This window comes from Burkholderia sp. BC1 (assembly GCF_052683555.1).
This window is the reverse complement of sequence record NZ_JBQYLP010000203.1, coordinates 1-48814: the sequence shown is the minus strand read 5'-3', so window position 1 is coordinate 48814 and position 48814 is coordinate 1. Positions and strand designations below refer to the sequence as shown.

At 67.5% G+C, this 48814-nt stretch carries 42 protein-coding genes; 20 read left to right on the top strand and 22 right to left on the bottom strand.

The genetic code is table 11. From position 1 onward, the window contains the following. From ACSHSS_RS31490 to ACSHSS_RS31480, 3 genes are all read right to left on the bottom strand, one after another. A partial coding sequence (locus tag ACSHSS_RS31490; RefSeq protein WP_445546092.1) for an ABC transporter permease occupies positions 1 to 1050 on the bottom strand: 1050 nt, incomplete at its 3' end. Positions 1051 to 1141: 91 nt separating this feature from the next. After that, on the bottom strand, positions 1142 to 2188 hold the full coding sequence (locus ACSHSS_RS31485) for an ABC transporter substrate-binding protein (RefSeq protein ID WP_006399525.1): 1047 nt from the start codon (positions 2186 to 2188) through the stop codon (positions 1142 to 1144). Positions 2189 to 2281: 93 nt separating this feature from the next. Further along, positions 2282 to 3424 (bottom strand): ABC transporter ATP-binding protein, encoded by a 1143-nt coding sequence (locus tag ACSHSS_RS31480; protein WP_155824779.1) that lies wholly within the window; start codon positions 3422 to 3424, stop codon positions 2282 to 2284. Positions 3425 to 3533: 109 nt separating this feature from the next. On the opposite strand from ACSHSS_RS31480, the gene pdxR reads away from it, so the two are divergent. Continuing rightward, the gene (gene pdxR, locus ACSHSS_RS31475) at positions 3534 to 5072 is read left to right on the top strand and encodes a MocR-like pyridoxine biosynthesis transcription factor PdxR (protein ID WP_217044081.1); all 1539 of its coding nucleotides are present in this window, start codon (positions 3534 to 3536) and stop codon (positions 5070 to 5072) included. 24 nt (positions 5073 to 5096) lie between these two features. Here pdxR and ACSHSS_RS31470 read toward each other — a convergent pair whose 3' ends face one another. From ACSHSS_RS31470 to ACSHSS_RS31450, 5 genes are all read right to left on the bottom strand, one after another. Further along, entirely contained in the window at positions 5097 to 6155 is a 1059-nt protein-coding gene (locus ACSHSS_RS31470; RefSeq protein ID WP_445546091.1) for a lipase secretion chaperone, read from the bottom strand. Between the two features lie 3 nt (positions 6156 to 6158). After that, entirely contained in the window at positions 6159 to 7253 is a 1095-nt protein-coding gene (locus ACSHSS_RS31465; protein WP_043280335.1) for an esterase/lipase family protein, read from the bottom strand. A 219-nt stretch (positions 7254 to 7472) separates the two neighbouring features. After that, entirely contained in the window at positions 7473 to 9614 is a 2142-nt protein-coding gene (locus tag ACSHSS_RS31460) for a TonB-dependent copper receptor (RefSeq protein WP_445546090.1), read from the bottom strand. Between the two features lie 81 nt (positions 9615 to 9695). Next, a complete protein-coding gene (locus ACSHSS_RS31455) occupies positions 9696 to 10064 on the bottom strand; it encodes a DUF2946 domain-containing protein (RefSeq protein ID WP_105782464.1) in 369 nt (122 codons plus the stop codon). 187 nt (positions 10065 to 10251) lie between these two features. Further along, on the bottom strand, positions 10252 to 10788 hold the full coding sequence (locus ACSHSS_RS31450; RefSeq protein WP_445546089.1) for a cytochrome b: 537 nt from the start codon (positions 10786 to 10788) through the stop codon (positions 10252 to 10254). A gap of 212 nt (positions 10789 to 11000) precedes the next feature. On the opposite strand from ACSHSS_RS31450, the gene ACSHSS_RS31445 reads away from it, so the two are divergent. Then, positions 11001 to 11639 (top strand): Pr6Pr family membrane protein, encoded by a 639-nt coding sequence (locus ACSHSS_RS31445; protein ID WP_445546088.1) that lies wholly within the window; start codon positions 11001 to 11003, stop codon positions 11637 to 11639. 49 nt (positions 11640 to 11688) lie between these two features. On the opposite strand, the gene ACSHSS_RS31440 is transcribed toward ACSHSS_RS31445, so the two are convergent. Next, positions 11689 to 12429, bottom strand: a complete 741-nt coding sequence (locus tag ACSHSS_RS31440) for a peptidoglycan DD-metalloendopeptidase family protein (RefSeq protein WP_035954286.1) — start codon at positions 12427 to 12429, stop codon at positions 11689 to 11691. Between the two features lie 380 nt (positions 12430 to 12809). On the opposite strand from ACSHSS_RS31440, the gene ACSHSS_RS31435 reads away from it, so the two are divergent. Further along, positions 12810 to 13130: a hypothetical protein gene (locus ACSHSS_RS31435; RefSeq protein ID WP_006404062.1), complete on the top strand. Its 321-nt coding sequence runs from the start codon at positions 12810 to 12812 to the stop codon at positions 13128 to 13130. Between the two features lie 97 nt (positions 13131 to 13227). On the opposite strand, the gene ACSHSS_RS31430 is transcribed toward ACSHSS_RS31435, so the two are convergent. From ACSHSS_RS31430 to ACSHSS_RS31415, 4 genes are all read right to left on the bottom strand, one after another. Then, positions 13228 to 13572: a DUF4148 domain-containing protein gene (locus ACSHSS_RS31430; protein ID WP_006399511.1), complete on the bottom strand. Its 345-nt coding sequence runs from the start codon at positions 13570 to 13572 to the stop codon at positions 13228 to 13230. Between the two features lie 199 nt (positions 13573 to 13771). After that, positions 13772 to 15184: an NADP-dependent phosphogluconate dehydrogenase gene (gndA, locus tag ACSHSS_RS31425; protein ID WP_006399510.1), complete on the bottom strand. Its 1413-nt coding sequence runs from the start codon at positions 15182 to 15184 to the stop codon at positions 13772 to 13774. 95 nt (positions 15185 to 15279) lie between these two features. Further along, complete coding sequence (locus ACSHSS_RS31420) at positions 15280 to 15921, bottom strand: DUF938 domain-containing protein (RefSeq protein WP_445546087.1); 642 nt, start codon at positions 15919 to 15921, stop codon at positions 15280 to 15282. Further along, positions 15918 to 16820 (bottom strand): NAD-dependent protein deacetylase, encoded by a 903-nt coding sequence (locus ACSHSS_RS31415; RefSeq protein WP_445546086.1) that lies wholly within the window; start codon positions 16818 to 16820, stop codon positions 15918 to 15920. The genes ACSHSS_RS31420 and ACSHSS_RS31415 overlap by 4 nt, the downstream gene beginning before the upstream one ends. Before the next feature lie 1184 nt (positions 16821 to 18004). Between ACSHSS_RS31415 and ACSHSS_RS31410 the strand changes: the two genes are divergently transcribed. Together ACSHSS_RS31410 and ACSHSS_RS31405 are read left to right on the top strand one after the other, a co-directional pair. Further along, positions 18005 to 18964: a TIGR03571 family LLM class oxidoreductase gene (locus ACSHSS_RS31410; RefSeq protein WP_445546085.1), complete on the top strand. Its 960-nt coding sequence runs from the start codon at positions 18005 to 18007 to the stop codon at positions 18962 to 18964. Between the two features lie 257 nt (positions 18965 to 19221). Beyond that, complete coding sequence (locus ACSHSS_RS31405) at positions 19222 to 21723, top strand: mechanosensitive ion channel domain-containing protein (RefSeq protein WP_445546084.1); 2502 nt, start codon at positions 19222 to 19224, stop codon at positions 21721 to 21723. Positions 21724 to 21766: 43 nt separating this feature from the next. Here the strand turns inward: ACSHSS_RS31405 and ACSHSS_RS31400 are convergent, their stop codons facing one another. Next, positions 21767 to 22618 carry a CerR family C-terminal domain-containing protein gene (locus ACSHSS_RS31400; RefSeq protein WP_445546083.1) on the bottom strand — a complete coding sequence of 284 codons (852 nt, stop codon included), beginning with the start codon at positions 22616 to 22618 and terminating at the stop codon, positions 21767 to 21769. Positions 22619 to 22709: 91 nt separating this feature from the next. Between ACSHSS_RS31400 and ACSHSS_RS31395 the strand changes: the two genes are divergently transcribed. The 4 genes from ACSHSS_RS31395 to ACSHSS_RS31380 all read left to right on the top strand — a co-directional run bounded on the left by ACSHSS_RS31395 (position 22710) and on the right by ACSHSS_RS31380 (position 27543). Continuing rightward, the gene (locus tag ACSHSS_RS31395; protein ID WP_048803881.1) at positions 22710 to 23828 is read left to right on the top strand and encodes an HlyD family secretion protein; all 1119 of its coding nucleotides are present in this window, start codon (positions 22710 to 22712) and stop codon (positions 23826 to 23828) included. After that, positions 23821 to 25410 (top strand): MDR family MFS transporter, encoded by a 1590-nt coding sequence (locus tag ACSHSS_RS31390; RefSeq protein WP_445546082.1) that lies wholly within the window; start codon positions 23821 to 23823, stop codon positions 25408 to 25410. The genes ACSHSS_RS31395 and ACSHSS_RS31390 overlap by 8 nt, the downstream gene beginning before the upstream one ends. 7 nt (positions 25411 to 25417) lie before the next feature. Continuing rightward, positions 25418 to 26902, top strand: coding sequence for an efflux transporter outer membrane subunit (locus ACSHSS_RS31385; RefSeq protein ID WP_445546081.1), 1485 nt, complete (start codon positions 25418 to 25420; stop codon positions 26900 to 26902). Between the two features lie 341 nt (positions 26903 to 27243). Continuing rightward, complete coding sequence (locus ACSHSS_RS31380; RefSeq protein ID WP_006414533.1) at positions 27244 to 27543, top strand: hypothetical protein; 300 nt, start codon at positions 27244 to 27246, stop codon at positions 27541 to 27543. 13 nt (positions 27544 to 27556) lie between these two features. On the opposite strand, the gene ACSHSS_RS31375 is transcribed toward ACSHSS_RS31380, so the two are convergent. The 5 genes from ACSHSS_RS31375 to ACSHSS_RS31355 all read right to left on the bottom strand — a co-directional run bounded on the left by ACSHSS_RS31375 (position 27557) and on the right by ACSHSS_RS31355 (position 29762). After that, positions 27557 to 27769 (bottom strand): hypothetical protein, encoded by a 213-nt coding sequence (locus tag ACSHSS_RS31375; RefSeq protein WP_043281124.1) that lies wholly within the window; start codon positions 27767 to 27769, stop codon positions 27557 to 27559. Positions 27770 to 27957: 188 nt separating this feature from the next. Continuing rightward, complete coding sequence (locus tag ACSHSS_RS31370) at positions 27958 to 28143, bottom strand: hypothetical protein (RefSeq protein ID WP_230623182.1); 186 nt, start codon at positions 28141 to 28143, stop codon at positions 27958 to 27960. Between the two features lie 199 nt (positions 28144 to 28342). Then, positions 28343 to 28582 carry a hypothetical protein gene (locus tag ACSHSS_RS31365; RefSeq protein WP_006399493.1) on the bottom strand — a complete coding sequence of 80 codons (240 nt, stop codon included), beginning with the start codon at positions 28580 to 28582 and terminating at the stop codon, positions 28343 to 28345. Between the two features lie 162 nt (positions 28583 to 28744). Further along, positions 28745 to 29476 carry a TetR family transcriptional regulator gene (locus tag ACSHSS_RS31360; protein WP_006414612.1) on the bottom strand — a complete coding sequence of 244 codons (732 nt, stop codon included), beginning with the start codon at positions 29474 to 29476 and terminating at the stop codon, positions 28745 to 28747. Position 29477: 1 nt separating this feature from the next. Next, positions 29478 to 29762: a hypothetical protein gene (locus ACSHSS_RS31355; RefSeq protein ID WP_445546080.1), complete on the bottom strand. Its 285-nt coding sequence runs from the start codon at positions 29760 to 29762 to the stop codon at positions 29478 to 29480. Positions 29763 to 29773: 11 nt separating this feature from the next. On the opposite strand from ACSHSS_RS31355, the gene ACSHSS_RS31350 reads away from it, so the two are divergent. From ACSHSS_RS31350 to ACSHSS_RS31315, 8 genes are all read left to right on the top strand, one after another. Then, on the top strand, positions 29774 to 30433 hold the full coding sequence (locus ACSHSS_RS31350; RefSeq protein ID WP_105772731.1) for an O-methyltransferase: 660 nt from the start codon (positions 29774 to 29776) through the stop codon (positions 30431 to 30433). 87 nt (positions 30434 to 30520) lie between these two features. Continuing rightward, a complete protein-coding gene (locus ACSHSS_RS31345; RefSeq protein WP_445546079.1) occupies positions 30521 to 31690 on the top strand; it encodes a zinc-dependent alcohol dehydrogenase in 1170 nt (389 codons plus the stop codon). 258 nt (positions 31691 to 31948) lie between these two features. Further along, positions 31949 to 33379 (top strand): cryptochrome/photolyase family protein, encoded by a 1431-nt coding sequence (locus tag ACSHSS_RS31340; protein WP_445546078.1) that lies wholly within the window; start codon positions 31949 to 31951, stop codon positions 33377 to 33379. Between the two features lie 239 nt (positions 33380 to 33618). Continuing rightward, positions 33619 to 33867, top strand: coding sequence for a hypothetical protein (locus ACSHSS_RS31335; protein WP_006414597.1), 249 nt, complete (start codon positions 33619 to 33621; stop codon positions 33865 to 33867). 604 nt (positions 33868 to 34471) lie between these two features. Then, positions 34472 to 34993, top strand: a complete 522-nt coding sequence (locus ACSHSS_RS31330) for a Csu type fimbrial protein (protein ID WP_006414550.1) — start codon at positions 34472 to 34474, stop codon at positions 34991 to 34993. 15 nt (positions 34994 to 35008) lie between these two features. After that, positions 35009 to 35731, top strand: a complete 723-nt coding sequence (locus ACSHSS_RS31325) for a fimbrial biogenesis chaperone (protein ID WP_445546077.1) — start codon at positions 35009 to 35011, stop codon at positions 35729 to 35731. Between the two features lie 106 nt (positions 35732 to 35837). Continuing rightward, positions 35838 to 38123, top strand: coding sequence for a fimbria/pilus outer membrane usher protein (locus ACSHSS_RS31320; protein WP_445546076.1), 2286 nt, complete (start codon positions 35838 to 35840; stop codon positions 38121 to 38123). Continuing rightward, entirely contained in the window at positions 38120 to 39082 is a 963-nt protein-coding gene (locus ACSHSS_RS31315; protein WP_445546075.1) for a Csu type fimbrial protein, read from the top strand. The genes ACSHSS_RS31320 and ACSHSS_RS31315 overlap by 4 nt, the downstream gene beginning before the upstream one ends. A 40-nt stretch (positions 39083 to 39122) precedes the next feature. On the opposite strand, the gene ACSHSS_RS31310 is transcribed toward ACSHSS_RS31315, so the two are convergent. After that, entirely contained in the window at positions 39123 to 39374 is a 252-nt protein-coding gene (locus ACSHSS_RS31310; protein ID WP_043281134.1) for a hypothetical protein, read from the bottom strand. 295 nt (positions 39375 to 39669) lie between these two features. Here ACSHSS_RS31310 and ACSHSS_RS31305 point away from each other — a divergent pair, with 295 nt between their 5' ends. After that, positions 39670 to 41148, top strand: a complete 1479-nt coding sequence (locus ACSHSS_RS31305; protein ID WP_445546074.1) for a sensor domain-containing diguanylate cyclase — start codon at positions 39670 to 39672, stop codon at positions 41146 to 41148. A gap of 181 nt (positions 41149 to 41329) precedes the next feature. Here ACSHSS_RS31305 and ACSHSS_RS31300 read toward each other — a convergent pair whose 3' ends face one another. Next, positions 41330 to 42910, bottom strand: a complete 1581-nt coding sequence (locus ACSHSS_RS31300) for a hybrid sensor histidine kinase/response regulator (protein WP_445546073.1) — start codon at positions 42908 to 42910, stop codon at positions 41330 to 41332. A 573-nt stretch (positions 42911 to 43483) separates the two neighbouring features. Between ACSHSS_RS31300 and ACSHSS_RS31295 the strand changes: the two genes are divergently transcribed. Next, complete coding sequence (locus ACSHSS_RS31295; RefSeq protein WP_445544534.1) at positions 43484 to 44122, top strand: IS1595 family transposase; 639 nt, start codon at positions 43484 to 43486, stop codon at positions 44120 to 44122. 191 nt (positions 44123 to 44313) lie between these two features. Continuing rightward, positions 44314 to 47970: a CheR family methyltransferase gene (locus tag ACSHSS_RS31290; protein WP_445546072.1), complete on the top strand. Its 3657-nt coding sequence runs from the start codon at positions 44314 to 44316 to the stop codon at positions 47968 to 47970. 37 nt (positions 47971 to 48007) lie between these two features. Here the strand turns inward: ACSHSS_RS31290 and ACSHSS_RS31285 are convergent. Further along, on the bottom strand, positions 48008 to 48814 hold an 807-nt coding region (locus ACSHSS_RS31285), incomplete at its 5' end, for an amidohydrolase family protein (protein ID WP_445546071.1).

Below are 48814 nucleotides of genomic sequence, written 5' to 3'. Positions count from 1 at the left end.
CGCGCCCGCGCCGACGCCCGGATACGTCTGCGGCACGTACACGCGCCAGAACGCCGCGAACGGATGGCTGCCGAGCGAGACGGCCGCGCGCTGGTAGGTCGGCGGAATCGACTTCATCACGCTGTAGAGCGGCAGGATCATGAACGGCAGCAGGATGTGCGTCATCGAGATATAGACGCCCACGCGGTTGAACAGCAGCGCGAGCGGATGCGCGAGCAGGCCGCTGCCGATCAGCGCCTTGTTGATCAGCCCTTCGTTCTGCAGCAGCACGATCCACGCGGCCACGCGCACGAGCACCGAGGTCCAGAACGGAATCAGCACGAGGATCATCGCGAGGTTCGCGCGCCGCTCCGATAGCGTCGAGATCCAGTAGGCGAGCGGATAGCCGAGCAGCAGCGCGAACAGCGTCACGGCAATGCCGATCACGAACGTGCGGCCGAAGATCGCCAGATAGATCGACTGATCCGGATCGGCGTGCACGATGCTACCGAAGCCGTCTTGCTTGTGGTCGAGCGCGGCGAGCAGATAGAACGGCGAATAGGCGCTGCCGTTTTTGGCGATCGCCTGCCAGTAGGCGACCTCGTCCCAGCGCGCATCGAGTTCGATCAGTTTGCTGCGCGTGCCGGCCGGCGTCAGCGCCGTGCCATCGTCGTTTTTCAGCGGCATCGCGCGCGCAGTCTTGGCGACGAGCGAGCGATAGCCGGGAATCTCGGTGTTCAGCCGCCGTGCGAGCGCGCCCATCGCGTCGCTGTCGGCGACTTTCGTCATGTCGGCGGCGAGCGCCGCGTAGGCGGCGTCGGCCGGCGGCGTCTTGCGGTCCCACTTCGACAGCGCGGCGACCGTGTTCGGCAACGCGGCGGCGATCTCCGGGTTCTGCACCGCGCGCGTGAGCAGCGTGCCGATCGGCACGACGAACACCAGCAGCAGGAAGATCGCGAGCGGCGCGATCAGCAGCAGCGCCATCGTGCGCTTGCGGGCCTCGGCCGCCTTCAGCTCGCGCTTGAGCGCGGCCGTCGACGTCGGGGAAGAAGCGATCGTCATCGTATTCAACGGTTCTCTCCGGCCGGAGCGCGATCCGGCGGAATGCCGCGCGACGCGAACGAAGCGCCGCGCGGCCGGTTGCATCGGGACAGCGGTGCGATTACTTCGTCGCCCAGGCGGCGAAGCGCTGCTCGAGTTCGTCGCTGTGATCGGTCCAGAACCCGATGTCTTCGAGCACCGCGTTCTTGCCGTTGGCCGGCGAATTCGGCAGGTTCGCAAGCGTCTTCGCATCGAGCGACTTGATCGCCGCGATGTTCGCCGGCCCGTACGCGATGTGCTGCGCGTATGCCTGCTGCGGCTTCGGCGTCAGCGTGTAGGCGATGTACTGCTCGGCAAGCGCCTTGTTCGGCGAGCCCTTCGGAATCGCCCAGTAGTCGAGATCGTAGATGCTGCCGTTCCACACGACCTTCAGGTTCTTGCCTTCCTTCTGCGCGGCATCGATGCGGCCGTTGTACGCGGTCGACATCACGACGTCGCCGGCGACGAGGAACTGCGGCGGCTGCGCGCCCGCTTCCCACCACTGGATATACGGCTTCAGCTCGTCGAGCTTCTTGAATGCGCGGTCCTGGCCTGCCTTCGTGCCGAGCACCTTGTACACGTCCTTCGGCGCGACGCCGTCGGCCATCAGCGCGAACTCGAGGTTGTAGCGCGCGCCCTTGCGCATCCCGCGCTTGCCGGGGAATTTCTTCACGTTCCAGAAATCGGCCCAGCCGGTCGGCGCGGTCTTCAGCTTGTCGGCGTTGTACGACAGCGCCGTCGACCAGACGAAGAAACCGACGCCGCACACTTGCGGCGCTTCGGGAATCAGGTCCGACTTCTTCGCGATCTTCGACCAGTCGAGCTTCTCGTAGAGCCCTTCGTCGCAGCCGCGATTCAGGTCGCCCGACTCGACTTCGACCACGTCCCAGTTGACGTGCTTCGCTTCGACCATCGCTTTCACCTTGGCCTGCTCGCCGTTGTACTCGACGGCGGTGACCTTGTTGCCGGTCGCCTTCTCGAACGGCTGGTTGAACGCGACCTTCTGCGCGTCGCCGTTCGCGCCGCCGAAGTTGACGACCGTCAGCTCCGCCGCCGTTGCCGATGCGCCGATGGCAGCCAGCGCCAATGCGAGCGCGGTGCCGCGCACCGCAAAACCTGTTCCGTTCATGATCGTTGCTCTCCTCTTGTGGTGGTCGTGGTGAATGCGTGACGTTGTCATGGGCGACGTGCGGCGCGCTGCCGGCTCGCTCGGCGCGGATGCCTACGCGAAGACGCGCAGATGCTCGGGCGCGAACGCGAGCGAGACCGGCGCGCCCGGCGAGAACGCGTCGAGCGCGCCCGTGCCGAGCGGCATCTTCACGAAGCATTCGTCCTGCCCCGGCAGCGCGCAGCGCACGCGCACGTGATCGCCGAAATAGATGAGGCTGCGCGCCTCGCCCGTCAGCCGGTTCGCCGCCGCGCCGTTCGCGTGGCCGCTCGCATCGCCATTGACGCGATCCGGCGCCTGGCCGTTCGCACCGTGCGCCGCGAGGCTCATCCGCTCGGGCCGGATGCATGCGATCGCCGCCGCACCCTCGGCGACATCGCCGATGCGGCGGCCGACGAGGCGCGTGCCGTCGCCGAGCCGCAGCTCGCAGAACTCGCCGTCGACGCGCGCGATCGTGCCGCGCAGCCGGTTGCTGTCGCCGATGAAGTTCGCGACGAATTCGTTGCATGGTGATTCGTAGAGCCTGTCCACCGTGTCGAGCTGCTGCACGATGCCCTTGTCGAATACCGCCACGCGGTCCGACATCGTCAGCGCCTCGCCCTGGTCGTGCGTGACGTAGACGAAGGTCACGCCGAGCTTCTCGTGCAGCGCCTTCAGCTCGTACTGCATGTGTTCGCGCAGCTGCTTGTCGAGCGCGCCGAGCGGTTCGTCCATCAGCACGAGCTTCGGCTCGAACACGAGCGCACGCGCGAGCGCAATGCGCTGCTGCTGGCCGCCCGACAGCTGCGCCGGATAACGCTTCGCGAAGCGCTCCATCTGCACCATCTTCAGCGCGTGGGCGACGCGCTCCGCGCGCTCGGCCGCCGGCAGCTTGCGCACCGTCAGCGGATAGGCGACGTTCTGCTCGACCGTCAGATGCGGAAACAGCGCGTAGTTCTGGAACACCATGCCGATGTTGCGCTTGTGCGGCGGCACGTGATTGAGCAGCTCGCCGTCGAGGCGGATTTCGCCGCCGGTCGGGAATTCGAAGCCCGCCAGCATCATCAGGCACGTGGTCTTGCCCGAGCCGGACGGCCCGAGCAGCGTCAGGAATTCGCCGCGGCGAATGTCGAGATCCAGCGATTTGACGACGAGCGTCTCGCCGTCGTAGGTCTTTCGCACGCCGCGAAAACTGACGATCACATCATCGGACTTCATCGTGGCTGTCCCCTTTGCTGCGCAACGATCTTTATCGAGATGCGAGCCACTATACGGCGCGCACGGTTCTACAATAGGGAACCATTTCAATATTCCCAGTAGGACCACTTTGGATACCGTGATCGTCGCCGACTGGCTGTCCGCCCGTCTCGACCGGACTTCGTCCGAGCCGATGTACCGGCAGCTGCTGCAGCTGATGCAGCAGGCCATCCTGACCGGCGAATTGGGGCCGGGGACGAAGCTGCCGAGTTCGCGCACGCTGGCCGCCGACCTGTCGATCGCCCGCAATACGGTGCTGCACGTGTACGACCAGCTGACGGCCGAAGGCTACGTCCTGACGACGACCGGCAGCGGCACCTATGTCGCCGACACGCGGCCCGACGCCGCCGCGATGCGCGCGCACGGCGCGGGCGCGGCGCGTTCGGACGACGGCGGCGCGGCAACGGCCTCGACCGCGGCGGCCGACGCACAAGGCGGGCTGTCGATGCGCGGCCGGCAGTTGATCGAGCATGCGGGCGTGTCGCGCCGTCAGTGGGGTGCATTCATGCCGGGCGTGCCGGACGTCTCCGAATTTCCGAGCCGCACGTGGAGCCGCCTGCAGGCGCGGCTCTGGAAGGAAGCGAACCCCGAACTGCTCACGTATGCGCCGGGCGGCGGCTATCGGCCGCTGCGTCGCGCGCTCGCCGACTATCTGCGCGTCGCGCGCTCGGTCAAATGCTCGCCGGACCAGGTCATCATCACGACCGGCATTCATCAGTCGATTGATCTCGCGGTGCGGCTACTGTCCGACATCGGCGATCGCGCGTGGGTCGAGGAGCCGTGCTACTGGGGCGTGCGCAGCGTGCTGCAGGCGGCCGGCCTCACGCTGGCGCCCGTGCCCGTCGATCAGGAAGGGCTCGCGCCGAGCGCGAGCGACATGCAGCACCCGCCGCGGCTCGTGCTCGTCACGCCGTCGCATCAGTATCCGCTCGGGATGGTGATGAGTCTCGCGCGGCGGCGCATGCTGCTCGAATACGCGCGGCAGCATCGCTGCTGGATCATCGAGGACGACTACGACAGCGAATTCCGTTACGGCAGCCGCCCGCTCGCGTCGCTGCAGGGGCTCGACGACGGCGGCCGCGTCATCTACGTCGGCAGCCTCGGCAAGATGCTGTTTCCCGGTCTGCGGATGGGCTACATGGTCGTGCCCGAGCATCTCGTCGACACGTTCCGCACCGGCCTCTCGGAGCTGTACCGCGAAGGACAGCTGATGCAGCAGGCGGTGCTCGCCGAGTTCATCATGGACGGCCATCTGACCTCGCACGTGAGACGGATGCGCACGCTATACGGCGAGCGCCGTCAACTGCTGATCGATGCGATCCGCGCGCGCTTCGGCGACACGTTGCCGGTGATGGGCGACGAAGCCGGCCTGCATCTGGTGCTCGGGCTGCCCGACGCATGCGACGACCGCGCGGTCACGCAGAGCGCATTCGAAGCGGGCGTGATCGTACGGCCGCTGACCAGCTATTACAGCTGCGCCGATACCGCGCAACGCGGGCTGCTGCTCGGTTATGCGTGCGTCGCGCATGAAGGGATCGAGCCGGCGTTCGACACGCTCGCGGCGATCATCGAACAGCATCTGCCGCGGCACGCGACGCGCGCCGCGTGAGCCGACGGCCGCGCGTGCGGGCCGTTATCGCGCGGTTCCCGTCGTAGCTGTAGCCGTCGCGGCCGCACCGCGATCGAGCGACGCCGCGCGCACCGCTTCGCCCGGCTTCGTAAACATGCGCTGCCGCAGCGCGGCGATCTGCGCGTCGCGATCCTGCGGCGAGAGACCGGCGGCTTCGATCTGCGCGCGCTGCGCCGCGTAATCGGCATAGCGGCTTTGCCATGCTGCGTCGTCCTGCTGCAGCTGCGCGACACGTGCGGCGACGTCCGCACCAAGCGTCTGCGCCAGCGCCGCGCGTGTCGCGTCGGGCGCCGCCCCGCTCTTCTGCCACTGCGCGATCCGGTCGATCGCGGCCTGCTGCGCGTTCGCGCGCTGCTGCGCCGCACGCTCGTCGGCCGGCATCTGCTGATCGAGCGCCGCGAGCCGCTCGGCCTTCTGCGCATCGGTCAGCGTGCGGTCCTGCATGATGCGCAGCCGCGCGAGGTCGTAGCGCTGCCGCCACTGCTCCGCACCGAAAAACGGTTCGCTCCAGTCGCCGAGCGTGCGGTACGCAATCGACGCGCGCCGGTCGAGCGCGAGCTGCAGCGCGCCGAGATCGGACTTGTCGGTGACGGCGCCCGCGTCGGGCAGCTTTGCAAGCGCGTCGCGATAGGCGCGATAGCGATGCCAGACGTCGAGCGCTTCCGCCTGCGCGACCGTGCCGTCGAGCTGCGCGGCGATCTCGCGGGCGACGAGCGCATCGAGCGCGGCGGCGTCGAGCTCGCTCTGCGCGGTCAGGCAATAGTCGAAGAAATCGCGCACCGCGCGCGACTTCGCGAGATGGCCGCCCGGATCGAGCGGCAAGCGCGGCGCGCTCGATCCGGCCAGCGGCGCGGGCACGCTCGCGCCAGCCGGCGGCGCCGCCGGCGACGGCAACGCAATCGCGCCGCGTTCGCCCGCCTGCGATCCGGCGTGCGCGACTTCGATGTCGCGCGGCGGCGATGCGCCGCGCCACAGCACGACGGCGGTCACGGCCGCACAACCGGCGACTGCATACACGGCGACGCGCCGCATCGGCGACGCGCGCCCGTCACGTGCGGCCATCCGTCAGACGCCCGCGAGCTTCAACCGGTTCGCGTGCGTGCGGATCATCGCGACCGGATCTTCCGCATACGCACCGCGCACGCCGAGCAACTGATTGATCTCGTCGAGATGATTCCATTTGAAGTTCGTGCCGAGCACCTGTCCGTACAGCGCGCTGCACTTCGACACGAGCCCGTCGTTTTGCCCCGAGCCGCGATTGATCATCACGGTGCCCGTGCCGAGCAGCGCGAGCGTCGACGCATCGAGTGCATTGGCCGGATCGATGACCGGAATCGTGCTCGTGTCGCTCGCGCCCGTGACGCCGAACGCCGAATTCGTCGGCTGAATCGCGGTGCCGGCCCACGAGTACAGCAGATGCGTATTGCCGCCGACGGTCTCCGTCGACGCACCGGTCGTGCAGCTGCCCGGTGCACCGAGACCCGCGCTCGGAAAGTTCCGGTTGTAGGTCGCGGCCTGCGCGGTCGTCAGCGTCGTCAGTGCGGCGAGCGCGTCCTGGTTCGTGTTGTGGCTGCTGCTCGTCAGGATGCCGAACACATTGACGAATGCGGCGATCACCGACGACGACAGCCCGGTCGGATCGTACGCGAGCACGCTCTGCACGAAGTCCGCGAACTCCGAGCCGCGATGCGGAGTGCCGATCGTCGTCACCGACGCGACGAGATCCGGCGCGACGGCCGCCACGTAGCGCGACGTGAGACCGCCCTGGCTATGGCCGATCAGGTTGACCTTCGTCGCGCCGGTCGCGGCGAGCACCTGCTTCACGTATGCGAGCAGCTGTTCGCCGCGTCCGTTCGGACCGTCGTCGCTCTGGAATCCAGACAGGTTCGCGACATACACCGTCGCGCCGTGCCGCTGCAGGTCTTCCTGGATGCCGTACCAGTACTCGAGCACGCCCGCGTACTTGTCCGTGCCCGTGAGCCCGTGCACGAGGACGATCGGATAGCGTGTCGCCGCGTAATCGTCGGCCGGCGCGATCGCGGCGAGCGCCGTGCGCGTCGTCGCGAGCGTCATCAACGCGGTCGTTCCCGCGAACGGCGCGGCGCTCATCGCGCACGCCACTGCTGCTGCCACCACCCTGGAACGCATCGATCTGGCCATGCATGTTCTCCTGATTATCGTGCTGCCGGTTCGAACGGAATCGAAGCGATGCAGCGCGCGCCCGAACGCGCCGCGCATCGAATGCCGGAGTGAATCACGACTCGGGAACGTTTGCGTGCCGACTAGATACGGTTCTCTAATCGCTTGACGCGCACGACGCGCGTCGGCGGGGGCACGCCGCAGCCCGCGCATGCTGCGTTCGCACACGCGGGCCGCGCACTACAGCTTCGCGCTGACGCGCACCCAGGCGGTGCGGCCCGGCTCGTTGACCGGCGCGTTCGCCGGATAGCCGAAGCCCGCATTGCCGGCGAGGTTCAGATGCTCGGCATAGGCCTTGTTCAGCAAGTTGTCGACGCCGACCGAGATCTGCACGGTCTTGCTCACGTTGTACTGCGCATGCAGCGACAGCACGCCGAAGCCCGCGCTCGGGCCGAAGTCCTTGCCGACCACGTTGCCCTCGTTCACCGCATAGCGATGCTGCGGCGCAACGACCCGCCACAAACCGCCGGCCGACCACGCGCCGCGCGTGTACTCCAGCCCGACGCGCGCCTCGAGCGGCGGCATCTGCGGCAACGGATCGCCGCTCGTCGCATTGCGCCCCCACGCGTACGCAACCGAGGTCTCGATACGCAGCGGTGCGACCGGCCGCCAGCCGACGCCGGCTTCGCCGCCCATGATCTGCGCGTTCACGTTGCTCGCCCGCGTCGTCGGACCCATCATGCCGCTCGCGTAGTCGAACAGGATGAAGTCCTGCACATAGCCTGCATAGGCGGAGACCCACGCGTCGAGCCGATCGCTCTTGTACTGCGCGCCGATGTCGAGCTGCGTCGTCTTCTCGGGTTGCACGGCCGAGAACGCGTTGACCGAACCGGCCGGGCCGCGTTTCGCGGAAAACAGCTCCCAGTAGTCCGGATAGCGCTCGGCATGGCCGATGCCCGCATACCAGGTCACGGGCAGCGACGCCAGGTCGCGCTCGTAGCGCAGGAAGCCGCTGGGCAGCACGCGCGCGCGATCGTCGTCGAACGTCGGATTCGGCCGGCTCGTCATCATGCCGCCCGTCGTCGCGCGCTTGTCACGCGCGCTCGCATAGTCGACACGCGCGCCGCCGATCACGCGCGCCGCCTCGCTCGCATACCACGTCAGTTCGCCGAACGCGCCGGCGTTCCACATCGTCGCCTGCGCGTCCCACGGCTGGTCGCCATAGTTCTGCCGCCCCATCGCGGCGCGCGAATCGAGCCGGTTCGATTGCGCGTCGACGCCCGTCACGAGCTTGAACGCGTCCCCGAATCGCCACGTCGCGGCCGCACGCGCGCCGAGCGTCCGACGCCGCACCTCGGACGCCATCCGCATCGGCATGCTGCTCGCCGGATCGGGCTGCCGCAGCGTGTAGTTGTCCATCACGTGATCGGCTTCGTTGTAGTAGACGCGCGCTTCGATCCGGTCGAGCACGTCGCCGAGATGCCGTTTGTCGAACGACAGGCCGAACGTGTCGCGGCGGAAGTGCGCGCCGTCCATCCCGCGCCCCGCATAGCGCGCGTAGCCGTCGCCGGTGCCGGCCGTCAGCTCGACGCGCGTGTGCGCGTCGGGCGTCCAGCCGAGCGCGGCATCGGCGTTCCATTTGTCCCATTGCGACGGCACCGTGCGGCCGTTGCCGTCGCGGTAGTCCTGCGCATGCGCGTGATTCGCGATGACGCGGCCGTAGAAATCGGGCGTGCCGGCCGTCACGTCGACGTTCTGGTCGTTGCGGCCGAACGATCCGCCGACGAGGCTGCCGTCGAAGCGCATGCCGGGCCGCTCGAAACGCGGCGTCGTGCGCTCGAACAGCACGGTGCCGGCCGATGCGCCGGGGCCGTACAGCACCGTCTGCGGCCCCTTCACGACCGTCACCTTGTCGTAGCTTTCCGGTGCGATATAGGAAGTCGGCGCGTCCATCCGGTTCGGACACGCGCCGAGCGTCGGCATCCCGTTCGCGAGCACGTTGAGCCGCGAGCCGAACATGCCGCGCAGTACCGGGTCGCCGTTCGTTCCGCCGCTGCGGATCGACGTGAAGCCGGGGATCGTCTTCAGGTAGTCGGCGCCGTCGCTCGCGGGCAGCGGCTGGCGCGGCGCCTTCGGATCGGTGACGACGACGAGCGGCGTCGACAACGGCGAAGCCACGACTTCGACGGGCGGCAACAGCATGCCCGGCGTGTCGGGCGGCACATCGGCGCGATGTGCGGGGGCGTCGGCGTCGGCCGCGGCGGCCGTCGCGCTCAGCACGCCGGCGGCCAGCGCGGGAACGGCAAGTTTCAGCATGCGCGGCGCGGGCCGCGCGCAGGCACTGCGCGACGCCGGCGGCGTGCGCAACGAAAAAATGGTCATGATCGAAAGCCCGAGTAGCGCCCTCCACGCGGCCGCAGCGGGCCGCACGGATTCGGCGGAAAGAAAAACGGAAGGTGCGCGTCAGGCGCGCTCGGGCGGTGCGCGCGGATACGCGTGCGGATAGCGGTCCGGATGCGTGGCATCGGCCTGCGGCGCGGCGACGAAAACGGACGAAGCGGGAACGGCAGCGAACGAGGCGGCCGACGCGCCGCCGATCGCGGGACTATGCGCGAAGAATCCGCAGTAGCCGCATGCGTCGAGCGACGCGCCATGCGCATGCGCGCCGCCTGCGTCGGACGACCGATGCGCACCGTGCTCGACGCTGCAGATCGTGACGTCGACCGCGCTCGCCTGCGCGACGCGCCACTGCGACACCAGCGGCGCGGCGATCGCGAACCAGATCGCGAATACGCCGAGCCAGGCGGTCAGGTGACGGTGTCGGTGCAGCATGCGCGGCGAGCGAGTAAGCGGAATGTAAAGACACGGGATGTTACCGAATGTCGGCGTCGATGGCCAGCCGCGCCGGGCCGCGCCGGGCCGCTCCGGGCCGCTCGGGGCCGTTAACGCAGCGGGGGCGCATCGTTGTCAACGCAACGATGCGCCCCCGTCGGAAGCTTGCACGTACGGCGCGACCGGATCAGGGCGCCATGCGCCGCAGCACGTCGTCGCGCTTGATGAAATGGTGATAGAGCGCGGCCAGCGCATGCAGGCCGATCACGAAGTAGAACGCATTGCCGATCAGCTCGTGCGCTTCCTTGATCGTCGGTCTCAGCGCCTTGTCGGGCCCGGACAGCGTGAACGACACGCCGAGCCAGTCGAGCGACACGGGCTTGCCGCCCAGGTTCACCATCATGATCCCGAGCAGCGGCTGCGCGATGATGAATACGTAGAGCGCGATATGCGCGAGCGTCGCGAGCCACTTCAGCAGCGCCGGCTGCGGAACGGGCGCCGGCGTGCGGCCGATCGCGCGCCACAGCACGCGCAGCACCGACAGCGCGAGCACCAGCGTGCCCGCCGTGAAATGCACGTTCATCCAGAACGCGCGGCTGTCGCTGCCTTTCGGTCCGCGGATTTCGATCGCGAGATACGCGAGCGCGACGAGCACGAAGATGACCCAGTGGAAGAAGATCGCGGGCTTGTTGTAGCGCACCTGTTGCGCGAGGATGTTTCTCATGCTCGTCTCGGTGTGATGGCGGGGATCGATGAAGGCGGCGGCCGGTACGGTGCCGCCGCGCTGGCATGATTGTAGCCGCACGCGTGTGCGGTTTCGCACGATCGTGTCAAATATCGCGCAGGTTCCGCGCGGCCCGCCTATGGAAAATCCGCATCGCGTGCGCGGTGCGCTGTGGCAGGATGGAGCTTTGATGTCGACGTCGTGCGCGCATCATGAGCAAAGCGTTCTTCGTTGCGGCCTACCGGCTGTTCGCCGCATTGCTTGCGGTGTCCACCACCGCGCACAGCATCGCCGACTACTGGAGCCTGCCGAGCTTTCATCTCGGCAACTACCTCAGCTATTTCACGCAATTGAGCAGCCTGTACGCGGCCGCGATGCTGGCCGTCGGGCTCGGGCACATCACGCGGCCCGGCTCGCCGCGCTACGAATCGATGCGCGGCGCCGCCGTGCTCTACGTACTGATCACCGCGATCGTCTACGAGCTGCTGCTCGCGCGTCTGGACGCGCTGCGCCACGTGACGCCCGCGTTCAACAACTGGGTGCTGCACCGGATCGTGCCGTTCGTGATGCTGTGCGACTGGCTGTACGTCGAGCCGCGCTCGCCGATCCCGCGCCGCAGCGCGTTCGTCTGGCTCGGCTTTCCGATCGTCTATCTCGGCTATACGCTCGTGCGCGGCGCGGTCGAAGACTGGTATCCCTATCCGTTCGTCGATCCGCGGCCGCACGGTTATCTGCCGGTCGCGATCCAGTGCTCGCTGATCGCGCTCGGCGCGGCTGCGCTCGCGCTCGGCATCCGCTGGGCCGGCAATCACGCGCGCCAGTCCGGCGCGGCGACGCTGAAGAGCGGATGATGCGCAACCGCACGTGTGCGCCGCGCGGCGCACACGACGCGGCGGCCGCTCAGCCGCCGTTGCGCGGCAGGAAGCCCATCGGATCGACGACCTTGCCGTTCTGCCGGACTTCGAACTCGAAGGTCGCGCGGCCGCTCGCGTCGGTGCCCATTTCGGCGACCGGCTGCCCGACGCGCACGGCGTCGCCTTCGTTGACGAGCAGCTTGTCGTTGTGCCCGTAGGCCGTGATGAGCCCGTTGTCGTGCTTCAGGATCACGAGCGGCCCGTAGGCCTTCACGCCCGAACCGGCGTAGACGACGCGGCCGTTCGCGGCCGCGCGCACCGTATGGTCGGGCCCCGATGCGGCGATCACGATGCCGCGCGTCTTGCCGCTCGAAAACGGCGTCGTCACGACGCCGGTCGCGGGCCACGCGAGCGTGCCGGGCTGCGCGGCGGCCGCGGACGGCGGCGGCGAAATCGACGTGGCGGCCGGCGGCGGCGCGACGCGCAGCACCTGACCGGGCGTCACCGCGTCGGTCGCGGCCATGTGATTCCAGCTCGCGACGTCCTGCACGCGCTGCCCGTACGCGCCGGCGATGCTCGCGAGCGTATCGCCCGGGTTCACGCGGTAGTAGCCGGCCAGCACGCCGGGCGTCGCGACCGACGCCGGTGTCGAGGCCCGCGGTGCCGGTTGCCAGGTGTCGGTCCACGGCGTCATCGTGCAGCCGCCGAGCGCGACGGCCGCCGCGAGGAAGGCGGCGTGCGGCAGCCAGCGCACCGCGGAATCGTGGATGGGAATCGTTTTTCTCAAGGTACCTCCCGGATTTGCGTCGTCGCGCCGCCCGCCGCCCTCCGGCGCGCGACGCACGATGTCCGGCCGACGGGCCGAACCAACCAGTATCCGACCGCGCTCTCAGCGATCGGTTTCCACTCCGGGACGTTGCGCCGAACCGGCCAGCCGAGCCTGTTTCGCGTCGTCCCGAGCGGCAAAGATACCATTTGTCGAGGTCGGCCCCGCGACAGCAGGCCGTTGCGCGGCGATTGCGCGCGGTCGCCGGCGCGTGCCGGCACGCGGCTGCGGCCGGCCTCCCGGCGCGTACGGCGGCCGCTGCGCGAGCGCCGCGCGCGCCGGTCAGCCGTCCGCACGGCCTATACTGCGATAGGCCGTCGTACGACAACGAGGAGATCAGGATGAATAACGCGACCTTTCTGTCCGTGCAGCTCAACGCCGACGATTTCGCCGGTGCGACCGGCATCGTCGAACGACTGAACCGCCATCTGCTGTCGGCCACCGACGTGGCCGAGGCGGCCGACGCCCTTGTCCAGCTCGCGAGCGTCGCGCGCCTGACGGCCGGGCCGCGCCACAGCGTCGAGCTGCCGGCCGTGGCGATCGAGCGGCTGCGCGATGCGCTCGACACGCTGAGCGGATATGACGAATCGTGGCTGCGCGTGCTGGAGCCGGCCGCCGCGCCGTTCATCGACCCCGCCCGCGGACGCCGGCCGCTGCACTGACGCGGCGCGCGCCCCAATGAAAACAGCCCCGGCTCCATGATGGAACCGGGGCTGTTGTTAACCGGGGACGGATCAGGCCGTCGACCGGCCCTTGTGCTTAGCGACCCTTGTAAACCGGTGCGCCGTCGGCGATGCGCTTGACTTGCCAGCCGGTCTTCGCCGCTGCCGGTGCGCCCGACTCTTGCTGGGCGGCCGGCTGTGCGCCGTAACCGGTCGTGTCGGCCGCAGCGACCGACTGTTGCGGGTTCAGACGCGCTTCCGCAGCCTGGATGCCTTCCGGATACGTGGTGCGGTCGCTGCCCAGCTTGTAGCCGGCCTGCTGGATCTGGACCAGCTCGGCCTTGACCTGAGCGCGCGTGACCGGCGCGTTTTGTTGGGCGAACGACACGGCGGGAACAGCGAGGACGGCAGCTGCGGCGAACGTTGCAATCAGCGATTTCATGATGACCTCCGGGATTTTTTTGCTCCGCCGCACACACCATGTCTGCAGCGATGGAACAGAGTTTAGTCCCGCGATCACCTAGGGAAAACCATGAAAGAACGAAAACACTGTTTCCCGGGAGCCAACAATCCCGGCATCTGAGATCGAAAAACCCTATTCAAGGAATAGAATTTTGCAATAATGCCGCCCTCGCCGCGCGTTACGACCAGTTCGCGTGGAAGCTGCCCGGCTTGTCGGTACGCTCGAACGTGTGCGCGCCGAAGAAGTCTCGCTGCGCCTGCACGAGGTTCGCGGGCAGCCGTTCGGAACGGTAGCTGTCGAAGTACGCGACCGCCGACGCAAACGCCGGCACCGGCACGCCGGCCTTCACCGCGGCGACGACCACGTCGCGCAGCGATGCCTGGTACTGCTCGGCGATGCCGCGGAAGTACGGGTCGAGCAGCAGGTTCGCGAGCGCCGGATCCTTCGCGTACGCGTCGGTGATCTTCTGCAGGAAGCGCGCGCGGATGATGCAGCCCGCACGGAAGATCTTCGCGATCGTCCCGAGATCGAGATTCCAGCCGTATTCCTCGGACGCGGTGCGCAGTTGCGCGAAGCCCTGCGCATACGAGATCACCTTGCTCAGATACAGCGCGCGGCGCACCGCTTCGATGAACGCGGCGCGATCGCCGTCGAACGGCGCGGCGGCCGGGCCCGACAGGATCTTGCTCGCCGCGACGCGCTCCGTCTTCAGCGACGACAGCACGCGCGCGAACACCGACTCGGTGATGAGCGGCAGCGGCACGCCGAGGTCGAGCGCGTTCTGGCTCGTCCACTTGCCGGTGCCCTTCTGCGCGGCGCGATCGAGGATCACGTCGACGAGATGCTTGCCCGTCTCGTCGTCCTTCTTGCCGAAGATCTTCGACGTGATCTCGATCAGATAGCTGTCGAGCTCGCCCTGGTTCCACTCGGTGTACACGGCGCCGAGTTCCTCGTTCGTGAGGCCCGCGACGTGCTTGAGCACCGCGTAGCTCTCGGCGATCAGCTGCATGTCGCCGTATTCGATGCCGTTGTGGACCATCTTCACGTAGTGGCCCGCACCGTCCGGGCCCATGTACGCGACGCAGGGCTCGCCGTCCGACGGCGCCTTCGCGGCGATCTGCTTGAGGATCGGCTCGACGAGGTCGTACGCGTCGCGCTGGCCGCCCGGCATGATCGACGGGCCGCGCAGCGCGCCTTCTTCACCGCCCGACACGCCGGTGCCGATGAAGTGCAGACCCGATTGCGCGAGTTCCTGATTGCGGCGGATCGTGTCGGTAAAGTGCGTGTTGCCGCCATCGATCAGCACGTCGCCCTTCTCGAGCAGCGGCTTCAGCGATGCGATCGTCGCATCGGTCGCTTCGCCGGCCTTGACCATCATCAGGATCCGGCGCGGCGTTTCGAGCGACGCGACGAATTCTTCGAGCGTGTAGGTCGGCACCAGATTGCGGCCGGGGAATTCGGCGATCAGTTCGTCGGTTTTCTCGCGGCTGCGGTTGTACACCGATACCGCGTAACCGCGGCTCTCGATATTGAGTGCGAGATTGCGGCCCATCACCGCGAGCCCGATCACACCGATTGCTTGTTTGCCCATTAGTCAATTCTCCGGAAAAAACGGGGCGCGACCCAAGCCGGATCGCGCACAGGCGAGAGCATAGTGGAAACCCGGCAGCGGTGCGCGCTTGCCCATCATTGGTCGGCACGCGGCACGCGCCGGAACACGACGCTCAGATTGTTGGCCGGCATCTCGACGACCTCGGTGCAGTCGAGCCCGAGATCGGCGCCGAGCGCGACGACCGTTTCGAGATCGCGGACGCCCCACGACGGGTCGCGGCTGCGCAACTGGAGGTCGAACGCGTCGTTCGACGGCGCCGTGTGGCGACCGCCGCGCCGGTACGGACCATACAGATACAGTACGCCGTCCGGCCGCAGCACGCGCGCGGCGCCGGCAAACAGCGCCTGCGCGCTCGCCCACGGCGAGATGTGAATCATGTTGATGCAGACGATCGCGTCGATCGGTGCGGCCGGCCACGCCGGGTCGCGCACGTCGAAGGCGAGCGGCGCGTCGACGTTCGCGACGCCCGTGTGCGCGATCCACGCAGCGATCGACTCGCGCGCGAGCGGGTCCGGATCGCTCGGCTGCCAGCGCAGCGCCGACAAGGCTTGCGCGAAATGGATGACGTGCTGACCGGTGCCGCTCGCGACTTCGAGCACGCGGCCGTGCGCCGGCAGCACGCGGCGCAGCACGTCGAGGATCGGGCCGCGATTGCGCTCGGCCGCCGGCGCGGACCGTCGGGCGGACGGATTCGTCGCGGGGTTCGGCGCGCTCACGATGCGTGCTCCGCGTCGTCGTGCCCGAACCCGAGCCCGAGCCGCGCGGTCAACGCCTCGAGCGCCGGCGCGCAGCGCGCTTCGACTTTCAGCGCGAGCATCGGATCGGCGCGCGTGCGGCCGAGGTTCAGCGCGGCGATCGGCTTGTGCTGCGCCTGCGCCCACAGGCAGAAGCGATAGCCGGAATACACCATCAGCGACGAGCCGACGACGAGCAGCGCATCGGCCGCATCGAGCGCCTGCGAAGCAAGCGCGACGCGCTCGCGCGGCACGTTTTCGCCGAAGAACACGACGGCCGGCTTCAACAGCCCGCCGCACGTCGGGCACGCGGGGACGCGAAACGTGTCGAGCGCCGACCATTCGAGGTGTGCGTCGCCGTCCGCGGCCGCGTCGGCCTGCACGCCGAGCAGCGCCGGATTGTCCGCCTCGAGCTGCGCCTGGATCGCCGCGCGCGCGTGATGCGCGCCGCAGTCGATGCACGTGACGCCGCGAATGCCGCCGTGCAGCTCGATCACGTCGACGCTGCCCGCGCGCTGATGCAGGCCGTCGACGTTCTGCGTGACGAGGCGCTCGATCCGCCCCGCGCGGCCGAGCCGGGCGAGCGCCGTGTGCGAGCGGTTCGGCTGCGCGCGGCCGACGACCGGCCAGCCGATCATGCTGCGCGCCCAGTAGCGGCGCCGCGCGGCGTCCGAGCCGAGGAATTCGTGCAGCTGGATCGGCGGCGAGCGCGTCCACTGGCCGTTGCGGTCGCGATAGCCGGGAATGCCGGAATCGGTACTGATGCCCGCGCCGGTCAGCACGAACAAGCGCGGATGACGTTCGACGAACGCGTGCAGCGCATCGAGCGCGGCCGGCTCGGCGGCGGCGACGGAGGGATCGGGGAAGTCGGTATCGTTCATGACGGGGCGGCGGAGCGCGCGTCGGCAGGCCGTGGACCGGCGCGATCGGCCGGCGCGCCAGCACATGATACCGAACGCCGCGCGATCGGGCAGGCCGTCGCCGCCGCAAAAAAAGACGCCCATTCGCCGGAGGCGGATGGGCGCTTCAACAATTGATCCATCGGGGTAGTGGATCAATTGGCCTTGCGACGGGATCGCGTGCGCGACGCGCGCGCCGGTGAGCGAGCGCCGGCGCGCACGCCGGCCTGCCGATCTGCGCGACGCGGACGGTGCGTCGACGAGTCCGGGAGACGGCAGGTGCGGCGATGACAGGCGCACGCGCGCGCGGCGCGCGCAGCACACGCGGGAATGACGGTTGCGGCGGCACGCGCGGCCATGGCGGTTCCTGCGGGTCGTCCCCGACGGCCGACCGGCACCCGTCGGCCTCGTGCGTCATACGTGCACGTTCAGAACGAACCCGTCGGTCCGGATGGAACGAAAGGGCCGCGCGCTACGTCGCCGCGATCGGCGGCGAGACGAAGGCGCGGGCAGGTCGGCGATTCATGTTTGCGACACGGTACGTGGCGATGCGATCTGTTTTCATTCTGTTGTCCCCGTCTCAGATGCGTCCGACCTCCTGAAGCGGCCGCCGTCGACAGTGCGGCGGCGATCGCGCTTGCGGCTCGTATCGACACGCAAGGAGCGCACCATGCTCGGCCGAGCAAGGCCGTGCGGCGTACGCAGCGGCATGCCGCGGCTACCGTGCGGCCAAGCGGCTCGCGAACGTTTCGAAACTGAAACGTGCGAGGGGCCGGTTCGATGCGCAACGGGCACTTCGCAGGAGCCGCGGCGTCGCGCGACGGCACTGCACGCGCGGGAAAGCGAGGTTGCATCGATGCACTGCGATCGATTTCCTTACGATTGGCCGACACGGCGCATGGCAGCGCACGCGCTTCTCGCATCGCGCCGCGCGGCCCCGCACATTTCGATCGGCCGCCGCAACGGACGGCGCATCGACATGCCGCGAACGGATGCCCGTCCACACAACGCAAGGCGCTACGCTCTGCGGCATCTGCGCATCGACGCGCGACACGTTAGCATTCGGCGACGGCGCAGCGCATGCCGACACGCGACCCGCGCGACGCTGCGCCACCAGTGCCACACGTACACGCGCGGCGCCCGCCCGCCGCCAACGAGGAAACGCCATGACTACGACCGCCCGCCCCCGCCCCGATATCGCGTCACGCGTCTTCGCCGCGGAACGGCTGTCGATCGGCCTGACGCTGCCGCTGCTGCGCAGCGGCGATATCGTCGCCGACTTCAACGAGCAGGTCGAACTGGCCGCGCTCGCCGACACGCTCGGCTTTCGCGCGCTATGGGTGCGCGACGTGCCGCTGAACAGCGCCGACTATCCGGATCCGGTCGGCCATCTCGATCCGTGGGTCTTGCTCGGCGCCCTCGCGTCCCGCACGCGCGACATCGCGCTCGCGAGCGGCGCGATCGTGCTGCCGCTGCGCCATCCGCTGCATATTGCGAAAGGCGCGTTGTCGGTGGCCACGCTGTCGCGCGGCCGCTTCATCCTCGGGCTCGGCTCCGGCGACCGGCCGCCCGAATATGCGGCGTTCTGCGTCGATGCCGACGCACGGCGCGAACGCTATCGCCGACACTGGGAAATCGTCGCGGCTGCGCTCGGAACGCCGTCGCGCGTGCTGCCCGACATCGCCGCGCCCGATGCACCCGAGTTCGTGCTGCTGCCCGATCGCGCCCATCCGGTATCGCTGCTCGCGGTCGGCTCGGGCGGACAAAGCGTCGACTGGATCGCGCGGCATTCGATCGGCTGGATGACGTATCACCGCGACCCCGACACGCAGCGCGCACGCCATTCGATGTGGCGCGCGGCCGTCGATCGGCTGCCGACGCCCGCCTTCCGTGCGTTCGGCGTGTCGATGCGGCTCGCGCTCGACGCGAATCCCGACGCGCAACCCGCCGCGCTGCCGCTCGGCTATTCGACGGGCCGACATGCGCTGACGGGCATTCTCGAAGCCATGCGCGCGGCCGGCGTTCATCACGTGACGCTGAACCTCGGCGCGGAACGCGCGGTGCGCGACGTGATGGAGGAACTCGCCGCGCACGTGCTGCCGGTCTTTCACGACGCGCAGTGGTGACCGTGCGGCGCGGCGCTCGACGACGGATCGCCGATGTGCCGTTGCCGTAGCGAATGCAGCGCGCGGTGCGCATCGTTCGCGGCTTGATCGAGCGCAACACCGCCCACGTCGCACGCTGATACGAAATCGCACGCCACAGGACCGCCACTTGCTCCCGTCGCACGCCGGAACTATTCGGTTCCGAACGCGATCATGTTAACTTCCGTCCATCGTCCAGCTCGGCGGGCTGCGTGCCGATGCGCGCCCGCATGCCACTCATGCGACATTTGCTCCTCGGCTGGCTGCTCGCCGCCTTCGTCACGGCCGTACAGGCCGCCACGCCCGCCCCCGCCGCCGCCTCGGCGGCATCTTCCGCCGAACCGGCGCTGACTCCACAGCAGGCGCGCCAGGCGCTCGCGGTGCTCGAGAGTCCGCGCGAACGCGAACAGGTCGAAACGACACTGCGCGCGATCGCCGCGGTCGGCGTACTCAGTGCACCGGCCGTACCGGCCAGCGCAGCGGCGCCGGCGAGCGGCGCGTCGTCGGCGGCCGCACCGGCCGCGCTGACGTCGAACGGCCTTGCGTCGATGCTCGTGCGGCAGGGTTCGCGCTGGGCCGTCGACATCGGCAACGCGCTGCGCGACTCGCTGCGCTCGCTGCTCGAGGTCGGATCGGTCGGCCGCTGGTGGCAGGACACGCTCGGGCGCACCGACGCGCGCACCGATCTCGCACGCTCGCTGGGACTGATCGTCGCGGTGCTCGTCCCGGCGCTCGTCGGCGAATGGCTCGTGCGGCGGCTGCTGCGCCGTGCGCTTGCCGGGCTGGCCGCACGCCGCGCCGGTGCGCCGCGCGATACAGCGTCGGACGACGATGCGCGCGCCGACGACGCAGCGCCGCCGCACGACACGCCGCCCCCCGATGCATCGGACGCGACTCAGTCGTCGTCGCGCGGGCGCGGGCACGCGCGCCGTCACACGACGCTGCTGCACCGGATGCCGCGCGCGATCGTGAGTCTCTTGCTGCGCTCGGTGCCGCTGCTCGTGTTCGTCGGCATCGCCGGGCTGATGATGTCGTTCGTCACCGACGACGGCACGCCGGTCGAGGCCGCACTCGGCGCGCTGATCGACATCTACGTGATCGGCCGGCTCGTGACGATCGTGAGCCGCCTGTTCTTCCAGCCCGACGCGCATCAGCTGCGGCTGCTGCACATCAGCGATGCGTGGGCCGCTTTCGCGCAGCGCTCGATTGCGCGGATCGTGATCGTCGTCGGCGCCTGCACGGCCGCGGTCGAGATCGCCGCGAACCTGGGGCTCACCGAAGCGGGTCACGTCGCGCTGCAGAAGGCCGTCGCGCTCGTCGCGCACGTGATGATCTCGGTGCTGATCCTGCAGTGCCGTCGCCCCGTTGCCGCGCGCATCCGCGCGATCGCGCACGACCGGCCGACGCTCGCCGCCGTCTGCAATGCGCTCGCGGACGCGTGGGCGCCCGTCGCCATATTTGTCGTGATGGCGCTGTGGTTCGTGTGGGCGCTCGACGTCCATAACGGCTACCGCGTGCTGATCGCGCTCGGCGGCCGCTCGATCGCGGTGCTGATCGGCATGCGCATGGTGTCGATCGTCGTGTTCGGCGCGCTCGCGCGGCTCTTCCACGAACGCGACGACGACCGCACGCTCGTCCATCTGCATGCGTACCGCTACTACCCGCTGCTGCGCCGCATCGTGTCGGCCGTGATCGCCATCGTGACGGTCGTGCTGCTGCTGCAGGTGTGGGGCGTGCCGGTGTTCCGCGCGTTCGAGAGCGGCACGATCGGCCATCGGCTCGCCTCGGCGCTCGTGACGATCGCGATCGCGGCCGCGGTCGCGCTCGTCGTCTGGGAAGCGGCGAACATCGCGATCGAGCGGCGGCTGCAGCGCTGGACGCGCGAAGGCAACCTCGTACGCGCCGCGCGGCTGCGCACCTTGCTGCCGATGCTGCGCACGCTGCTGTTCGTGATGATTGCGCTCGTCGTCGTGCTGACGGGCCTCAGCGAGATCGGCGTCAACGTCGGGCCGCTGCTCGCCGGCGCGAGCATCTTCGGCGTCGCGCTCGGCTTCGGCTCGCAAAAGCTCGTGCAGGATTTCATCACCGGCATCTTTCTGCTGATGGAGAACGCGATGCAGGTCGGCGACTGGGTGACGCTCGCCGGCGTGTCGGGCACCGTCGAATACCTGTCGATCCGAACCGTGCGGCTGCGCGGCGGCGACGGGTCGCTCTACACGATTCCGTTCAGCTCGGTGACGACGGTGAACAACACGAACCGCGGGCTCGGCAACGCGGCCGTCAAGGTCAGCATCGCGTACGGCGAGGACATCGACCGCGCGGTCGCGACGCTAAAGGAAATCGGCGCCGCGCTGCGCGACGATCCGCAGTATCGCGACGGCATTCTGTCGGACTTCAGCTACTGGGGCGTCGATCAGGTCGACGGCGCGGCGATCGCGTTGGCCGGGCAGATGCAGTGCCGCGATTCCGCGCGCTGGGGCGTGCAGCGCGAATTCAACCGCCGCATCGCGCAGCTGTTCCGCGAACGCGGCATCCGAATTGCCGATCCGCAGCGCAGCCTCGTCGCGTATGCGGCCGGCTCGCGGCGCGAAGATGAAGGCGATGGCGATCTCGATGGCGGCGTCGGCGCCGCTCGGCAACGCAGCGATGAAAACGGCGGCGACGAACGCGCCGCACCCGACGGCGCGACCGGACAGCCGCCGGTCGATTCGTCGACGCCGGCGCCCAAGCCGGCGCAATAGCGCGGCCCGCTAGCACGTCGGCTGCGCGTCGGCGCATCGCGCGTTAGGTCGCGTCCGGCTTCTTCGCGCGTCGCGCACGCGTCGATGCACGCGGCGCGTCGGCGGCGGCCGGCGCAGCGGCCTCACGCTTTCCCGCACGCTTCGCCGGCGTGCGCGTGCACCGCTCGTGCGCGCCGCGCAGTGCGTCCGCCGCGCCGCGCTGCGCATGCCACTGCTGCAAGAGCAGACGCGTCTGGTCGGCCACCGTCTCGCCGAGCAGCGCCGCGCGCGGCGCATCGAACGACTCCCACCCGAGCAGTTGCAGCGCCGAGCGCTGCGCGACATGGAACACCGTCAGCTGGCCGAACAGGCTCAGCGCGCGCAGGCGCGTCACGGGATCGTCGACGGGCCGTCCGGAAATCCGCGCGATCAGTTCGGTGGCCACGTCGTTCAACGGCTTGCGCATGCGCTTCAGCAGGATCTCGCTCGCGCTCGCCGGCTCCTGGCCGTTCTGTTCGCGCGCGAAGAACATCCGCTGGTTCAGCGTCTTCGGCACCGTGAACATTCGCTGCGCGAGCGCCGTCAGGATGTCGACGAACGCGTCGATCAGCGTGTCGGCGTCCGCATCGGCATCGAGCGCCGCACGCGCCTGCGCGACGGCGGGCCCGAACACCGCCCAGCCGAGTTCGGCGATCGATTCCACGCACGCGCGGTACACGCCTTCCTTGTTCTCGAAGTAGTACTGCAGCGCGGGCGCGTTCACGCCGGCCTTCGCCGCGATGTCCCGTGTCGATGCGCCCGCGAATCCGCGCTCGCCGAACAGTTCGATCGCGGCCTCGATGATCCGCTGACGCGTTTCGTCGCCGCGCGCATACCCGCCGGTCGACGTACGCCGCAGCTTCTTCGCTTCGCTCATGCCTTCCTCGTCACTCGATCGATCGACATTCTACTTGACACATTTTTATCAACTGGAATAATTCTTCCGCTCGGAATAAATTGGATCCTACATGTCGACGCCGCAAGACCCGCCACAGAAAGCAGATCGTCAGGAAAACGGAACAACGCCGCGCAACGGCGTCTCGAAGCGGCGCATCCTGCTCGCGATTGCCGTGCTCGCGGCAATCGGCGGCGCCGTCTGGTTCGGCCGCTGGTGGACCGTCGGCCGCTTCATCGAAAGCACGAACGACGCCTATCTGCAGGCGGACAGCATGACGGCCGCACCGAAAGTCGCCGGCTACGTGACCGACGTGTACGTGCGCGACAACCAGCCGGTGAAGGCCGGCGATCCGCTCGTGCGGCTCGACGTCCGCCCGTACCAGGTCGCGCTCGATCAGGCGAACGCGACCGTCGACGCACGCCGCGCGGACATCGCGCGCGCGGAGGCCGAGATCAGCCAGCAGCGCGCGAATCTCGAACAGGCGCAGGCGCAGGCGAAGGTCTCGCAGATCAACGCACGGCATGCGAGCGACGAATACGCGCGGTACGCGCCGCTCGCGGCGACCGGTGCGGAGACGCACGAGCGCGTCGCCGAGCTGAAGAGCGCGCGCGACCAGGCGCTCGCGACGCTCGCCGCGAACGATGCCGCGATCGCCGCCGCGCGCACGCAGATCGCGTCGTTCGGCGCGCAGCTGCAGCAGGCGCGCGCGCAGCTCGAGGCCGCGCAGGCGAGCGCCGCGCAGTCGCGGCTCGACCTCGACAACACGATCGTGCGCGCGACGCTCGACGGGCGTGTCGGCGACCGCACGGTGCGCGTCGGCCAGTACGTGCAGCCCGGCACGCGGCTGCTGACGGTCGTGCCGGTCGATGCGATCTATCTCGTCGCGAACTTCAAGGAAACGCAGATCGGCCGCATGCGTGTCGGCCAGCCGGTCGAACTGCATGTCGATGCGCTGCCGGACGATACGCTGTCGGGCGTCGTCGACAGCTTCGCACCGGGCACCGGCGCGCAGTTCGCGCTGCTGCCGCCGGAGAATGCGACCGGCAACTTCACGAAGATCGTGCAGCGTGTGCCGGTGCGCATCCGCATCGCACCGAACGAGCGCGCGCGGCACATGCTGCTGCCGGGGCTGTCGGTGACGGTCGACGTCGACACGCGCTCGGCGCGCAACGAGAACCGTCATGGCTGAGCCGACTGCCACCGTGCCGCCCGCGCCGCCGCATGAAGGCCGCGCGAGCGTGACCGACTGGATCGCCGTCGCGGCCGGCGCGCTCGGTGCGTTGATGGCGACGCTCGACATCTCGATCACGAACTCCGCGCTGCCGCAGATCCAGGGCGAAATCGGCGCGACGGGCACCGAAGGCACGTGGATCTCGACCGGCTACCTGATGTCCGAGATCGTGATGATCCCGCTCGCCGCGTGGCTCACGCGCGTATTCGGGCTGCGCAACTTCCTGCTCGTGAATTCCGCGCTGTTCATCGCGTTCTCGATGATGTGCGGCTGGTCGCATTCGCTCGCGATGATGGTCGTCGGCCGCATCGGCCAGGGCTTCACCGGCGGCGCGCTGATCCCGACCGCGCAGACGATCATCCGCACGCGGCTGCCGCTGTCGCAACTGCCGGTCGGGATGACGCTGTTCGGCCTGATCGTGCTGCTCGGCCCGCTGTTCGGCCCCGTGCTCGGCGGCTGGCTCGCGGAGAACGTGAGCTGGAGCTGGTGCTTCTTTCTGAATCTGCCGGTATGCCTGCTGCTGATGGCGCTGCTCGTGTTCGGGCTGCCGTCGGACCGGCCGCAGTGGAGCACGTTCTTCAACGCCGACTGGCTCGGCATCGCGGGCCTCGCGATCGGGTTGAGCTCGCTGACGGTCGTGCTCGAGGAAGGCCAGCGCGAACGCTGGTTCGAATCGCAGATGATCGTCACGCTGAGCTACGTGTCGCTCGCGGGGATGATCCTGATCGCGCTGTCGCAACGTTTCGCGAAGCGGCCGATCATGCGGCTGTCGCTGATGCGCAATCCGCGCTACGCGAGCGTGATCGTGATCGTGTCGGCGGTCGGCGCGGGGCTGTACGGCGTGTCGTATCTGCTGCCGCAGTTCCTCGCGATCGTCGCGGGCTACAACGCGGAACAGGCCGGCTCGATCATGCTGCTCTCCGGGCTGCCCGCCTTTCTCGTGATGCCGATCCTGCCGCGGCTGCTCGGCAAGGTCGACTTCCGCATCCTCGTCATCTCCGGCCTGCTGCTGTTCTGCCTGAGCTGCATGCTCGACATCGATCTGACCGCGCAGAGCGTCGGCCACGATTTCGTCTGGTCGCAGCTGATTCGCGGCGTCGCGCAGATGCTCGCGATGATGCCGCTGAACCAGGCGTCGATGGCGGCCGTCGCGCGCGAGGACTCGGGCGACGCGGCGGGCCTCTACAACATGGCGCGCAATCTCGGCGGCTCGATCGGGCTCGCGATCATCGGCACCGTGATCGACCGGCGCACGACGTTCCATACGGCCGCGTTGCGCGAGGCGGTCACTGCCAACGCGTCGATCGGGCAGGAGCGATTGTCGGCGTACGCCGCGAACTGGTTTGCGCAGACCGGCGACCTCGCCTATTCGAAAATGCGCGCGCTCGGTCAGCTCGCGCAGCAGATCCAGATACAGGCCGTCGTGATGACCTATTCCGAAACCTTCTACCTGCTGGGACTCGCGCTGCTCGCCTGCGTGCCGCTCGCGCTGCTGCTGAAGACGCCGCGCACGCCGCAGCCGATGTCGTCCGGCCACTGAACCCGCGATGAAGCCTCTCTTCCCGCCCCGCCGCCCCGCGCTCGCGCTCTGCACGGCCGCGTGCCTGCTCGCCGGCTGCACGGTCGGCCCCGACTACCGCGGTGCACCCGCCGCGCCCGACACGCCGACCTTCGTCCGCGCGCCGGCCACCGGCATCGACGCGGGCGCACCCGCGCCGAGCGCATGGTGGCATGCGCTGCACGATCGCCAGCTCGACGCACTGATCGCCGCCGCGCTCGCGCACAATCCGGATCTGCATGCCGCACAGGCGCGATTGCGTGCCGCGCGCGCGCAGCTCGCGCAGCAGCGCGCGGCCGAACTGCCGAAGGCGTCCGCCACGGTCGCGGCGATCCGCATGCGCGAGCCCGACGTCAGTACACTCGGCGCGCTGTTGCCGTCGAACGGGTCGGGCCAGTCGGGCAGCGCGCCGGCGACGCTCGGCACGGGCCCGCTGCAGCTCTATTCGGCCGGCTTCGACGCGACCTGGGAAATCGATCTGTTCGGCGGCACGCGGCGCGCAGTCGAGGCGGCGTCCGCGCAGGCCGACGCGGTCGACGCGGATCTGGCCGACACGCAGGTGTCGATCGCGGCCGAAGTCGCGACCGCGTACGTCGATCTGCGCGACCGCCAGCAGCGTCTCGCGCTGTCGCGCCGCACGGCCGAACTGCAGCAGCAGATGCTCGCGCTCACGCAGCAACGCCGTGCGCGCGGCGTCGCGGCCGACGCAGACATCGAGCGGCTGACCACGCAGGTCGAGAACACGCGCGCGTCGCTGATTCCGCTCGATGCGCAGGTCACCGAATCGCTCGACCGGCTCGCGATCCTGACCGGCCGCGAGCCGGGCGCGCTCGATGGCGAACTGTCGACCGACGAGGCGTCGTTGCCGACGCTGCCCGCCTCGGTGCCGGTCGGCGATCCGGCCGCGCTGCTCAAGCGCCGCCCGGACATTCGCGCGGCCGAGCGGCGGCTTGCGTCGAGCAATGCGCAGATCGGCGAGCATATCGCCGACTATTTTCCGAAGGTGACGCTGCTCGGCGATATCGGCTTCAGCGCGACCGATCCCGCCCATCTGTTCCGCAAGCAGAATGCGTCGTGGATCGGCGCGCCGTATCTGCAGTGGAACATTCTCGATTTCGGCCGCACGCGCGGCGCCGTGCGGGCGGCCGAAGCGTCGCGCGACGAAGCCGATGCGAACTACCGGAAGGCCGTGCTCCGCGCGCTGCAGGACGCGAATACCGCGCTGCAGCGCTACGGGCACCAGCGCGAGCATGTCGTCGCGCTGACCAAGGTGCAGGCATCGGCCACGCATTCGGCGACGCTGATGAGCGAGCGCTATCGTGCGGGCGTCGCATCGATGATCGATCTGCTCGATACGCAGCGCGAATCGCTCGCGGCCCGGCAGAACGTGATCGCGGCGCAGGCGGAGCTGATCAAGGACTACGTGTCGGTGCAGAAAAGTCTCGGGCTCGGCTGGCAGGCGGCCGACGCGTAACGCGTCGGTCGCATAGGTGTCGCCGGCCGGTCGCGGCAGGCGCGGAGACAGGACGGCGACACGGATTCGGCACGGCGGGATTCAGCACGGCGGGATTCGGCTTCGGCACGGCGCCGTTCGCCCCGGCGCGAGCCCGACGCGCGTTCGCGACAGCGCGCGCCGCTCCCGAACCGCCCGATACACGGGCCCCCGAAGCGCTTCGCGACACCGCGACGCCTTTTTGCCGCACAGGACGACGCGCCATTCGCATCGGTAGCTTCCCTGATCCGCATCCGCGCGCATACCGATATGATGCGCGTACGCATCGCCGGCGCTTCCCTCCACTCGAACGAGGAGCACAGATGACCCGTGCCTACACGTACCGCGGCTACACGATCGACGTCGACTGCGAGTTCAGGCTCGACGACACGCCGGACGCCGACACGATGGACGACGCGCGCTTCGGTTTCGTCGCGGTCGTCCAGGTCCGCGCCGTCGACACGCCGTCGCGCGTGCTCGCGCCGATCCGCCTCGCGGACGACGGCGGGCGGCTGTTCACCGACAGCCTCGCGGCAGTGCGCGCGGGCCGGACCGCGGGCGAGATCCTCGTCGACGACTTGCTGATCGGCGCGTGTGCGGCAGACCGGGCGGCACGCGGCTGAACGGCCGCGTCGGTCAATACTGGCGCTTTCGCCGCAATTCGCGTGTGGAATAGACGGTGAGGAAGATGCCGAGCATCGCCACACCGTACGCGACGAAGTCGTTGCCGACGGCCGCGCCGTGCGGCACACCGCGGAAGAGATCGAGACTTAATCCGCTCACTGCGAGCAGCAATCCTGCGGCCACACCCCATGCGGCACCCGTGGTCTTCCCGTTTATATTTTTCATACGACATCCATCGGCAAACGTTAGCGGCGGCGCGGTTGCGAGCGGCGCACCACCGAGATCGGGATCGACTATATCCGCTAACCAATCGGCCGCGGTTAAGTGCTTTTCCCAATAACGGATTGTGAATGGATGCGCTGTCACGCGCCGCCGCGCGTGGCACGCAGGTGTGGATCGCGTTGCGCGATTCGTCAGACTTCAGGTTGGCGGGCGCACGCCGACGGCGCGGGACTGCACGCGTCGTAGCGCGCGAGCGCCAGTTGCTCGACGTAGTCGCACGCGGACAGCTCCGAATCGAAGGACGCCCCGTTCGCATGCCGGATCGAATCCAGATAGGCGACGTCGATCGCACTGCCGCCCTCCGAACGCGTCGTCACGCGCATGCGTCCGACATAGCCCGCGACTTCTCCGGTTTCGTGCCGAACCGCGATCGCGGTAATGAAGACTCTGTATATCCCGATGGCAAGAATACGTGGCATCCCGCGCCCTCCTCCGGCGGAGCGTAGCACGGGCGTTGCGCGAGAAGGCTCGGGGGATGTCCCGATTTGCGGCGCGATGCCGCTCGCGTTCGATCGCTCAGCGAGATCGCAGCCGCTCGAGCTGCTCGATCGACGTCGACACGACGTCGACGACGTGTTGAGCGATGTCCTCGTCGGACATTCCCGATTCCACGTACTGCCGGATACTCATCGTGCGCGGACGATGCGAACGATGATCTTCGTCGACGATGTAAATCTTTGCCGTCGATTCGTCGGGCAGCACGATGACCTGGACAGTTTTACCGCGGACGAGTGCCTGCATGCACAGGGTGGACATATCGGATCTCCGTTTCCGTTGCCGCGTTCTCGAATGACAATGATAGGTTCGGGAATCAGTATGCCCCTCTTCCCGGTCATTCATTATTGATTGGAAACAATAGATCGCAATAGGGGCTTTCAACGGTATCGAGAAGATTCGCACGCGCGCCGCATGCGACGCTCACGCCTGCGCCTTGCGTGTGCGTCGAAGCGCGCGCAGGTAAGCGCACAGCATGTCGGCGAGTTCGTCCGCATAGGCATGGATCTCCGCGCGCGTGCGGCGCACGCGTGAAAAACTGCTGCCCACCGAACCGAGCGTCGTCGAAATCAGGTCGGTCGCCAGCTTGCGCGTCGCGTCCGGAACGGACGGCAGCACTTCGGCCATGAACGCATCGATCATCCGGTTGCCCTCGGCCCGCGCGCTGCGCGCTTCGGGGCTGTCCCGATAGAGCGGCGCCGCGTCGGCGAGCGCACTGCGAACTTCGGCCTCGTCGCATTCCGAGCGCAGGAACGCATGCACGAGCGTGCGCAGCCGGTCCAGCGGCGGCGTACGCGTGTCCTGCAAAATGTCGCCCAGCATCCGGGTCGTCTGCATCCATTCGTCGGCCTGCAGCCGAAACAGGATCGACGCCTTGTTCGGAAAGTACTGATAGACCGAACCCACGCTGACGCCCGCTTTCTCCGCCACGCGCGCGGTGGTGAAACGCGCCGCGCCCTCCTTCGCGAGCACCTGCGTCGCCGCCTGCAGGATCGCGGCGACCAGCTCTGTCGAGCGCGCTTGCTGCGGCTGCTTGCGAAAGGCGATTTGCGTGCGTCGGCGTGTCGTCATGGTCGTCGTGTGCGTGAGTGCATCGCCGCGGCGTCGAACGTCGGATGCCGTGACGCGTCCGCGAATGCGAATGATTGTTCGCATACTAGCGCGATATCGGTTTGCGGCTCAATCGTCCGTCAAGCCATGCATCGGCGTTGCCGCCTTTCCTGACGAAAAACCTGAACCTTCGATTCCGTTGCACGTTGGACGCCGCACGCCGAAGCTGCAAAAACAGCGTATTTCCGAAGAATTTCCGCCATCGCTGCACGCGGCCCGCCATGCCGGAAATGCGAATCCCGATGCGAATTTCCAATGCGAATCGTTCGTCATATTCTTTGCTGAACGCGAATGATCCTTCGCGTTCTTGTTCTCCGACCCAACCCTTCATGCAGGACCTTCATGACGACGACTCTCACCACCGCACCGCTCGCTCCGCTGCTGGACAGCCTGTTCGCGCAGGCCCAGGCCGATGGCGGCCACGCCGTAATGAACATGCCGCGCGACGAGCGCGAGCGCCTGATGCGCAGCAAGACCGAATATCGCAACCTCTATGGCCGGCTCAAAGACTTGTGGCTGCCGGTCTCGCGCGAGACCGGCGTACTGCTCTATCAGCTCGCACGGAGCATGAACGCGCGCCATATCGTCGAATTCGGCACGTCGTTCGGGCTTTCGACGCTGTACCTGGCCGCCGCGTTGCGCGACAACGGCGGCGGCACGCTGATCGGCAGCGAATTCGAACCCTCGAAGGTCGCGAAGGCGCGCGCGCATCTGGCGGCGGGCGGCGTCGACGACCTCGTCGAGATTCGCGAGGGCGACGCGCTGCAGACCTTGGCCGGCGATCTGCCCGATTCGATCGACCTGCTGCTGCTCGACGGCGCGAAAGCGCTCTACAACGACGTGCTCGATCTCGTCGAAAGTCGGCTGCGCCCCGCTGCGCTGATCGTCGCGGACAACGCCGACTACTGCCCGGAATATCTCGCCCGCGTGCGCGATCCGCGCAACGGCTATCTGTCCGTGCCGTTCGGGGCGGACGTCGAACTATCGATGCGCGTGGCGTGAAATCCATCGGGCATCGCGCAGGGAACGATCGTTGCTGAGTGCGCATCCGAGGCGGCGCGCTTTCGCGCCGCCGTCACTGGAGACAACATGAGAGCACTCCGCTGGCATGGCAAGCACGACGTGCGCTGCGATACCGTTCCCGACCCGATCATCGAAAGCGGCCGCGATGCGATCGTCAAGGTGTCCGCATGCGCGATCTGCGGATCCGATCTTCACCTGTTCGATGGCCTGATGCCGTCGATGAAGCACGGCGACATTCTCGGCCATGAGTTCATGGGCGAAGTCGTCGAGGTCGGCAAGGGCAACGCATCGCTGAAGATCGGCGATCGCGTGGTCGTGCCGTTCACGATTTTCTGCGGCGAATGCGATCAGTGTCGCCGCGGCAATTTCTCGGTTTGCGAACGCACGAATCGCAACCGAAACGATGCCGATCGCGTGTTCGGCCACACGACGGCCGGCCTGTTCGGGTATTCGCATTTGACCGGCGGCTATCCCGGCGGCCAGGCCGAATACGTGCGCGTGCCGTTTGCCGATCGCACGCACATCCGGATACCGGACGGCCTGACCGACGAACAAGTCCTGTTCCTCGGCGACATTCTGCCGACCGGCTGGCAGGCGGCGGTCAATTGCGAGATCGAGCCGACCGACACGGTCGCCGTGTGGGGCGCCGGTCCGGTCGGCCAGATGGCGATCCGCAGCGCGCTGCTGTTGGGCGCCAGGCAAGTGGTGGTAATCGATCGCGTTGCCGAACGGCTCGAGATGGCAAAGCGAAGCGGCGCGATTCCGATTCATTTCGAGCAGGAAAGCGTGCTCGACCGGCTCGGCGAGCTGACACACGGCAAGGGCCCCGAAAAATGCATCGACGCGGTCGGAATGGAGTCGCATGCGACGCGGTCCGCAGACGCCATCTACGACCGCGTCAAGCAGGCAATGATGCTCGAAACCGACCGGCCGCACGTGCTGCGCGAGATGATCTACGTGTGCCGCCCGGCGGGCATTCTGTCGATACCGGGCGTTTATGCGGGCGTGCTCGACAAGATTCCGTTCGGCGCCGCGATGAACAAGGGACTGACGTTCCGCATGGGACAGACGCACGTCAACCGCTGGACCCACGATCTGCTCGCGCGCATACGATCCGGTCAGTTCGATCCGTCGTTCGTCATCACGCATACCGTCCCGCTCGAGAAAGGGCCGGACATGTACAAGGTGTTTCGCGACAAGCTCGACGGCTGCATCAAGGTGGTCATGAAGCCGTAGGTGCAGGGAACGGCGTTCGCCGCGCGCTCGACGCCGACACCGCGGGGCCGCTTCGATGGGATCGAGACGGCCGGCCGGCGCGGACGCATGCTTGCGCCGTGTCGCGCCGCGCCGGGTAAACTGCGGCCTCAACCGATACAACAATGTCTGAATCATGGTCCGATCAGCGGCTGCACCGAACGGGAAAGACGTCATCGTCAGCGAACCGCCGCCGCGCGACAACGCCTCGATGGCAGGCATGATGCGGGGCTGATCCGAATGTCTGTCGCCATCGTGCTGTTTCGCCGCGACCTGCGGCTTTCCGACCATCCCGCGCTGTCGGCGGCATGTGCGCGGCACGATGCCGTGCTGCCCGTCTACGTACACACGCCGGATGAAGACGCGATCTGGTCGCCGGGTGCGGCGAGCCGCTGGTGGCTGCACCACAGCCTGACGTCGCTCGATCGGGCACTGCGGGAGCAAGGCGGGCGATTGCTCGTGATGCAGAGCGACCCGACGATCGCCGTGCCGGCGCTTGCACGCGCGGTCGGCGCACAGGCCGTGTACTGGACGCGCCGCTACGAACCGGCAGCCATCGCGCGCGATGCGGCGCTGAAAAGCACGTTGCGTGCGCAAGGCGTCGCCGCGCATAGCTACCCCGGCGCGCTCTGGCAGGAACCCTGGACGCTCGCGACCGACGCCAGGCAGCCCTATCGCGTCTTCACGCCTTTCTGGCGCAAGCTGCGCACGGGCTTGTCCGACTGCCATCCGCTCCCGGCCGCACGGCCTCGCCGATGGATGACGACGGACGATTCGACTGCCGTCGAGGCGCTCGGCCTGTTGCCGCGCATTCGATGGGACGCGGGACTCGCCGACGCGTGGCGCCCCGGAGAAGGAGGCGCGTGGGAACGCCTGGAACAGTTCGTCGACGAAGCGCTGGCCGAATACGGCGACGCGCGCGACGCGCCGGCTCGCCTGGGCACCTCGCGGCTTTCTGCGCACCTGCATTACGGCGAGATCACGCCGACGCAGATTCTACGAACGCTGCAGGAACGCGTCGCGCGGACAAGCGGCGGCGTCCGGCCCGACCTCGAGCCGTTTCTGCGGGAGCTCGGCTGGCGCGAGTTCGCGCATCATCTGCTCTACCACTTCCCGCACACGACCGACGCCAACTTCGATGCGCGCTTCGACGCCTTCGCGTGGGCGCCGGACGACGGCGAGCAGTTGGCGCGTTGGCAGCAGGGGCGTACCGGCATTCCGCTCGTCGATGCCGGCATGCGGCAGCTTTGGCAGACCGGCTGGATGCACAACCGCGTGAGAATGGTGGTCGCGAGCTTTCTGACCAAGAACCTGCGTCAGCATTGGCGGCACGGCGCGCGATGGTTCTGGGACACGCTCGTCGATGCGGACCTGGCGAACAACACGCTGGGCTGGCAATGGGTCGCCGGTTGCGGGGCCGATGCCGCGCCCTACTTCCGCGTGTTCAATCCGTATCTGCAAGCCGCCAAGTTCGATCCCGACGCCGCATATCTCAAACGCTGGCTCCCGGAACTGTCGCGGCTGCCGGCCGACGTGCTGCATCGGCCATGGAAGCATCCGGCCGCGCTCGCGGCCTGCGGCTACCCCACGCCCATGGTCGACCTTGCGGCGTCGCGAGAAGCTGCGCTGGCGGCTTACGCGCAGCTTCCGAGGTCACATGGCGGCGCATGAGGACGCCCTCGCGGCCATTGCGTGGCCACTGCACGGGCAAACCCCGAGCGCGAAATCGCCGCCGGCCCGCGCGGCCGCTGGTAGACTTTGGCAGCCTCCGGCCCGGCTCGCTGTGTCTCGGCTTGCGCTCGCCGTGCGTCACGACTTTTAGCATCGCGATACGACCACCGGCGGATAATATCGGCGTCAGTCATCGAGTTGCTGAAGTCTCGTCCGGTCACTATCCGACTCGTATCATCATGGAAAACCGTCTGAGCTATGTTCAGGTCACAGCCTGCGCCGAACGCGAGATACAGCATCATCTGATGGCGGCGGCCACGCGTCCGCGCGGCAGTCACGCGGCCGATCTGCATCTCGGCGCGGCCATCGGGGCATTCGACCTGTGGCGCTGCCTCATGACCGAGCTCGGTGCCGAAGGGTTCGAACAAAGTTACGCGACCGACGCACAACGCCTTCAGGCGCTGCTCGGCTCCGCCTCGTCTTCCTGAACGCCCCCTCGTCGATGCCGTTTTCGTCGCCGCGCGAAACGGATCGACGACGGCCCGGCAAACCGTAACGCCGCCGGGCGCGTGCTCGGCGCGAGGCCCAGGCCCGACGCATTCGAACGGGATTAAATCGAAGCGCCTGCGGGAGGCGCCAAATCGCCCCGATTACTTCCGGCCTTAATCGGGCGCGCGCGAATCTATCAAAAGATGACATTTACCGCGCGACGTGGGAAAGGCTTCTTCGATATTGAATCGGGCCTCCGACATCTACGACGCCCCCTGGCGATTCCCGACTATCGATTTACAGGCGATTGCGGATTGCTATGGAAGTTTCAAAACGCTCGATTTTGCTTATAACCGCGTCAGGATAATCGGCCAGGGCGCGTGGCGCACCGGGCCGCCCTGCGCATTGCATTTGCCCGCACGGAGCCGTGCCGGAAATTTTTACTCAATATCTTCAAGAAAATAAAACCGACATTGCACAATATACCGAAACGATAATCGATCGGCGCAGAAACGCACTGCGGTATTGCGCAACGCATCGTATTCAACTGATAATTGCCCGGCGACTTCCTTTCGGTATTGCCGTTTCGCGTCGGAGCAATGAATGAAAATAATTCGCCATATCGCAGGACTCTCGATACTGTCGGCCGCCATGCTGGGCGGTACGGCGCATGCGGCGACGTATTCGAACGGCACCGCCACCGCGACCTTCACCGTCACGCTGACGCTGCAGCCGAACTGCACGATCGCGGCGAACCCGCTCAATTTCGGCACGAACGGCGTGCTGGCCACGGCGATCAACCAGCAGACGACACTCAATGTCACCTGTACGAACACGACGCCTTACAACGTGGGGCTCGATGCAGGGACGGTGACGGGCTCGAGCGTCGCGAGTCGCTTGATGGCCGGCACTTCGACCGGCAACACGACGACCACCGTCGCGTTCCAGCTGTATCAGGATGCGGGGCGCACGACGATCTGGGGCAATACGCAAGGCACCAACACCGTTGCCGGTACGGGCACCGGCGCCGCCCAGTCGCTTACCGTCTACGGCCAGGTGCCCGCGCAAGCGACGCCGAAGCCGGATACCTACCAGACCACCGTCACGGCCACCGTCTACTTCTGACGGGCTTCGCATCGCATGACCGCATTACGACGAACGCTCGCCGCGCTGCTGCTATGCGCGAGCGGCGCAACGCATGCCGCATCGCTGCAGATTTCTCCGGTGACGATCGAGTTCGGCCCGGACGACACGGCAACCGGCATCACGCTGCGCAATCCGGGCGACCGGCCCGTGTACGGCCAGGTACGCGTCTTCCGCTGGGACCAGCCGGACGGGCACGACACGCTGACACCCACGCAGGACTTGATCGCGAGTCCGCCGCTGATCCAGGTCGGCACGCAGGGCGATCAGCTGATTCGCGTCGTCCGCGCGGCTCGGGCAGCGCCCGGTACCGAGCAGAGTTACCGGCTGCTGATCGACGAACTTCCGCAGCCCGGCGAAGCGCCGACCAACGGCGTCTCGATTCGTCTGCGCTATTCCATTCCCGTGTTCGTCGAACCGGCCGGCGACGGCGCGCCTCGACTCGACTGGACGCTGCTGCGCGACAACGGCGGCTGGGTGCTGCGTGTGCGCAACGCGGGCGACCGTCGCGCGCAGCTCGCGTCGGTCCGGTTGGTCACCGCGGACGGCCGCGCCTATCCGTTGACGCAAGGGCTGCTCGGCTACGCGCTCGCCGGCCGGACGGGGCAATGGAGCGTCCCGCTACCGGCCGGCGTCTCGCTCGGCGGCAGCGTCACGGTACGCGCCGCCGTCAACGCGCAGCCGGTCAACGCGGTCGTCGCGGTGGAGCCGCCGGGCTGATCGGCCGGTGCGTGTCCCCGTCGCGTCGCCTTCGCCGCGTGCCGAACCGTTGTCGCGTCCGGCACGCGCAGCACGACTGCGTTCGCCGCGCGCCGCCCTCGCCGCGATGATGGCCAGCGGCCTGCTCACGTTCGGCAGTGCCGGTGCGGCCGACACGTCCGCGCTCGTCATGGCGGACGACGCGCACGACGTGATCCTCGAAGTCTCGGTCAACGGCGAGAGCACTGCGCTGCTCGCGCATTTCCGCGAACGCGACGGCCACTTGTCGGCGAGCGGTGCGGACCTGCGCACCATCGGGTTTGCGACCGACCGGCTCGGCATCGCCGATGCCGCGACCGTCGAGCTCGATGCGATCGCGGGGCTGCGCTACCGCTACGACGCGGCGCGACAGACCGTCGATCTGCAGATGCCCGACGCGCTGCGCCGCCCGTACGCGGTAGACAGCCGTGCGCTGCCTGCCACGCAACCGGCTACGGCGTCGCGCGGTATCGCGATCAACTACGAAGCGTACGCGCAGAGCGTCGGCGAACGGCAACTCTCGTTCTACACGGAGCTGCGCTACTTCGACCCGAACGGCGTATTCAGCAACACGGGGACGGCCTACTTCTACAACGGCCATCGACGCTACACGCGCTTCGACACGTCGTGGAGCCGGTCCGACCCGGCGCGGCCGAGCACCACGCAGATCGGCGACGCGATTTCCGGATCGCTCGCGTGGACGCGATCGGTCCGCCTCGGCGGCTTGCAATGGCGCAGCAACTTCGCGCTGCGGCCCGATCTCGTGACCTTTCCGATTCCGTCGCTGTCGGGCTCCGCCGCCGTGCCGTCGGCAGTCGACCTGTACATCAACAACGTGCGCCAGTACACGGGCAACGTGCCGAGCGGCCCGTTCATCATCCACGACGTGCCGGGCATCATGGGTGCCGGTCAGGCGACCGTCATCACGCGCGACGCGCTCGGGCGCACGGTCGCGACATCGGTGCCGCTCTACGTCGATACGCGCATGCTCGCGGCCGGCCTGTCGAGCTATTCGTTCGAGGCCGGCTTCCTGCGCCGCAACTACGGGCTGCAATCGTTCGACTACGACGCACGCCCCGCGATCAGCGGTTCGGCACGTCGCGGCCTGAGCGACCGCGTCACCGTCGAAGGACATGCCGAAGCGACGGCCGGCGTATTGAACGTCGGCATCGGCGCGCTGGCGCAGCTCGGCCACGCCGGCGTCGTCAGCGGCGCGATCGCGGGCAGCGCGGGCCGCTTCCCGGGCACGCAGCTGAGCCTCGGCTATCAGCTGATCGAACCGCGCTTTTCGATCAATGCACAGACCGTGCGCGCGTTCGGCCGCTATGGCGATCTGGCATCCCGCGACGGCACGCCGGTGCCGTCGGCGACCGACCAGGCCACGCTCGCACTGCCGTTCATGCATCGGCAGACGCTGTCGCTGAGCTATATCGGCTTCCGTTTGCCACAAGGTCCGAGTGCGCGGATCGGTACGGTCTCCTATACGCTCGGGCTCGGCAATCTCGCATCGGTGACCGTCAGCGCGTACCGCGATTTCGCGCAGCACGGCACGAACGGCGCGTTCGTGTCGCTGAACATCGGGCTCGGCGGCAACACGTCGATCAATACGACGGTCGGCCGTCAGAACGGTCAGTCCAACTACACCGTCGATGCGAACCGTCCGCCCGACTACGGTGGCGGCTGGGGCTGGGGCGTACAGACGGGCGGCACGGGCGCCGTGCCCTATCGACAGGCGCAGTTGCGCTACCTCGGACACGCCGGCGAGGTCATCGCAGGGGCGCAAAGCATCGATCGCCAAAGCGGCGCGTCGGTCGACGTCAACGGTGCGCTCGTGTTCATGGACGGCAGTCTGCAACTGTCGCGCCGCATCGACGACGGCTTCGCGCTCGTGTCGACCGACGGCGTCGCCGGCATCCCGGTGCTGCACGAGAATCGCGTGATCGGCACGACGGACCGCACGGGCCATCTGCTCGTGCCCGATCTGAACGCGTATCAGAACAACCGGATCGCGATCGACGCGATGAAACTGCCGGCCGACGCGCGCATCGACCGCACGTCGACGACGGTGGTACCGCAAGCGCAATCGGGCGTCGTCGCCCGTTTCGGCGTATCGCGATACCGGGCGGCGTCGGTCATGCTCCGCGACGACGCCGGCCGCCCGTTGCCGGCCGGCGCGCGCGTGCGCCACGTCGAAAGCGGGACGAATACGATCGTCGGCTACGACGGCCTCACGTTCATCGACGGACTCAAGGAGGACAACCATCTCGTGATCGACTACGGAAACCGGCGATGCACGGTGGAATTCACGTTCACGCAGCCCGCCGACGGCACACTGCCGACCGTGGGCCCGCTTGCCTGTCGCCCGACGCAATGAAGCTTGCGCTGCTGCTCCTCGTCGCGCTCGTCGCATGGTGCGGCGTCCCGCGTCACGCGCAGGCCGAAAGCTGCACGGCCACGGCCTCGGCGGTGAGCTTCGGCTCGGTTAGTCCGATCGCTCGGGCCGCCGTGGCCGCAACGGGCACCGTCAGCGTCACGTGCACGTGGTCGGCCGTCACGCTGACACCGAACGTACTGGTATGCCTGAACCTTGGCGGGACGAGCCCGCGCAGCCTCGTCAACGGCAGCAACGCGATGCAGTACGACCTTTATCTCGATGCCGCCCATTCCGTCGCATGGGGCTCGATTTACTCGGGCACGACGCCGGTTTCCGTCACGCTCGTCAAACCCGCGCTCGGCACGTCGACCAGCGCGACCGTCACGGTCTACGGGCAAATCGCCGCCAACCAGCCGGCCGTGCCGACCGTCGGCAACAGCACGACGGCCTACTCTCAGACCTTCGGCGGCAACACGACGTCGCTGAATGTCGGCTTCTATCTCGTCGGCGCGCCCACGTGTGCGTCTCTGACGTCGCCGAGCGGCACGTTTCCGTTCACGGCGACGGCGAACGTCGTCAACAACTGCAACATCACGGCGACGAACGTCGCCTTCGGCACGGCCAGCGTACTGTCGAACCCGCTGAGCGCGACGGGTTCGATCAGCGCGCAATGCACGAACGGCGACGCGTGGAAGATTGCCCTGAACGGCGGCGGCAGCGGCAACGTGGCGGCCAGGCAAATGCAACGCAGCGGCGGCGGCGGAAGTATCGCCTATGGGCTTTACACGGATGCCGCGCACTCGATCGCATGGGGCGACGGTTCGGCCGGCACCTCGACCGTCACGGGCGTCGGCACCGGAAACGCGCAGGTCGTGACGGTGTATGGTGCGGTGCCGGCCCAGACGACGCCGGCGCCCGGCAACTATAGCGACACGATTACGGCGACGATCAGCTTCTAGCGACGTCGGGCCGCGTTGCGGACTGCATCGCGGGCCGCATTCAGAACGTGACGGTCCACGTGCCCGCCTCGCCGGCGCCCGTGCGGCGGCGCGGCACGGCAGGAATCTCCGTCGACATGCGGGTCAGCATGAACGGCGTGCCGTGCGTGCAGGTCACGCTCGGCGTTTCGGCTTCGGCGCCGGTACGATCGCCCGGTCCGATCGTACAGGTTTCCGGAATAGTGAGATTCACCTTGAGCGAAATCGACGGCTCCGCCCCGCGCGCGAGTGCGCATGCGGCGAGTATCCCCATCGCGACCGTTCCGCGTGTAAATCGGCCGGCTGCGTTCATGCTTCGGCCCTCCTTCGATCCGTCCTGCGTATGTGCTGAATATCGGCGCGTCCGCCGAAAACTTGAGCACCGTCGCGCGCCGGCGCAGGCGGTCGGCGCCGCCGAATCGCGCCGCCATGCTGCCGCCATCCCGGGCAGGCAGTCTTCACGTGTTCGGGTCGCCCGGGCTTGCGCAGCACCCGCCCCTTTTTTAGTATGTGGAAAAGCGAATTGAATAATATAGGCGCTCGTGCGCCGCTCTAGAACGAGGAAACGGATGCAACCGCGCTCATCAGCGCCTCACTATGTCGTCGCCGTCGGCGTGCTGATCGCCTTCGCGCTGATGGGGCTTTGCATACTCCAGCTGTTCCAGAGCCGCCAGGATGCGCTGGACAGGGCACGCGAGACTTCCCGCAATCTCGCGCTCGTCGCCGAACGCGACATCACGCGCAACGTCGAGCTCTACAATCTGTCGCTCGAGGCCGTCCTCCAGGGGCTTCGGCGCCCCGACGTGATGGCGGCTTCGCCTGCGCTTCGCCGCGGCGTGCTGTTCGACCACGCGATGACGGCCCAATATCTCGGTTCGATGCTGGTCCTCGATGCGCAGGGCAATATCGTTCTCGACTCGCAGAACGACGTGCCGCGCCACGGCAACTTCTCGGATCGCAAGTATTTCACCATCCACCGCGACCGCGCCGACGTGGGGCTTTACGTCAGCGATCCATTCGCATCGCGGCTGCGCGGGGGCACGCCAAGCATCGTGCTGAGCCGTCGTGTGTCGAACCCGGACGGCTCCTTCGCCGGCGTCGCATTGATCGCGATCAACCTCGAGTATTTCCACAAGTTGTTTGCCGGGCTCGCGCTGGGTCCGCACGGATCGATTTCCCTGATCGGCACCGACGGCATCATGGTCATGCGCCAGCCTTACGAACTGAATACGATCGGACGGGACATCAGCCAGGCCGCCACGTTCCGCCGCTTCCGAAGCGCACCCGAAGGATCGTTTCTCGAGCGGTCGTCCATCGACGGCGTGCGCCGCCTGTATTACTTCAAGACATTGCCGAACCTGCCGCTGATCGTGATGGTCGCCGAGGCCGAACAGGACATTTACGCGGCATGGCATCGTCGCGCGCTCACGATCGGCGCGCTGGTCGCGACGTTCGGCGCTGCGTTCATCGCGCTTTCCGTATTGCTCGGCGCGCAGCTGCGGCGCAGGATGCGAGCCGAATCGGAGCTGATCCTGCTCGCGCGTACCGACGGGCTCACGGGTCTCAACAACCGCCGCAGCTTCGGCGAGGTGCTCGATCGCGAATGGCGCCGCGCACGCCGGGTACGATCGGTCTTTTCGCTGCTTTTCGTCGACGTCGACCGCTTCAAGGCCTACAACGACACCTACGGCCACCAAGCCGGCGACGATGCGCTCGCTGCAGTCGCGCGCTGCATCGGCGAGAACATTCGCCGGCCCGCGGACGTCGCCGCCCGCTACGGCGGCGAAGAGTTCGTCGTCCTGCTGCCCGATACGGCGGAGAACGGCGCCGCGCAGATTGCCGAACGGATTCGCATCGCCATCAACGAACTGGGCCTCGAACATGTCGGCAGCGAGTTCGGACGCGTCACCGCGAGCATCGGCCTGGCGAGCTGGAAACCCGATCAGGACGTCGAACCCGACGCGATCATCAAGGCTGCCGACGAAGCGCTTTATTACGCAAAAGCGACGGGACGCAACAAGGTCACGCAATTCGAACCGACTGCCTGAGCGAGCGGCCGCCGACAAGTGCTGCAGCGGCCCGCGCGTGTCCGGCCGTTGCGGTCGTCGGTGGCCGACGATCGTGCGACGGCCGCTGCGCCGTCCTCGACGAAACCCGTCATCGTCACCGGCCTTCCCGCTCGCGAGCGGCCGCCGATACGGCGGCGCACGCGTCGCGCATCCCGCGCGTTCAGCGGTGCACGAGCTTCTCTATCGCCGCGACGAGATGCGCCGTATCGATCGGCTTGGTCAGATAGGCGTCGAAGCCGGCCTCGGTCGCCATCCGCATGTCCTCTTCCCGCGCGTGGCCCGTGAGCGCGATCATCGGAATATCGACACCGTCCCGGCGCAGCGTTCTTGCGAAGTCGATTCCGCTCTCTTCAGGCATCGTGAGATCGCACAGGATCAGGTCGGGCACGCCGCCGCGGAGCGCGAGGCGCGCCTCCTCGGCCGAGCTTGCCGTGCGGACCACGGCGCGCTTCAGGCGCAAGATCGTTGCGAGCGCATCGCGCGCATCGGCATCGTCCTCGACCAGCAGTACGTCACTGCCCTCGATCGACGTGTCGCTCGGCGCAGCGTCGCGCAAGATTCGTTCCCGAGGTCGCGCTTGCGCAAGTCGCGGCAACGTCACGGTAAACGTTGCGCCTCTGCCCAGCCCGTCGCTGCACGCCGTGATCTCGCCTCGGTGCATGACCACGATGCTGCGGGCGATGGAAAGACCGAGCCCAAGGCCGCCTGCTTGCGCATGCAATGGATTGCGTATCTGCAGGAACGGTTCGAATATCTGTTCGAGACGATCGGCTGGTATGCCGGCGCCCGTATCAGCGATACGGACCTGGACCGTATCCGGACCGACGACGAGCGACGGCACGATTTCTCCTCCGCTCGGCGTATGCTTCAGCGCGTTGTCGAGCAGATTGCGAAAGACCTGCTCGAGCCTCGCTGCGTCGCCCGACACGAGGCCGTCGTCCGCACCCGGCTCGACAATCCGCACGCCTTTCGTTTCGGCAATAGGCGCGACGTCCTGTAAGGCGGCGTTCAGGCATTCGGCGATCGACACGGGCGCCGACTCGATCGCGAACTTGCCCTGCCCCAGGCGGCTCGCGTCCAGCAGGTCGTCGACCAACCGCGTCAGCGCGAGGATATTTCGGCGGATGACGGCGACACCCTCTCGCACGACCGCCGCGTCGTCGGCTGCGTCGCCGAGCATGTCGGCCCAGCCGAGAATGGCCGTCGACGGCGCTCTGAGCTCATGGGACACCGCGGCAATGAAGGCGTCCTTCGACTCGCTTGCGCTTTGTGCGGCGAATCGCTGGATACGTTCGCTCTCGATCAGCGCGTCGCGCTCGCGCTCCAGCCGCTTTTGCGCCGAAATGTCGATCGTAATACCGTCGAGCCGGACCGGACGCCCATCGGTGCCGACATGTGCACTTCCCTTGGCCCTGAGCCAGCGGACGTCGCCACGCGCGGAGACCGTTCGATACTCGACGTCGAACAAGCCGCCGTGTGTCACGGCGGCGTCGACGGCGGCGCGCACGCTTGCGCGATCGTCCGCGTGCAGGATCCGGTAGAAGGTGTCGATATTGATTTCGTCGTCCGGCGTATCGGGGTCCAGCCAGAAGTGCGCCTTGCAGCGCGCATTCCAGAACAGCCGGTCGAGCGGCAACGGGCAATGGAAGGTGCCGAGTTCGGCGGCGTCGACGGCGCGCTCGAGTCTGTCGCGCGCTTGCTCGGCGGATTCCACCGGATGCGGCAATAGGTAGGTCGTCATCTGTTCTCGCTCTCAGGTCCGCATGCGTGCTCGATCGATTTGCCCGATGGTGGGACTTGGCCGTCGTCCCGGGCGCGAGCGTCGGCCGTACGCTCGCCGATTCGAAACTGTCAGGGCGTCACGGTCCGCTTCTTCGCTTACAGAAATGCAACTGCAGGCCCAGGGCCTGCAGCGAATCGGTAGTGTGCCGCGTAAGTCGTCCATGTGCCAGCCCCCGGCACATGCGATAACGCCTCGCACGGCCGCACGCTCGGGCGTCGTATGGATTGCCGGTTCGCTCGTGCGTGCTTCTTCTTCGATGCTTATACGGGCTGGTGCAAAGCGGCCCTATGTCGTGGACACGTCGGCCCATCCACGACGATCGCACGACACCCGTCCATTAAAACAAGGTAATTCCTACCCAGACCGGACCGGAGTTATGCTGGTCCGACGATGAAACGCTGTCCTGAATGCGCGACGAGCAGGCCCTATGAATTGTCCGATGGACGGTACAAGTGCCGTAGCTGTGGCAAGAAATTCAGTTGGACGTCGGTCTGGGATTCGGTGCGCCTGAGCAGTCGGCAGAAGACGCGCTTGCTGGAGTTGTTCGTGCTGGGCGTGCCGGTTTATCGGCAGCGGTTTGATACCTCGATCAGCGCCAAATCACGCGAGCGCTTCTATCGTTTGATTCGTGCATGCATGGCTCAGCAAGAGCAACTGCGCGAGCCGTTTGGCGGGGCGCTGGAATGCGACGAAACCACGTTTGGCGGGGCTCGCCACGGCAAACGTGGTTGGGGTGCAGCGGGTAAAGTCGTCGTCTTCGGCATCGTCAAACGCAATGGCGAAGTCAAAGCCGCCCCGATCGCAACGCATGACCAGGTAGCGATCATGGAGCAGATCCAGGCACATACGCGAGAAGGCTCGCTGTACTACACCGATGCATGGCAGGCGTACGCCACCCTTAGGCTACGCGGCGACCATGTGATCGTGCGCAAAGAGAAAGGCAAACCGGTCGGGCGCGATCACATCAACGGTATCGAAGGCTTCTGGAGCTACGCCAAGAATTGGCTCTATCCGTACCGCGGCGTGCCCCAAAAATTCTTTCATCTTTACCTGGCTGAAGTTTGCTACCGTTTCAACCATCGGGACGACGACCTCAGACCCTTGCTGTGCAAGCTTCTGAAGGCAACTCCCACCCTTGAAATCAAATCCATTTTGGTCCGGTCTGGGTAGGAATTACCTAAAACAAAGAAGCGAACTGCAGAGCGGCGGCCTCTTCCAGGTCGAAGACGCGCGGCTTCTACCATCTGCGCACCGTGCCCGTATACCGCGGCGGCATGCAACTGCAGCCGGACGGCCGTTGATGTGCGTACAGGGCGGCGATACACTGCGACCCACGCTAATACAACAAGCAGGAGCTGGCCGTGGGGTCGATTTTGTCGGAGCAGTTGAAGCTCGTCGTGCTGGGAGGATCGGCTGGCAGCCTCGACCCGTTGCGCGCGATCGTCGCCGCGCTGCCGAGCGATCCCGGCTTCGCCGTGCTCGTCATCACGCACCTGGATCCGAAGGAGGAAAGCCGGCTGCCCGACATCCTGCAGGCGGATGCGCGCATGCCGGTCGAAAAGCTCGTCCATCTGCGCAAGATCGAACACGACCGCATCTATGTGCTGCCTGAAAACGCGGGCGTGATTGCACTGGACGGCCATTTCCGGTTGACGCGCAGACAGGCCGGCCTCAACTTGCCGATCGACGGGTGCCTGGCGTCGCTCGCGCAGGATCCGGACGTCAACGGCGCGGCAGTGATCCTGTCGGGCACAGGGCAGGACGGTGCAGGCGGGCTGGTGGACCTGAAGGCTTCCGGCGGCTTCGTCATCGCACAGCAGCCGCAGACGGCCATTCATCAGGGTATGCCGACCGCGGCGATCGACACGGGTCTGGTCGACGAAGTGCTGCCGCTCGCGGACATCGCCCCGTGCCTGGTGCGGCGCTTCGGCGATCCTGCCCGCAGCGCCGAAGCAGCCGATGCGCAGACGGCCGACGACGACGCGCTCGGCACGGCCATCTCGATTGTTCAGCAGAAAACCGGCATCAACCTCGCCTACGTCAAGGATGTCAATCTACGCCGCCGATTCCTGCGCCGCGTGCTGCTGCAAAAGGATCGGGACGTGGATGCGTACCTGCAGCTGCTGCGCAGCGATGCGCGCGAAGCCGAGGCGCTGCGCGACGACATCCTGATCGGCGTGACGGCCTTCTTTCGCGACGCCGAGTTCGTCAACGTGCTGCGCCAGTCCGTCATTCCGGCGCTGCTGGAACTGAAGCACGACCCGATCCGCGTCTGGGTGCCCGCCTGCTCGACAGGCGAGGAGGTCTACACCATCGCGACGCTGCTGAAGGAGGCACTCGATCGCGACGCGCTGCATCGCCGCGTGCAGATCTTCGGCACCGACATCAACGAGGCATCGATCGAAATTGCGCGGGCCGGCCGCTACAGCCTGGCGTCGGTCGACGACGTGCCGGAGGCGTTTCGCGAAAGAACGTTCGCCGCCACGTCGGGCGGCTATGTGGTGCGCAAGGCGATTCGCGAAATGTGCGTGTTCGCGCGGCACAACGTGCTGACCCACGCGCCCTTCTCGGGCATGGACCTGATCAGCTGCCGCAACCTGCTGATCTACCTGCGCAAGGAGGCACAACAGCACGTGCTCGAGGTGTTGCACTACGCATGCCGGCCCGACGGATTTCTGCTGCTCGGCCGCGCCGAGGCCGTATCGGGCGCCGACGGATTCGAGCACGCCGGCGCGCCGCACCTGTACCGCAAGGTGCCGGCGGCCAAGCGGCAGCAAGGCGCGTTCCCGATCGACGCACTGCGTCCATGGGCGAGCCAGGGCACCGCGCCGCCGGCACGCCGCGCGCAGCAGGCCGATCCCGTTCTCGAGGCGGCCAATCGCACCGCGCTCGAGCGCTATGCGCCGCCGGGTTTCGTCGTCGACGACAAAGGCGACGTCGTGCACTTTCGCGGCGACGTGTCGGGCTTCGTTGCGCCGGCGAGCGGCGAGGCGTCGCTGGCTCTGCCGCGCCTGCTGCAGCCCGAGCTCAATGTCACGGTGCGCACCGCGCTGATCGAGGCCAAGCGGACAGGCCAACCGGTGCGGCGCGAGCGCGTCGCGCTCGGCGACACGCATTTCGCGCTGGAAGTCCTGCCGCTCGCCGCCGAGGACCTGGTGCCGCACTATCTGGTCACGCTCGAACGATTGCCCGACGACGCGCCCGCGCCGCAGAACCCGAATACGGGCTCGCCGCACAGCCGCGTTCAGGCACTCGAACGCACGGTCACGACGCTGTCCGACGAACTCGAGGCCACGCAAGCGCAGCTCAAGTCCGTCGTCGCCGAATTCGAATCGGCCAACGAGGAGCTGCGCACGGCCAACGAGGAGATGCTCAGCACCAACGAGGAGCTGCAAAGCGCGAACGAGGAACTGCTGCTGGCCAAGCAGGAACTGGAATCGGCCAACCAGGAGCTTGCGTCGCTGAACGACGAGCTGAAATCGCGCAACGAGCAACTCGACCGCGTCAACGACGATCTGAGCAATCTGGTCGAAGGCATCCCGCTACCGGTCGTCGTGCTGGATCGGCAGCTGCGCCTGCGGCACTTTTCGCCGCAGGCGCAAGCGCTGTTCGGGTTGCCGGACGACAGCGTCGGACAACCGCTCGCGCAGCTGAACAGCCTGTTCTCGGCGGTCGACCTCGAACGCGTCGTGCAGTCGGCCGTGCAGGGACTGGCGGATGTCGAGCACGAGTATCAGGACAGCGAAGGCCGATGGTGGCTCGTCAACGTGCGTGCCTATCGCACGGCCGACGACCGCATCGACGGCGCCGTACTCGCCTTCCAGGACATCCATCAGCTCAAAAGCGCCCTCGGTACCGCACAGTCCGCGCAACTCGATGCGGAACGCGCCAATACCGCGAAGGACAACTTCCTCGCGCTCGTATCGCACGAACTGCGCGCGCCGCTGAACGTGATCTCGAGCTGGGCGGCCGTGCTCATGACGGCAAGCGAGCGCGGCATGCCGACCGACGAGCAAATGAGTCAGCGCGCGGTCACGACCATTCTGCGGCATTGTCAGCTGCAGGCCGAACTGATCGACGATTTGCTGGACGTCTCGCGCATCTCGTCGGGACGGTTCTCGCTCGATTCGAAGCCGGTCGACTTTGCTGCGGCCGTACGCACCGTGGTGGAGAGCCATCGCCCGGTGGCGGCCAAGAAGGAGATCATGCTCGCGACGTCGGGATTGCAAAGCCAGGCGGTCGTCAGCGGCGACGCGCGCCGTCTGCAGCAGGTCGCCTCGAATCTGATCGGCAATGCGTTGAAGTTCACGCCGCAGGGCGGCCGTGTCGAAGTCGCATTGACGCGTCTCGGTGCGCTGATCGAGCTCTCGGTCGCCGACAACGGCATCGGCGTCAAGCCGGAATTGCTGCCGCGGCTGTTCGACCGTTTCATGCAGTCCGACACCAGTCGCACGCGCCAGTATGGCGGCCTCGGCCTGGGCCTGTCGATCGTCAAGCATCTGGTGACGGCGCACGGCGGCACGGTGACCGCCAGCAGCGAGGGTGAAGGTCGCGGCACCAGGCTGACGGTTCGCATACCGTTGCTGCAGACGGCCGCGACGGAACAGGGAACCGTCGCCACCGCGCCGGCGGAATCGGCACGGCTCGACGGCCTGTCGGTGCTGCTCGTCGACGACGACGTGCCGGCCCAGGAGCCGTTGGCGCACTTGCTGCGCGGGCTCGGCGCGCAAGTGCAGATCGCTTCCGGTGCGAAAGAAGCGCTCGCCTGTCTCGCTGCCGGCTCTTTCGATATTCTCGTCAGCGATCTCGCCATGCCCGGCGCCGACGGCCATGCGCTGCTGCGCGACGTGCGCAGTCGCGAAGGCGGCCGACGGCGCATCTACGCGCTGGCCCTGACGGGCCTCGCGTCGATACACGATCGGGACGCCGCGATTGCCGCCGGCTTCGACGACCATTTGCCGAAGCCGGTGGATGTGAAGGTGCTGCTGGAGAAGCTGTCTCTGGGGCGGGGCAGATAGCTCGAGCGGCGGCGCGCACCTATGCGGTCGTATTCCGCTAGCCGAACCGGTAAAGTTTGGTCGGATTGGTCGCGAATATCAGCCGCTGCCAGTCCGGGTGTCCGATCCAGCCGGCGATCACGTCCAGCATGCTCGCGTCATCCGGCTTGTCCGTCTTCTGCGTCGGGTGCGGCCAGTCGGTGCCCCAGAGCATGCGCTCCGGCGCCATGTCGATGAGTGTCTTCGCGACCGGTGCGACGTCCTCATAAGCCGGCGCCCCCGTCTTGCTGTCGACGTAAGGCCCCGACAACGTGACCCACGTATTGCCTTTTTCAACGAGCCGCTGCACGGTACGAAACGCGGCAGACGACAGCCCGCCCGGCTGCGGCACATGCGCGATATGGTCGATGACGAGCGGACACGGCAGCGCCGCAAGATGCCGCTCCAGTCCCGGCAGCCGCGCCCCCTGCACCACCAGCTCGATATGCCATCCCAGGTCGGCGATACGGGCGGCGAGCGGCGCCAGCATGTCGAGCGTCGTCGCGCCCGGATAGCTCAGGTTGAACCGGATCGCGCGGATACCGCCGCGATCGAGCGCCCGAAGTTCGTCGTCGCTCACGGTACTGTCGACGACAGCGACACCGCGCGCGTCGTCGCCGAACTGCGCGATCGCCGCCAATGTGCAACGATTGTCGGTCCCGTACGTCGATGGCGTCACGACCACGTTGCGCTTCACACCGAGACGCGCCTGCAGGCTCCGGTATTGCGCGACGGTCGCATTCGGCGGTCGCAGCGTCGTGCCCGGCGCGATAGGAAACCGATCGTCGTAGATGTGCATATGGCAGTCGATCGCCCCTTCCTGTTT

What these genes read in the sequence shown, in the direction of transcription:
- ACSHSS_RS31340 (WP_445546078.1), top strand. Translation starts at nt 31,949, where the DNA reads ATGTCTGTCGCCATCGTGCTGTTTCGCCGCGACCTGCGGCTTTCCGAC.
- ACSHSS_RS31325 (WP_445546077.1), top strand. Translation starts at nt 35,009, where the DNA reads ATGACCGCATTACGACGAACGCTCGCCGCGCTGCTGCTATGCGCGAGC.
- ACSHSS_RS31375 (WP_043281124.1), bottom strand. Translation starts at nt 27,769, where the DNA reads ATGAAAAATATAAACGGGAAGACCACGGGTGCCGCATGGGGTGTGGCC.
- ACSHSS_RS31380 (WP_006414533.1), top strand. Translation starts at nt 27,244, where the DNA reads ATGACCCGTGCCTACACGTACCGCGGCTACACGATCGACGTCGACTGC.
- ACSHSS_RS31450 (WP_445546089.1), bottom strand. Translation starts at nt 10,788, where the DNA reads ATGAGAAACATCCTCGCGCAACAGGTGCGCTACAACAAGCCCGCGATC.
- ACSHSS_RS31350 (WP_105772731.1), top strand. Translation starts at nt 29,774, where the DNA reads ATGACGACGACTCTCACCACCGCACCGCTCGCTCCGCTGCTGGACAGC.
- ACSHSS_RS31455 (WP_105782464.1), bottom strand. Translation starts at nt 10,064, where the DNA reads ATGCTGCACCGACACCGTCACCTGACCGCCTGGCTCGGCGTATTCGCG.
- ACSHSS_RS31410 (WP_445546085.1), top strand. Translation starts at nt 18,005, where the DNA reads ATGACTACGACCGCCCGCCCCCGCCCCGATATCGCGTCACGCGTCTTC.
- ACSHSS_RS31345 (WP_445546079.1), top strand. Translation starts at nt 30,521, where the DNA reads ATGAGAGCACTCCGCTGGCATGGCAAGCACGACGTGCGCTGCGATACC.
- ACSHSS_RS31415 (WP_445546086.1), bottom strand. Translation starts at nt 16,820, where the DNA reads ATGAACGATACCGACTTCCCCGATCCCTCCGTCGCCGCCGCCGAGCCG.
- ACSHSS_RS31335 (WP_006414597.1), top strand. Translation starts at nt 33,619, where the DNA reads ATGGAAAACCGTCTGAGCTATGTTCAGGTCACAGCCTGCGCCGAACGC.
- ACSHSS_RS31395 (WP_048803881.1), top strand. Translation starts at nt 22,710, where the DNA reads ATGTCGACGCCGCAAGACCCGCCACAGAAAGCAGATCGTCAGGAAAAC.
- ACSHSS_RS31405 (WP_445546084.1), top strand. Translation starts at nt 19,222, where the DNA reads ATGCGACATTTGCTCCTCGGCTGGCTGCTCGCCGCCTTCGTCACGGCC.
- ACSHSS_RS31310 (WP_043281134.1), bottom strand. Translation starts at nt 39,374, where the DNA reads ATGGGGATACTCGCCGCATGCGCACTCGCGCGCGGGGCGGAGCCGTCG.
- ACSHSS_RS31470 (WP_445546091.1), bottom strand. Translation starts at nt 6,155, where the DNA reads ATGGCCGCACGTGACGGGCGCGCGTCGCCGATGCGGCGCGTCGCCGTG.
- ACSHSS_RS31300 (WP_445546073.1), bottom strand. Translation starts at nt 42,910, where the DNA reads ATGACGACCTACCTATTGCCGCATCCGGTGGAATCCGCCGAGCAAGCG.
- ACSHSS_RS31430 (WP_006399511.1), bottom strand. Translation starts at nt 13,572, where the DNA reads ATGAAATCGCTGATTGCAACGTTCGCCGCAGCTGCCGTCCTCGCTGTT.
- ACSHSS_RS31435 (WP_006404062.1), top strand. Translation starts at nt 12,810, where the DNA reads ATGAATAACGCGACCTTTCTGTCCGTGCAGCTCAACGCCGACGATTTC.
- ACSHSS_RS31390 (WP_445546082.1), top strand. Translation starts at nt 23,821, where the DNA reads ATGGCTGAGCCGACTGCCACCGTGCCGCCCGCGCCGCCGCATGAAGGC.
- ACSHSS_RS31365 (WP_006399493.1), bottom strand. Translation starts at nt 28,582, where the DNA reads ATGTCCACCCTGTGCATGCAGGCACTCGTCCGCGGTAAAACTGTCCAG.
- ACSHSS_RS31385 (WP_445546081.1), top strand. Translation starts at nt 25,418, where the DNA reads ATGAAGCCTCTCTTCCCGCCCCGCCGCCCCGCGCTCGCGCTCTGCACG.
- ACSHSS_RS31465 (WP_043280335.1), bottom strand. Translation starts at nt 7,253, where the DNA reads ATGGCCAGATCGATGCGTTCCAGGGTGGTGGCAGCAGCAGTGGCGTGC.
- ACSHSS_RS31400 (WP_445546083.1), bottom strand. Translation starts at nt 22,618, where the DNA reads ATGAGCGAAGCGAAGAAGCTGCGGCGTACGTCGACCGGCGGGTATGCG.
- ACSHSS_RS31330 (WP_006414550.1), top strand. Translation starts at nt 34,472, where the DNA reads ATGAAAATAATTCGCCATATCGCAGGACTCTCGATACTGTCGGCCGCC.
- ACSHSS_RS31355 (WP_445546080.1), bottom strand. Translation starts at nt 29,762, where the DNA reads ATGAAGGGTTGGGTCGGAGAACAAGAACGCGAAGGATCATTCGCGTTC.
- ACSHSS_RS31305 (WP_445546074.1), top strand. Translation starts at nt 39,670, where the DNA reads ATGCAACCGCGCTCATCAGCGCCTCACTATGTCGTCGCCGTCGGCGTG.
- ACSHSS_RS31485 (WP_006399525.1), bottom strand. Translation starts at nt 2,188, where the DNA reads ATGAACGGAACAGGTTTTGCGGTGCGCGGCACCGCGCTCGCATTGGCG.
- ACSHSS_RS31480 (WP_155824779.1), bottom strand. Translation starts at nt 3,424, where the DNA reads ATGAAGTCCGATGATGTGATCGTCAGTTTTCGCGGCGTGCGAAAGACC.
- ACSHSS_RS31315 (WP_445546075.1), top strand. Translation starts at nt 38,120, where the DNA reads ATGAAGCTTGCGCTGCTGCTCCTCGTCGCGCTCGTCGCATGGTGCGGC.
- ACSHSS_RS31445 (WP_445546088.1), top strand. Translation starts at nt 11,001, where the DNA reads ATGAGCAAAGCGTTCTTCGTTGCGGCCTACCGGCTGTTCGCCGCATTG.
- gndA (WP_006399510.1), bottom strand. Translation starts at nt 15,184, where the DNA reads ATGGGCAAACAAGCAATCGGTGTGATCGGGCTCGCGGTGATGGGCCGC.
- ACSHSS_RS31460 (WP_445546090.1), bottom strand. Translation starts at nt 9,614, where the DNA reads ATGACCATTTTTTCGTTGCGCACGCCGCCGGCGTCGCGCAGTGCCTGC.
- ACSHSS_RS31320 (WP_445546076.1), top strand. Translation starts at nt 35,838, where the DNA reads ATGATGGCCAGCGGCCTGCTCACGTTCGGCAGTGCCGGTGCGGCCGAC.
- ACSHSS_RS31360 (WP_006414612.1), bottom strand. Translation starts at nt 29,476, where the DNA reads ATGCGAACAATCATTCGCATTCGCGGACGCGTCACGGCATCCGACGTT.